The sequence below is a fragment of the Paenalcaligenes hermetiae genome, assembly GCF_039543645.1.
Taxonomy (GTDB): Bacteria; Pseudomonadota; Gammaproteobacteria; order Burkholderiales; family Burkholderiaceae_B; genus Paenalcaligenes; species Paenalcaligenes hermetiae.
Window position 1 is genome coordinate 460635 of sequence record NZ_BAABKD010000009.1, and the last position, 53472, is coordinate 514106.

General features: G+C 51.4%; 64 protein-coding genes and 4 pseudogenes (2 of these 68 running past the window's edge). 39 read left to right on the plus strand and 29 right to left on the minus strand.

From position 1 onward, the window contains the following. The 12 genes from ABD980_RS07915 to ABD980_RS07970 all read right to left on the minus strand — a co-directional run. Positions 1-96: the 5' end (the start) of a hypothetical protein gene (locus ABD980_RS07915; protein WP_345370826.1), read on the minus strand. Its footprint begins 477 nt before the window's first position; the window shows 96 of its 573 coding nt (coding positions 1-96); the start codon lies at positions 94-96; the stop codon falls past the left edge of the window. A gap of 231 nt (positions 97-327) precedes the next feature. Beyond that, positions 328-1641: a hypothetical protein gene (locus tag ABD980_RS07920; protein WP_345370828.1), complete on the minus strand. Its 1314-nt coding sequence runs from the start codon at positions 1639-1641 to the stop codon at positions 328-330. Positions 1642-2029: 388 nt separating this feature from the next. Continuing rightward, a complete protein-coding gene (locus ABD980_RS07925; protein ID WP_345370830.1) occupies positions 2030-2341 on the minus strand; it encodes an ArsR/SmtB family transcription factor in 312 nt (103 codons plus the stop codon). Between the two features lie 53 nt (positions 2342-2394). Then, positions 2395-3129 carry an arsenical resistance protein ArsH gene (gene arsH, locus ABD980_RS07930; protein WP_377536093.1) on the minus strand — a complete coding sequence of 245 codons (735 nt, stop codon included), beginning with the start codon at positions 3127-3129 and terminating at the stop codon, positions 2395-2397. A gap of 23 nt (positions 3130-3152) precedes the next feature. Then, positions 3153-4442: an arsenic transporter gene (locus tag ABD980_RS07935; protein ID WP_345370832.1), complete on the minus strand. Its 1290-nt coding sequence runs from the start codon at positions 4440-4442 to the stop codon at positions 3153-3155. A gap of 60 nt (positions 4443-4502) precedes the next feature. After that, positions 4503-5012: an arsenate reductase ArsC gene (locus ABD980_RS07940; protein ID WP_345370834.1), complete on the minus strand. Its 510-nt coding sequence runs from the start codon at positions 5010-5012 to the stop codon at positions 4503-4505. A gap of 126 nt (positions 5013-5138) precedes the next feature. Then, positions 5139-5384, minus strand: a complete 246-nt coding sequence (locus ABD980_RS07945; protein ID WP_425571456.1) for a transposase — start codon at positions 5382-5384, stop codon at positions 5139-5141. A gap of 118 nt (positions 5385-5502) precedes the next feature. Then, complete coding sequence (locus tag ABD980_RS07950) at positions 5503-7764, minus strand: heavy metal translocating P-type ATPase (RefSeq protein WP_377536091.1); 2262 nt, start codon at positions 7762-7764, stop codon at positions 5503-5505. A 179-nt stretch (positions 7765-7943) separates the two neighbouring features. Continuing rightward, positions 7944-8360: a DUF411 domain-containing protein gene (locus tag ABD980_RS07955; protein ID WP_345371150.1), complete on the minus strand. Its 417-nt coding sequence runs from the start codon at positions 8358-8360 to the stop codon at positions 7944-7946. A 59-nt stretch (positions 8361-8419) separates the two neighbouring features. Beyond that, positions 8420-8908 (minus strand): c-type cytochrome, encoded by a 489-nt coding sequence (locus ABD980_RS07960; protein WP_345370838.1) that lies wholly within the window; start codon positions 8906-8908, stop codon positions 8420-8422. A 79-nt stretch (positions 8909-8987) separates the two neighbouring features. Next, entirely contained in the window at positions 8988-9638 is a 651-nt protein-coding gene (locus ABD980_RS07965) for a peptidoglycan DD-metalloendopeptidase family protein (RefSeq protein WP_345370840.1), read from the minus strand. A 307-nt stretch (positions 9639-9945) separates the two neighbouring features. After that, positions 9946-10428, minus strand: coding sequence for a hypothetical protein (locus tag ABD980_RS07970; RefSeq protein ID WP_345370842.1), 483 nt, complete (start codon positions 10426-10428; stop codon positions 9946-9948). Between the two features lie 218 nt (positions 10429-10646). On the opposite strand from ABD980_RS07970, the gene mntP reads away from it, so the two are divergent. Then, the gene (gene mntP, locus ABD980_RS07975) at positions 10647-11210 is read left to right on the plus strand and encodes a manganese efflux pump MntP (RefSeq protein WP_345370844.1); all 564 of its coding nucleotides are present in this window, start codon (positions 10647-10649) and stop codon (positions 11208-11210) included. A gap of 24 nt (positions 11211-11234) precedes the next feature. On the opposite strand, the gene ABD980_RS07980 is transcribed toward mntP, so the two are convergent. Further along, a complete protein-coding gene (locus ABD980_RS07980; protein WP_345370846.1) occupies positions 11235-11513 on the minus strand; it encodes a DUF2933 domain-containing protein in 279 nt (92 codons plus the stop codon). Positions 11514-11713: 200 nt separating this feature from the next. On the opposite strand from ABD980_RS07980, the gene ABD980_RS07985 reads away from it, so the two are divergent. Continuing rightward, complete coding sequence (locus tag ABD980_RS07985; protein WP_018574355.1) at positions 11714-11914, plus strand: heavy-metal-associated domain-containing protein; 201 nt, start codon at positions 11714-11716, stop codon at positions 11912-11914. 91 nt (positions 11915-12005) lie between these two features. On the opposite strand, the gene ABD980_RS07990 is transcribed toward ABD980_RS07985, so the two are convergent. Beyond that, positions 12006-12341, minus strand: a complete 336-nt coding sequence (locus ABD980_RS07990) for a four-helix bundle copper-binding protein (protein ID WP_345370848.1) — start codon at positions 12339-12341, stop codon at positions 12006-12008. 342 nt (positions 12342-12683) lie between these two features. Between ABD980_RS07990 and ABD980_RS07995 the strand changes: the two genes are divergently transcribed. The 18 genes from ABD980_RS07995 to ABD980_RS08080 all read left to right on the plus strand — a co-directional run bounded on the left by ABD980_RS07995 (position 12684) and on the right by ABD980_RS08080 (position 27182). Then, positions 12684-13505 (plus strand): class I SAM-dependent methyltransferase, encoded by an 822-nt coding sequence (locus ABD980_RS07995; protein ID WP_345370850.1) that lies wholly within the window; start codon positions 12684-12686, stop codon positions 13503-13505. A 277-nt stretch (positions 13506-13782) separates the two neighbouring features. After that, positions 13783-14397: a cytochrome c biogenesis heme-transporting ATPase CcmA gene (gene ccmA / locus ABD980_RS08000; RefSeq protein ID WP_345370852.1), complete on the plus strand. Its 615-nt coding sequence runs from the start codon at positions 13783-13785 to the stop codon at positions 14395-14397. 23 nt (positions 14398-14420) lie between these two features. Further along, positions 14421-15077, plus strand: coding sequence for a heme exporter protein CcmB (ccmB, locus tag ABD980_RS08005; protein WP_345371156.1), 657 nt, complete (start codon positions 14421-14423; stop codon positions 15075-15077). Positions 15078-15091: 14 nt separating this feature from the next. Next, on the plus strand, positions 15092-15826 hold the full coding sequence (locus tag ABD980_RS08010; protein WP_345370854.1) for a heme ABC transporter permease: 735 nt from the start codon (positions 15092-15094) through the stop codon (positions 15824-15826). Further along, positions 15823-16005, plus strand: a complete 183-nt coding sequence (ccmD, locus tag ABD980_RS08015; protein ID WP_226070218.1) for a heme exporter protein CcmD — start codon at positions 15823-15825, stop codon at positions 16003-16005. The genes ABD980_RS08010 and ccmD overlap by 4 nt, the downstream gene beginning before the upstream one ends. Further along, positions 16002-16457: a cytochrome c maturation protein CcmE gene (ccmE, locus tag ABD980_RS08020; RefSeq protein ID WP_345370860.1), complete on the plus strand. Its 456-nt coding sequence runs from the start codon at positions 16002-16004 to the stop codon at positions 16455-16457. Before ccmD ends, ccmE begins: the two co-directional genes overlap by 4 nt. Then, entirely contained in the window at positions 16454-18415 is a 1962-nt protein-coding gene (locus ABD980_RS08025) for a heme lyase CcmF/NrfE family subunit (RefSeq protein WP_345370864.1), read from the plus strand. Before ccmE ends, ABD980_RS08025 begins: the two co-directional genes overlap by 4 nt. Continuing rightward, positions 18412-18936: a DsbE family thiol:disulfide interchange protein gene (locus ABD980_RS08030; RefSeq protein ID WP_345370866.1), complete on the plus strand. Its 525-nt coding sequence runs from the start codon at positions 18412-18414 to the stop codon at positions 18934-18936. The genes ABD980_RS08025 and ABD980_RS08030 overlap by 4 nt, the downstream gene beginning before the upstream one ends. Next, positions 18933-19388, plus strand: coding sequence for a cytochrome c-type biogenesis protein (locus tag ABD980_RS08035; protein WP_345370868.1), 456 nt, complete (start codon positions 18933-18935; stop codon positions 19386-19388). Before ABD980_RS08030 ends, ABD980_RS08035 begins: the two co-directional genes overlap by 4 nt. After that, complete coding sequence (gene ccmI / locus ABD980_RS08040; RefSeq protein ID WP_345370870.1) at positions 19385-20242, plus strand: c-type cytochrome biogenesis protein CcmI; 858 nt, start codon at positions 19385-19387, stop codon at positions 20240-20242. The genes ABD980_RS08035 and ccmI overlap by 4 nt, the downstream gene beginning before the upstream one ends. A gap of 13 nt (positions 20243-20255) precedes the next feature. Then, a complete protein-coding gene (locus tag ABD980_RS08045; RefSeq protein WP_345370872.1) occupies positions 20256-20885 on the plus strand; it encodes a TlpA family protein disulfide reductase in 630 nt (209 codons plus the stop codon). Positions 20886-20928: 43 nt separating this feature from the next. Next, the gene (locus ABD980_RS08050; RefSeq protein WP_345370874.1) at positions 20929-21675 is read left to right on the plus strand and encodes a cytochrome c biogenesis CcdA family protein; all 747 of its coding nucleotides are present in this window, start codon (positions 20929-20931) and stop codon (positions 21673-21675) included. A 74-nt stretch (positions 21676-21749) separates the two neighbouring features. Continuing rightward, the gene (locus ABD980_RS08055; RefSeq protein WP_018574799.1) at positions 21750-22436 is read left to right on the plus strand and encodes a heavy metal response regulator transcription factor; all 687 of its coding nucleotides are present in this window, start codon (positions 21750-21752) and stop codon (positions 22434-22436) included. Next, positions 22437-23897, plus strand: coding sequence for a Cu(+)/Ag(+) sensor histidine kinase (locus tag ABD980_RS08060; RefSeq protein ID WP_345370882.1), 1461 nt, complete (start codon positions 22437-22439; stop codon positions 23895-23897). Positions 23898-23999: 102 nt separating this feature from the next. After that, on the plus strand, positions 24000-25532 hold the full coding sequence (locus ABD980_RS08065; protein ID WP_377536145.1) for a multicopper oxidase family protein: 1533 nt from the start codon (positions 24000-24002) through the stop codon (positions 25530-25532). Between the two features lie 159 nt (positions 25533-25691). After that, complete coding sequence (locus tag ABD980_RS08070) at positions 25692-26504, plus strand: prolipoprotein diacylglyceryl transferase family protein (protein WP_345370886.1); 813 nt, start codon at positions 25692-25694, stop codon at positions 26502-26504. Positions 26505-26743: 239 nt separating this feature from the next. Beyond that, a complete protein-coding gene (locus tag ABD980_RS08075; protein WP_345370888.1) occupies positions 26744-26872 on the plus strand; it encodes a hypothetical protein in 129 nt (42 codons plus the stop codon). Further along, positions 26856-27182 carry a hypothetical protein gene (locus tag ABD980_RS08080; RefSeq protein WP_345370890.1) on the plus strand — a complete coding sequence of 109 codons (327 nt, stop codon included), beginning with the start codon at positions 26856-26858 and terminating at the stop codon, positions 27180-27182. The genes ABD980_RS08075 and ABD980_RS08080 overlap by 17 nt, the downstream gene beginning before the upstream one ends. 162 nt (positions 27183-27344) lie before the next feature. Here the strand turns inward: ABD980_RS08080 and cadR are convergent, their stop codons facing one another. Continuing rightward, complete coding sequence (gene cadR, locus ABD980_RS08085; protein ID WP_004364961.1) at positions 27345-27752, minus strand: Cd(II)/Pb(II)-responsive transcriptional regulator; 408 nt, start codon at positions 27750-27752, stop codon at positions 27345-27347. A gap of 95 nt (positions 27753-27847) precedes the next feature. Between cadR and ABD980_RS08090 the strand changes: the two genes are divergently transcribed. The 3 genes and pseudogenes from ABD980_RS08090 to ABD980_RS08100 all read left to right on the plus strand — a co-directional run. Beyond that, entirely contained in the window at positions 27848-28744 is an 897-nt protein-coding gene (locus ABD980_RS08090) for a cation efflux transmembrane domain-containing protein (RefSeq protein WP_004574643.1), read from the plus strand. A 3-nt stretch (positions 28745-28747) separates the two neighbouring features. Further along, entirely contained in the window at positions 28748-29260 is a 513-nt protein-coding gene (lspA, locus tag ABD980_RS08095; protein ID WP_004863699.1) for a signal peptidase II, read from the plus strand. Positions 29261-29281: 21 nt separating this feature from the next. Then, positions 29282-29794: pseudogene (locus ABD980_RS08100) on the plus strand (transposase family protein); the annotation flags it as partial. 33 nt (positions 29795-29827) lie between these two features. Here the strand turns inward: ABD980_RS08100 and ABD980_RS08105 are convergent. The 7 genes and pseudogenes from ABD980_RS08105 to ABD980_RS08135 form a co-directional block, all read right to left on the minus strand. After that, positions 29828-30100, minus strand: a pseudogene (locus ABD980_RS08105) (Tn3 family transposase); the annotation flags it as partial. 3 nt (positions 30101-30103) lie between these two features. After that, a pseudogene (locus tag ABD980_RS08110) lies at positions 30104-30724 on the minus strand (DUF3330 domain-containing protein); the annotation flags it as partial. Continuing rightward, positions 30654-30878, minus strand: coding sequence for a broad-spectrum mercury transporter MerE (gene merE / locus ABD980_RS08115; protein WP_425571457.1), 225 nt, complete (start codon positions 30876-30878; stop codon positions 30654-30656). The pseudogene ABD980_RS08110 and the gene merE, both read right to left, overlap by 71 nt. Next, positions 30875-31240, minus strand: a complete 366-nt coding sequence (gene merD, locus ABD980_RS08120) for a mercury resistance co-regulator MerD (protein ID WP_003090698.1) — start codon at positions 31238-31240, stop codon at positions 30875-30877. Before merD ends, merE begins: the two co-directional genes overlap by 4 nt. Before the next feature lie 17 nt (positions 31241-31257). Then, positions 31258-32943, minus strand: coding sequence for a mercury(II) reductase (merA, locus tag ABD980_RS08125; RefSeq protein ID WP_345370895.1), 1686 nt, complete (start codon positions 32941-32943; stop codon positions 31258-31260). A gap of 71 nt (positions 32944-33014) precedes the next feature. Continuing rightward, entirely contained in the window at positions 33015-33290 is a 276-nt protein-coding gene (merP, locus tag ABD980_RS08130; protein ID WP_000732290.1) for a mercury resistance system periplasmic binding protein MerP, read from the minus strand. Positions 33291-33305: 15 nt separating this feature from the next. Further along, positions 33306-33656, minus strand: a complete 351-nt coding sequence (locus ABD980_RS08135) for a mercuric transport protein MerT (RefSeq protein WP_001294666.1) — start codon at positions 33654-33656, stop codon at positions 33306-33308. Positions 33657-33727: 71 nt separating this feature from the next. Here ABD980_RS08135 and ABD980_RS08140 point away from each other — a divergent pair, with 71 nt between their 5' ends. Together ABD980_RS08140 and ABD980_RS08145 are read left to right on the plus strand one after the other, a co-directional pair. Next, positions 33728-34162 (plus strand): mercury resistance transcriptional regulator MerR, encoded by a 435-nt coding sequence (locus tag ABD980_RS08140; protein WP_000414383.1) that lies wholly within the window; start codon positions 33728-33730, stop codon positions 34160-34162. A 53-nt stretch (positions 34163-34215) separates the two neighbouring features. Then, positions 34216-34998: pseudogene (locus tag ABD980_RS08145) on the plus strand (ISL3-like element ISPst2 family transposase); the annotation flags it as partial. Here the strand turns inward: ABD980_RS08145 and ABD980_RS08150 are convergent. The 7 genes from ABD980_RS08150 to ABD980_RS08180 all read right to left on the minus strand — a co-directional run bounded on the left by ABD980_RS08150 (position 34967) and on the right by ABD980_RS08180 (position 43124). Further along, positions 34967-35494: a TnsA endonuclease N-terminal domain-containing protein gene (locus ABD980_RS08150; protein WP_425571458.1), complete on the minus strand. Its 528-nt coding sequence runs from the start codon at positions 35492-35494 to the stop codon at positions 34967-34969. The pseudogene ABD980_RS08145 and the gene ABD980_RS08150 overlap by 32 nt on opposite strands. A gap of 159 nt (positions 35495-35653) precedes the next feature. Then, the gene (gene glmS / locus ABD980_RS08155) at positions 35654-37474 is read right to left on the minus strand and encodes a glutamine--fructose-6-phosphate transaminase (isomerizing) (protein WP_345370899.1); all 1821 of its coding nucleotides are present in this window, start codon (positions 37472-37474) and stop codon (positions 35654-35656) included. An 89-nt stretch (positions 37475-37563) separates the two neighbouring features. After that, positions 37564-38733 (minus strand): glycosyltransferase family 4 protein, encoded by a 1170-nt coding sequence (locus ABD980_RS08160; protein ID WP_345370901.1) that lies wholly within the window; start codon positions 38731-38733, stop codon positions 37564-37566. A gap of 6 nt (positions 38734-38739) precedes the next feature. Beyond that, the gene (locus ABD980_RS08165) at positions 38740-40125 is read right to left on the minus strand and encodes an MFS transporter (RefSeq protein WP_345370903.1); all 1386 of its coding nucleotides are present in this window, start codon (positions 40123-40125) and stop codon (positions 38740-38742) included. A gap of 8 nt (positions 40126-40133) precedes the next feature. Further along, positions 40134-41504: a bifunctional UDP-N-acetylglucosamine diphosphorylase/glucosamine-1-phosphate N-acetyltransferase GlmU gene (gene glmU / locus ABD980_RS08170; protein WP_345370906.1), complete on the minus strand. Its 1371-nt coding sequence runs from the start codon at positions 41502-41504 to the stop codon at positions 40134-40136. Positions 41505-41519: 15 nt separating this feature from the next. Then, entirely contained in the window at positions 41520-42260 is a 741-nt protein-coding gene (locus ABD980_RS08175) for a PhaM family polyhydroxyalkanoate granule multifunctional regulatory protein (protein ID WP_345370908.1), read from the minus strand. A gap of 39 nt (positions 42261-42299) precedes the next feature. Next, positions 42300-43124 (minus strand): NUDIX hydrolase, encoded by an 825-nt coding sequence (locus ABD980_RS08180; RefSeq protein WP_300646793.1) that lies wholly within the window; start codon positions 43122-43124, stop codon positions 42300-42302. Between the two features lie 94 nt (positions 43125-43218). Between ABD980_RS08180 and ABD980_RS08185 the strand changes: the two genes are divergently transcribed. From ABD980_RS08185 to hisA, 14 genes are all read left to right on the plus strand, one after another. After that, entirely contained in the window at positions 43219-43848 is a 630-nt protein-coding gene (locus ABD980_RS08185; protein ID WP_300646792.1) for an SCO family protein, read from the plus strand. A 104-nt stretch (positions 43849-43952) separates the two neighbouring features. Further along, on the plus strand, positions 43953-44774 hold the full coding sequence (locus ABD980_RS08190) for an ABC transporter ATP-binding protein (RefSeq protein ID WP_345370911.1): 822 nt from the start codon (positions 43953-43955) through the stop codon (positions 44772-44774). Further along, entirely contained in the window at positions 44771-45559 is a 789-nt protein-coding gene (mlaE, locus tag ABD980_RS08195) for a lipid asymmetry maintenance ABC transporter permease subunit MlaE (RefSeq protein ID WP_345370913.1), read from the plus strand. Before ABD980_RS08190 ends, mlaE begins: the two co-directional genes overlap by 4 nt. Before the next feature lie 16 nt (positions 45560-45575). Beyond that, positions 45576-46031 carry an outer membrane lipid asymmetry maintenance protein MlaD gene (gene mlaD / locus ABD980_RS08200; protein ID WP_260650831.1) on the plus strand — a complete coding sequence of 152 codons (456 nt, stop codon included), beginning with the start codon at positions 45576-45578 and terminating at the stop codon, positions 46029-46031. A 41-nt stretch (positions 46032-46072) separates the two neighbouring features. After that, a complete protein-coding gene (locus ABD980_RS08205; protein WP_345370915.1) occupies positions 46073-46891 on the plus strand; it encodes an MlaA family lipoprotein in 819 nt (272 codons plus the stop codon). Positions 46892-46915: 24 nt separating this feature from the next. Then, positions 46916-47557, plus strand: coding sequence for an MlaC/ttg2D family ABC transporter substrate-binding protein (locus ABD980_RS08210; protein WP_345370917.1), 642 nt, complete (start codon positions 46916-46918; stop codon positions 47555-47557). An 88-nt stretch (positions 47558-47645) separates the two neighbouring features. After that, positions 47646-48407, plus strand: a complete 762-nt coding sequence (locus tag ABD980_RS08215) for an ABC transporter ATP-binding protein (RefSeq protein ID WP_300646789.1) — start codon at positions 47646-47648, stop codon at positions 48405-48407. 95 nt (positions 48408-48502) lie between these two features. Then, on the plus strand, positions 48503-49261 hold the full coding sequence (locus tag ABD980_RS08220) for an ABC transporter permease (protein ID WP_260650866.1): 759 nt from the start codon (positions 48503-48505) through the stop codon (positions 49259-49261). 3 nt (positions 49262-49264) lie between these two features. Then, positions 49265-49504, plus strand: a complete 240-nt coding sequence (locus tag ABD980_RS08225) for a BolA family protein (RefSeq protein ID WP_260650836.1) — start codon at positions 49265-49267, stop codon at positions 49502-49504. Next, the gene (murA, locus tag ABD980_RS08230) at positions 49504-50766 is read left to right on the plus strand and encodes a UDP-N-acetylglucosamine 1-carboxyvinyltransferase (protein ID WP_300646788.1); all 1263 of its coding nucleotides are present in this window, start codon (positions 49504-49506) and stop codon (positions 50764-50766) included. The genes ABD980_RS08225 and murA overlap by 1 nt, the downstream gene beginning before the upstream one ends. Continuing rightward, the gene (gene hisG, locus ABD980_RS08235) at positions 50763-51449 is read left to right on the plus strand and encodes an ATP phosphoribosyltransferase (protein ID WP_345370920.1); all 687 of its coding nucleotides are present in this window, start codon (positions 50763-50765) and stop codon (positions 51447-51449) included. The genes murA and hisG overlap by 4 nt, the downstream gene beginning before the upstream one ends. A 51-nt stretch (positions 51450-51500) precedes the next feature. Then, complete coding sequence (hisD, locus tag ABD980_RS08240; RefSeq protein WP_345370922.1) at positions 51501-52805, plus strand: histidinol dehydrogenase; 1305 nt, start codon at positions 51501-51503, stop codon at positions 52803-52805. 13 nt (positions 52806-52818) lie between these two features. Continuing rightward, positions 52819-53406: an imidazoleglycerol-phosphate dehydratase HisB gene (gene hisB / locus ABD980_RS08245; protein WP_260650840.1), complete on the plus strand. Its 588-nt coding sequence runs from the start codon at positions 52819-52821 to the stop codon at positions 53404-53406. 43 nt (positions 53407-53449) lie between these two features. Continuing rightward, positions 53450-53472: the start of a 1-(5-phosphoribosyl)-5-[(5-phosphoribosylamino)methylideneamino]imidazole-4-carboxamide isomerase gene (gene hisA, locus ABD980_RS08250; protein ID WP_260650841.1), read on the plus strand. 718 nt of this gene lie beyond the right edge of the window; 23 of the gene's 741 nt are visible here — the first part of the coding sequence; it begins with the start codon at positions 53450-53452; its stop codon lies beyond the right edge, outside the window.

Genomic DNA, 53472 nt, shown 5'->3' on the forward strand with positions numbered 1-53472 from the left:
ATCAAATTCTAATTTTTGCAGCTGCAATTGCGCCAGAGAAGTATTTATTCCTAAAGCCGCTATAAACAGAAGAGAAAACCAGCTCTTTTTTTTCATATTTACTGATCTTTGGTGGTAGCTCATAATCTATAAGAGCACTGTTTTTTAAATATTATTCAATATATAAATCAAATGCGTCATTGCTGATCAACCCTTAGTACAGCCAGCAAATGCTAGGGTTCGAAAACATCCTAACCACGGAACACGACATCGTACAAGCAAGAGTCACTCTAGCTGCTTAAAAATCAGCATAGCACAATTGGGGCTTCGGCTTATGCTTTTGCCTATCTAAGTAGCATCATCTAACTCAGGATAGCTTTCAACTAAACTTGCCAAAGCTTCCACTACGCTCTTCCCACTACGAATATGCTCAGCAAAATCAATCAAAAACCTTGCTCCGAGACCAAGGAATAAAGCTCGCTCCATAATGTGGCTAACACTCTCTTCAAACCACTCTGCCTCCTCCTCATTGGACTCTGAAAACATCTCCATGACTTCAAGTCCCAGTGTCTGTTCATCTATACCAAAATACTCATAAAAGATATCTCCTAAGGTACCTGCGGGTTGATGATTCGGGCGTTCCCAAGATTTTAAAGTTGTACCCTCTTTTACCTGTTGTTCTAAATATCGTTTAATCTTTCCAGGCAGTGTAGCTGCAGCCTTAGCTTTGCTGTAATAGACTCTAGTTGAAAGAGACGCTGCATCACGTACAACCTTCCAAATCACTGACCATAACTGAGCAATGCTCCATGTTTCTAATGCTGTGCGTAGGATGCTTTTTATTTTGAGATCATCCTCAGCATCTGTCTCAAGACCATGTAGAGAGCACTCTGAAAACAGATAGGCCATGCAGTCTGACACAGCATAATCTAACCATAACTGCAAAATTCGTGAGAGCTGCTTGTGCTCCCGCATTCGTAGCATCTCAAAAAGCGCCTCACCCCTTCCCAAGCTAACATCGGGAACAAGCATGAAAGCAACTCGACTTAAATAAAAGGAAATGCTTTCATCTTCTAATATATATGCACCCTCTAACGCATGGGGTGGATAGTGAGTTAAAACCCCACAGTCATATAATTTTTTTATAAAAAATAGCGTATCTGCTGGAGCTATCCCTGTACTATTACTTAATTTAAATGTACTAGAGGTAAGGCGTGGATTTATTGATTTACTCAACGCCAACAATAACAGGACCTCATCGTCTTTTAAATTTGTATAGTTCAATCTCAAACTACTATTTTTTTCAGTTATTTCATCTAATTTTTCATTTAACCTCTCTACCTCTTTTCTTCTTCTCTCTTCATTATCTTCTTTTTCTTTTTGAATACAGCTCCTACAAACTATTCCTTTTGATGATAAATAGTCTGACCTAGATCTTATAACTTGGTATTCCTCACACCTAGAGCATTGAAACCTCTCATCCCATGCTTTAGATATTTCATTTATGTAAGACACTAGCTGTGAAATATTTTTTATCCCTTCAAAAGGTAGTAATTCACTCACCTTCTCTACAAACTTACCCTCTTCATCTTGTGCCCAATAACGGCTCACTAAAGCTCTGTCAATTTCTTTATCTGAGTAAACTTCAAATCCAATAGTCATAATCCGAACCAGTCAACACTTTGGTAGAAAAAATTTTCACCCCATCCAATTGTGGGCGGCCAAAATAGTTGAAAACTAATGCTCCCTGCCGGTAACTCATCAACTTATGCACGCAAGTAAGCCTCTTACGGCCTATTACTAGACCCGGCAGTAGTGCACAATAAACATATTTCCCTGCACTAAAGTTTCCTGTAGACGGACAAAATAGTTGGGAACTGGGAAGGGTAGAAATGGAAGCTTTTGAGAGTTATTTGAAGGGAAATGACAAAATAGATGGAAACTGGGTGTGGTGTTGTAAGCTAGCGCGAAAATTAAAAATGACAAAATAGTTTGAAACTCTATTTTTTTCTATTATCGACTAGTTAATTAGCTAGTCTATTTCCAATAACTAACATAATTCGGTTTTTGGTTTAGTTTGCTTGTCGCAACACTTCTCCATTAAATATCCCACTAAGCTCATTAATGCCGAGGTATTAGCACGATAGCGCTGAAACCGCCCTTCTTGCTCTACATAGACAAGACCAGCGTGTGTCAGAGTCTTTAGGTGAAAAGATAGATTAGTTGGTGGAATAGCCAGCTGTAAGCTGATTTCTCCGGCCACTAAACCATCCTCACCAAACTGCACCAATAGCTTCACAATATCAAGCCTCAGCTCGGAAGCTAATGCATCAAATTTACTGACCGCCTCTTTTTTATTCATACCTACCTAATCCATTTAATTTCAGGAAAAAACGCTCTCGAAGAGAATAGAAGCTAAATACTACGCTGATTCACCCGCTTGGACAGCTCCTCGGCGCTTTCCTTTCTTTCACTATAGCGGTCGACTAAATAGTCAGCGCATTCACGGGTCAGTAACGTAAATTTCATAAGCTCTTCCATCACATCCACAATACGATCATAGTACGAGGAGGGTTTCATTCGTCCATCCTCTTCAAATTCCAGATACGCTTTAGCCACAGAGGACTGATTGGGAATGGTGATCATCCGCATCCAACGCCCTAAAACTCGCATTTGGTTGACGGCATTAAAGGACTGTGAGCCACCCGACACTTGCATCACCGCTAAAGTTTTACCTTGAGTAGGCCGCACAGCGCCCATTGACAAAGGAATCCAATCAATCTGTGCTTTTAAAATGCTCGTCATCGCCCCGTGGCGCTCTGGGGAAGTCCATACCATTCCCTCTGCCCAAAGCACCAAATCTCGTAACTCTTTAACCTTTGGATGATCCTCCTTCGCCCCATCAGGCTGCGGTAAACCCCGAGGATCAAAAATTCGAGTCTCGGCACCCAATTTATTTAATATCCTAGCTGCTTCTTCCGTTACAAAGCGGCTGTATGAGCGCTCTCGAACAGACCCATAGAGCAATACAATGCGAGGTGGATGTAATGTGATTTCTTTGGGAAATAGTCGATTTAAATCAAGGGACCCTAATAACGACTCATCAAGATTGGGTAAGTCTGAACGTAACACTTTCGTATCCTTTTCCATAAACGCCTGAGCGATTTTTTGCTTTAAGACAAAGCTCCTAAACGTATAGCCAATGCCACCAGAGTAATTAACAAGACCGGAGTGGTTAAAACCACCCCCACTCTAAAGTAATACCCCCAACTAATTGTGGTTCCTTTTTTCGCTAAAACATGCAACCATAACAAGGTAGCTAGACTACCAATAGGAGTAAATTTCGGCCCTAAATCACTACCTATCACGTTGGCATAAATCATGGCTTCTTTAATTACTCCACTGGCAGTAGAGGAATCAATAGAAAGCGCAGTCATTAATACGGTAGGCATATTATTCATAACGGAAGACAACAAAGCAGACAGCACACCTGTACCGATAGCGGCTCCCCATATACCGCCTTCTGCAAATGTATTTAATAACAACGCAATGTAATCCGTTAAGCCGGCATTGCGTAAGCCATACACAACCAAGTACATACCCAGTGAAAAAACAACAATGTGCCAGGGTGCGCCTCGCAAGACTTTATGTATGTTAATCACCTTTCCACGGGCAGCGACCGCCAGTAACAATGCCGCTGCCATCGCTGCCACGGCACTAACAGGTACACCTAAAGGCTCTAATCCAAAAAAACCGATAAGTAATAAAATCAAAACTACCCAACCCGCCTTAAACGTCACTGGATCTTTAATCGCTTTCAGCGGTTCTGATAAATGGGTCAAACTATACGCAGCAGGAATATCTCGCTTGAAAAACACAATCAGCACACACAGGCTTGCTAAGACAGACACCAAATTAACAGGCATCATAATCGCCGCATAATCCGTAAAGCCAATAGAAAAGTAATCCGCAGAGACAATATTGACCAAATTAGACACCACCAATGGCAAACTGGCGGTATCTGCAATAAAGCCTGCGGCCATGACAAAAGCCAATGTTGCTGCCGCTGAAAAACCCATTGCCATTAACATCGCCATCACAATAGGCGTCAAAATTAACGCGGCTCCATCATTAGCAAATAACGCAGCAACCGCAGCACCTAGCAAAATAATTAACGCAAACAACCTAATGCCACTACCCCCACCCCAGCGAGCGACATGAAGTGCTGCCCATTCAAAAAAACCGGCCTCATCCAAGAGCAAACTAATGATAATGACAGCGATAAACGTGGCGGTGGCGTTCCAAACAATTCCCCAAACCACGGGAATATCCGTCCACTGCACCACCCCAAAAGCAAGAGCCACCGCTGCCCCGATTAACGCGCTCCAGCCAATACCCAAACCACGGGGCTGCCAGATCACTAAGGTCAAGGTCAAAACAAAAATCAAAATAGCAACTAACACAACACATTCCTAGGGCATAGACTTTTAGGGGGAAAACACCATGGACAGAAAAAGAGCCAACTATAGCTCTGACAGGTCTCTTGCACTTTGCTGTAAATACGTATGCTCTAGCTTTTCCTTAGGAAGGCTGGTGAGCAGCTCTAACCGACGTCGGATCATCAGCATCGTTTGGTTAAACGCCGCTAATTTTTCCTCTTCTGAGTCACCGAGGTTAGAAGGATCGGAATAGCCCCAATGCGCTGTAGCTGGATGACCCGGCCAAATAGGGCACACCTCACCGGCTGCGTTATCGCACACGGTAATAATCAAATCCATTGTTGGCGCCCCTAGACCAGAGAATGCATCCCAACTTTTACTGTATAGCCCCTCGGTAGACACCCCAGCATGCTGCAATACACGTAACGCAAAGGGATTCGGTTGTTGATTTTCACTAGGATTACTGCCAGCCGAGTATGCTTTGAAGCGCCCACGTCCAATATCATTAAGCAAGGCTTCGGCCAAAATACTGCGGGCAGAATTGTGTGTGCATAAAAACAAAACAGTCAAAGGGAATACCTGGGGCTCATTCATAAGAACTCCGTTAGTCAGTGGTTAACGATACCAATTATTTTAATAGTACAAATATAGTTGAAATGATGTCAATGGGCACAAAAAAGCCTGATCTATAAAATCAGGCTCTTTCTTTAAATAAGTGAGTTAACTAGCTGCCGCCAATACTTTTTTAGGCTCGTCTAGACTGAGAAAAACAGCAAGTTCTAAATCAGAGAGCAAATGATGAACTCGTCCCGTTTTATAAGAATAAATACGGTGGGAACGACCTGATGAAGGGACTTCTTGTACTGTTAGCCATGGAATATAGTCCTTACCATGCCCTTGGCCACGCCCCTCTTTACTACGACGGGCAATTTGTACTTCTGAGAATGAAGAGTTTGCTTTAGCCATAACAAAAGTCCAGTATGCTTTTTCACAGCATAACTGGACCGATTTCAGTTTACAACTATTTTGTCTAGTTTAAGATTTTATTGTCATAGTTTAGATCTATTTTGTTCAGTTTAAGACTTTATTGTCTGCCCACAACCGAGTTGCGTAGGCGCAGCGCATTAAAGACGACGGAAGCGGAACTTAAGCTCATCGCCAGCGCAGCAAACATTGGCGAAAGCAAAAGACCGGTAAATGGATACAGCACACCGGCCGCCAGGGGCACGCCCAAGGCGTTGTAGATGAACGCGAAGCCCAGGTTTTGCTTCATATTCGCAACGGTTTTGTTGGATAGGTTCTGGGCTGTAGAAATGCCGCGCAAGTCGCCTTTCACCAGCGTAATCTGTGCGCTACTCATCGCGACATCAGTTCCGGTTCCCATGGCAATACCCACATCGGCTTTGGCCAAAGCAGGAGCATCGTTAATGCCGTCGCCAGCCATCGCAACAATTCGTCCCTCTGCTTGAAGCTTGCTGACCAGGTCAAGCTTATCAGCTGGTTTCACTTCACCATAAACCTCGTCAATACCCAGGCGCTTCGCGACCGCTTGCGCAGTCGTTACGCCATCGCCAGTGGCCATGATGACGCGTATTCCAGCATCCCTTAATGTTTGCATCGCTTCGGGCGTGCTTTGCTTGATGGGATCAGATACGGCCAGTAAGCCTGCCAACTGCCCCTCTACGGCCAGATACATGACGCTGGCGCCCTGAGCACGAAAGTTTTCCGCCGTATCGGTCAACGTTACGACATCCACGTTTTCATGCTCCATGAGCGCTGTGTTGCCCAGCACCAGAAACTTGCCATCGACCTGACCACGAACGCCAATGCCGCTGCCCGATTCAAAATCATCGACAGGACTTAGGCTCAAGCCTTGTTCGCGCGCGGCGCTAACGATCGCGTCGGCCAAGGGGTGTTCACTTCCCTGGTCCAGGCTCGCCGCAAGGCGCAGCACCTCACTGGCGTCTAGTGTTCCAGCCGATACGGCTTCCTCGAAGGCAGGCCGGCCCTCTGTCAAGGTACCCGTTTTATCCACGATGAGCGTGTCGACTTTGCGCAGATTTTCGATCGCCGCCGCATCGCGAAACAATACGCCCTGCGTGGCACCGCGGCCTGTTGCGACCATGACAGACATTGGTGTGGCCAACCCCAACGCACAAGGGCACGCAATGATGAGTACCGCGACGGCATTGATCAAGCCGTAGACCCAGCTTGGCTGCGGACCAAAGAAGCCCCAGACAAACACGGTGATGATCGCAATCACGACAACCGCCATCACGAAATAACCTGCCACTAAATCTGCCATGCGTTGCATGGGCGCACGTGAACGCTGTGCTTGCGCTACGAGCTGAACAATTTGCGACAGTACTGTTGCCGAGCCCACTTTTTCGGCACGTATCACCAGTGCGCCGGACGTATTCATTGTTGCACCGATCACTTTGTCGCCCGGTCCTTTACTGACGGGTACGGGCTCGCCGGTGAGCATGGACTCATCCAGGGAACTGGCGCCTTCTTCCACAACGCCATCAACCGGTACTTTTTCCCCAGGACGGACACGCAAACGGTCTCCTTCATGGACATGTGTTAGTGGGACGTCCTCTTCTGTTCCGTCAGCGTTGATACGACGCGCCGTTTTGGGTGCCAGACCGAGCAATGACCTGATCGCGGCAGAAGTTTCTGATCGAGCACGCAACTCAAGGACTTGACCGAGCAGTGTCAGGGAAATGATGACCACGGCCGCCTCGAAGTAAACATCCACGCGCCCCATAGACATAAACGTGTCGGGAAATATGCCCGGCGCCACAGTCGCGAGGGTGCTATAGATAAATGCCGCGCCAGTGCCAAGGCCAATGAGGGTCCACATATTGGGGCTGCGGTTGATGACAGATTGCCAGCCACGTACGAAGAAGGGCTGCCCTGCCCAGAGCACCACTGGAATCGACAATACGAGTTCGATCCATGTTTGCGTTCTGATGTCGAACCAGCCAAGCTGGGGGCCGAACATGGCAAGAACGGTCACCACGACGGTAAAAGGCAGGGTCCACCAAAACCGCCGCGAGAAATCTTTCAGTTCGGGATTGTCATCCTCCAGGGTTGGCATCAACGGTTCAAGCGCCATACCACATTTAGGACAGCTGCCCGGATGATCCTGACGAATCTCGGGATGCATCGGACAGGTGTAAATTGTTCCGGCAGCGGCTTCCTCGACGACGACACCGCCCGTTTCCTTTGCCGCGAGGAACTTCTCTGGATCATGTTTGAACGTTTCCAAGCACTTCGTGCTGCAGAAATAGAAGGCTTCTCCGTCACGTTCAAATTGATGTGCGGAGTCTTCCGTTACGTTCATGCCGCACACCGGATCAGTAAGTTGTGAACCAGAGTTCGACGGCTCTACGTGATGATGGTGGGCTTGTTCAAGCTTATTCTGTGTCATTATAAAAACCTTTCCAAGAGAGAACGACGAATGCCGACCTGTACGCGAATATGGGCGTTTTCACGCCTAGGGCGAATACAAAAATACAGCTATTAGTCGCGGGAAAAGGGCTTGCCATTAAAATCAACGGTGACTAAATTTCCGTCAAGGTCGCCCATCCCGGGCGCGTTCAGTGGCATCCCTGGTGCGGAAACACCTTTAACCGAAGCATCGGCAAGAAGTTTATGCACGACATTGGCGGGTACGTGTCCTTCAACAAGCTGTCCTGTGCTCGTCAGCACACCGGTATGGCATGAACTTAGCTCCATAGGCACACCCAGTTTTTTCTTGATTGACACGATATCGGTTGTTTTGATCGCTGTCACTTCAAAGCCGGCATCCTGCATATATTCCACCCACGCGCCACAGCATCCACAATTGGGATCCTGATAAACCGTCATGGCGTTGTCAGTGGCATGCGCCAAGGAAGATGCGGCCGTCATTGCGATTGCTGCTAGCCATAATTTCATGACATCAACTCCAAAAATAATATTTGAATTCTGGTTGAGAAAGCGTTCCACAGGTCCGCTTATCTTCGACTCTGATATTGCAAGGTGGTTTCCTTTTGCGCCTGCAATACCTTTGGTGGCCAACTGCTTTTAATATAGGCAATTACCGCCACAATTTCGTCATCGGTCAAGAGGTTGCCATAAGCGGGCATATCGCTCTCGTAACGCGGCGGAGCTGTTTTCCCCGGTACCAGTCCGTTTTTGACCATATCGAACAGCATGGCGTCAGGGTGATGCCAGGTGTGGCCGGTCTTGTCGTGGGGCGGTGCAGGCAGGCGTCCACTGGCCAGACGTATCCGCCATTCAGGTTGTCCTTGGAGTTCTGCGCCATGGCAAGAGGCACAGTTGTTGGTGTAAATTTCTTTGCCTTGGATCACAAGCGCTTGATCAGAGGGATCAATGAATGCTGGCCCTGAGTCCGTGAAGGATTTATACACGAACACGCCGACACCAAGCACTAGGACACCAATTAAGATAACCATTCCCGTTTTTTTTACGGCTATTACCATTGAACCTATCCCCACTCACGTTGTCGCACAATCAATATAATTATCAGGCTGTCGCTATTCGCGACAGCACAATGTAGCCTCATCGTTGAACGTAGGAGGCCAGCTGTCGTTTTTCTCTAATAGGATCCACCGGCTGATTATTGACGCGTAGCTCATAATGCAAATGAGGGCCACTAGATATTCCGGTTGAACCGACATAGCCAATGATCTGTCCTTTTTCAACGTTGATACCTTTTTTTAGGCCGCTCTTAAAGCGGCTTTGGTGCGCATAGACAGTGGAATAATCATTGTCGTGCTTTATAAAGATCACTTTGCCATATCCATTTTGGATGCCAATGAAAGAGATTTCGCCCTGAGCCGTTGCACGGATAGGTGTACCTCTTGGAGCAGGGTAATCAAGGCCTTGATGACCTACCAACTTGCCCGAAACAGGATGCAGCCGTTGGCCAAAGGTTGAGTTGATATGTGCGCGTTCACTGAGTGGCGTGTTAAGAAACATGTCATTAGAAATTTTGCCCGAATTCCCAATCGAAAATCGCACGGTATCTCCGGCTTGCATGCTGATTTCGCTCGATATAAGTTGCATGTTAGCGAGCATCGCGTGCTTAATCGTGCGAGAGGCTTCGATCGGACTTCCCAGCTGATCATCTGTTGACGGTGCGTTAGACATGGTGGCTAACGCGAAAGTGGGCAGCGCGCTTAAAGCTAAGGCTGAAAGAGTTTTCTTCATAAACAATATCTTCTGGTGTCTCTTTAAGTAAATGTCGGTTTCATACTGTCCGTAGGAAAAGGTATTGTCAAAAGCGAAAGCTCAAACCTGCGATGAGGCGAGTAGAAGAGCCCTGCGTTTACGGATAGAAAGTGGTTTAGCTATCGTGATTGTCGCGCGACTGCGGTTGGCAGTGGGGTTGGGGTCCCAGTTGGGTTACTGCAGGACTGCAGGCGGAGCCTGGCCAATGGCTTGTCGACGTACGATTTCTCGGTGGTCACGTCGATTTACCCATAGGTTGCCAGGTTATGATCCTTAAAATGGATAGTTATTGACTTGGACTATTCGGTGCAGGCATACGATCCATCATCATTTGCATCATTGACTGCATCATGTCCATACGCTTTAGCATCATCGTATGGTGTGCAGCCGATGGTGCATCCGATTGATCTTTAGTGGTTTGGGAATGCATATTGCCCATCATTCCCATACCCTGCATTCGCTCAGAAGCCATTCCCATCATTTTCATGCCTTCCTGCATTAACTCATGGTGCTCGGACATCAGCGCTTGCCGTTCTTCCGGACTGGCTTTCTGAAGCTTTTCGTGAAATGCGTGCATCGTCTGCATGTGTGCATCCATTTTCTTTTCTAACAAAGCAGGGTCCGCAGGTGTCTGCGCGAGCGCTGATGTTTCACCCGTCGCGTTCATATTAGGGTGGTGCGCGTTGTGCTCATCTGCGGTCTGTGCTACCGCTAGCACGCTAGCCGAACTTAAGATGATAGAGGAAACAACTAAACGGATATTATTCATGGCTATGGTTCCTACCTGTAATCAGTTGCGGATTTGATGACTGGATTCACTATACTGATGGCGGTCTTTCACGAAGATGTCGTCGTCATTACAAAGTTGTCATGGGGTGCCCCTTCTTTGCTTATTTATTATTTAATGTCAGGTGAACAGGTGCTTGCCCATGTGCTGCCGGGCCGTATGGGAAAGCCTAGAGGTCGTTCGGCAGGAATCGCTCTCGAATGAATTTCATCTCTACGATGGTCTTGGCGTTGGCCATGTCGACCGACGCATTTGCCGCTAGCGTCGGCAAGGGCGCTGCCCTTCAAAATCCCCGCATCTCAGAAGCACTTAGAACCGGTATTATTTTTGGTGTGATCGAAGCAATCACGCCCTTGATTGGATGGGGACTCGGGTCCATAGCCGCAGAGTTCGTCGCTGACTGGGATCATTGGATCGCTTTCGGTTTGCTTCTGGGTTTAGGGTCATTAATGATACGCAACGGGCTTCGAGCTGAAAAAGCCGAAGCCACTCCTGTGGTTCGTCACTCATTTTGGTTGCTTGCGGCCACGGGATTTGCTACCAGCATTGATGCGATGGCAGTGGGGGTCAGTCTTGCTTTTATCGACAACAACATCCTGATAACGTCAGCGGCCATCGGCCTAATGACGCTTTTAATGGTAACGCTGGGCGTCATGATTGGCCGCTTGGTTGGCAAAGCCGTAGGAAAACGAGCGGAAATCCTAGGGGGGTTGGCGCTAATGGGCGTCGGCGCCACAATTCTGTATGAACACCTCACTATGTAGGATGCCCCATGAGCCTCCCGAGTATCAAATTGCCTTTGAGTGATCCCTAGAGCGTGGACTTTCAGCGACTCTAACTGCTTCCGGGATTGGTATCGGCTCACTTTTATTTATCCCGTTATCCGTGTGGTGCGAGTGCATGCTTTTCATCATTAAAAACATCATCAGCGGACACAGTAAGAGAAACAGGAACGGACTTATTGCCAAAATCAGCTCACGGGCAGCAGGAAAGGTCGCATAGCCTACGATCGCCACTGCAGCCAGACCAAGTCCGGCTTTCAACATTGTTTTCATATCGCATTTCATTGTCGATTCTCCTTGCTGTTACGTTCGTAATGTTGAATCAAAAACTTAACCACGAATCTACTTTAGAGCTTCGCAGCTGTCAGGGAGATTGCATCGGTATTACATCTTTGTCATTTCTAACGCTAACTGCCGGGTGTTGACCTTGCCATGCTGGGAAGGTTTATACTGATGTCATGTTCAACGACAAACAAGGAACGACAATGCTTGAGTTTGAAGTAAGCGATATGACCTGCGGGCACTGTGTGAGTACGATTACGGCGGCTGCTCAAAACGTCGCACCCGAAGCTACTATAACGACCAACCTCTCTGGGCGCGTTGTACGTGTGGAAGGCAACTTCGACGCCGACGCGATCGAGCAAGCTATTCGCGAGGCAGGCTACAGCCCCACGCTGAAAGCATAGAAAGAAGGGCCAGTCGCAATCGGCGCACGGCTGGCCTTTTATTGACTCCGTTTATGTCACTTCGGGGTCAGCGTTTCTGCTGTCGCGCTATTCAAGCCATCTGTGCCATGCGTCTGCATTCCTCGGCACACCTGCGACACGCCTCGGCACAACGCTGGCAGTGATTCATTTGATGTTTGGCGCATTCTTCCGCGCAAGCTTGGCAAACCTCTGCACAAAGACGGCAAATAGCCTGAGCAAACTCACTGCCTCTAGCCATATAACTGGCCGCGACGCGGCAAATTTCAGCGCAATCCAAATCCAACTTTATGCATCGTGCCATGCTCCTGACGTCTTGCTCATCAAGGCAGGACACCGCACAATGATCACACGCAGCAGCACACGCATAACACGCGTCAATACAAGATTTAAATTTCTCATGAGGCATATTCATCTCCATAGAACTTGAAGGAAATTAGTCGTATGTAGCTCAGCAAAGTGCGCCACCTCCTCGAACCAGCAAGTCCAATGCCATCGCAAGGGTAGGCCAAAGCACTAGCTTCTCACTGGGAAGCACATCTCTAACGCATGACAAAAGAGTAATAACAGAGTCATCGTCCGGTCAGCGCGTAGTCAATATAGTTAGTTAGGCATCTTTACCTGAATGCAGTGTTCTTTGGTCATATTGGAAGGTTCACTACCGTCGGGCCCCACGTTTCTACTGCCTCATTGCATTTGCGCTTTCTCTTTCGTGGTCTTAACCTATTGAAAAACAACATATAAGATGATTATGAGCACTCAAGACATTCAACAAAATGACAATCCTGCAGAAGTGTACGAGCGCTACCTTAGTCGCCCCATTGCAGATCCCTGGACACGCGTACTAATTGATCTGGCAAACCCACAATCGGGTGAGCGCGTACTGGATCTTGCGTGTGGCACCGGCAGTGTTGCCAGGCAAGTGGCGCCCATGGTCGGTTCGTCCGGACAAATTCTTGCTGTGGACATAAACCCAGCAATGCTCCAAGTTGGCCGTGCACAACCCCAACCTGCAGGAGCAGTCATTACGTGGCAAGAAGGCGATGCGACCAAACTGAACCTTCCGGACAAGGATTTTGATCTTGTGTTGTGTCAGCAAGGATTCCAGTTTTTTCCGAATCGGCTCGCGTCGGCCAAGGAGGCTAGACGCGTACTCCGAGAAGAAGGAAGAGCCATTATTAGTGTGTGGCAGGCCCTGGAAAGGCACCCGCTTCACGAAGCCTTATTCACAGCGGTCGCACATCATCTTAATGTTTCGGTTACCGATGTTGACGTCGCTTTTTCATTATCAAATCCAGACGAGCTTTATGCATTGCTGCACAATGCCGGCTTTGATCGCGTCGAAACCACGACCCGATCATTGTCGATTCGGATGCCAGACCCTGAAAAGTTTGTTCATTATTCGATATTGGGTGCAGCGACGTCCGTGCCGGCGTTTGCGTCTATGTGCGCCCCGGAGCGCTTAGCTCTGGTGGAGAAAGTGGAAAAGGCAACGCGTCTTATTGTGGAACGCTTCACGTATGGGGATTCCGTCATCTTCCCGATGGAAGCGAACATTGCAATCGCAACGTAGCCCGAAGTCGACGCACTGAGAGTCGGCAGGGCAGTATTGACCTGGCTAACCGGCGTGAACGCCCACACATGAAACGATGCATATTGCAGCATGACAATTTTGTAATCGTGCAGTCATGGTCTCGTCAGTAGCGTAAGACTAAAGTCCCATAACCGATGTCGCAGCACCTCTTAGCGGACATTCTCAAGGCGTGGCTGTAACACACCACGTCTTCAGTGCTCTTTTATAAAAATGTCGAGCGCAACGATCACTAAAACATAGCAAGTAAGGAGAGGCAGTGCTTGAAGTGAGTAATCTGGACTGTGTTCGTGGTGAACGCCGCCTATTTCATGATGTGAGTTTCCTTCTAAGGTCTGGCGAGGGCCTCCTCATCACCGGCGAGAACGGAAGCGGCAAAACAAGCCTTTTACGCATGCTTGTCGGGCTGACACCGCCCTTTGCAGGAACGATCAACTGGAAGACCAGATTAATTAAACATTTAGGGGCCGAGTACCGCCGAGAGCTGCTTTATTGCGGCCATCCATTGGGACTGAAAGACAGCTTAAGTGCCACCGAGAACCTGCAGTCCATCGCTTCATTAGTAAACGAACCGGTTGAACTGTCGGTTGTGCAGGATGCTTTGGAACGCATAGGATTGCAAGGCTGTGCCCATATGCCGGTGCGAGCCTTATCCCAGGGTCAGAAACGACGTGTCAGCCTCGCGAGATTATTTCTCTCCAGGCGCACTCTGTGGGTCTTGGATGAGCCCTTGACGGCTTTGGACACCAAGGCAAGTCAGCATGTTGCACAAGCGGTCGATAGGCATCTTGATGATGGCGGTATTGCGGTAATTACCACCCATCAAGATATGGCCCTGGCCAGCCCGTTGCAAACAATGCGGATAGGGGCATGAAAGACGCCTTCGGTCTTTCTGCAATGTATTGGATAGTCCGTCGTGAACTTAAGCTGACCATGCGACGAAAATCAGATGCGATGACTCCGCTTCTTTTTTTTGTGATCGTGACGAGTCTTTTCCCGCTAAGCGTGGGTACTGATGTCGAGATGCTCAGGCGCATCGCGCCAGGCGTTCTATGGGTTACCGCATTGTTGGCAACGATGCTTTCGCTTCCGCGCCTGTTTGAGCAAGACTACGCCGATGGCACCTTAGAGCAACTGGCGCTTTCCCCGGCACCACTGAGTGCAATGGTCGTTGGAAAGGTAGTGGCGTATTGGCTGATGACCGGCTTGCCTCTGGCACTACTTGCTCCGTTGTTGGCACTTCAATTCTACTTGCCGACGACGTCCATACTGATATTAGCGACGACGCTGTTAATCGGTACGCCAGTGTTGGCATTGATTGGTTCGATTGGAGCCAGTTTGACGCTGGGGCTACGTGGCGGCGGCGTTCTTGTCGCGCTACTCGTACTTCCCCTTTATGTACCGGTGCTGATTTTTGGTACTGGGGCGGTTGACGCGGCGGCATCTGGATTAGGTGCCACAGCCAATATTTCGTTATTGACCGCCATGTTGCTGGTTGCCGGCTTTTTTTCTCCCCTGGCCACAACCGCGGCTTTACGGATTGCTTTGGAATAGTAAGTGACGACAAGATGAACTGGTTTAAATACTCATCCCCAAAAACGTTTTATCCGCTTGCCGGGAAGCTTATGCCATGGTTTGCTGCAGCGGCTGTCTGCCTGACCGTGGCGGGACTCTACGTGGGTTTTTTCATGGCCCCCACTGATGCTCAACAAGGCGAAGGGTATCGGATTATCTTCCTTCACGTCCCGGTCTCATGGATGTCGATGTTCATTTACGTCGTCATGGCATTTTGGGCCGCAGTAGGACTGATCTTCAACAGTCGACTATCGGCCATGATGGCGTCAGCCTTGGCGCCTACGGGTGCCATGTTTACGTTTCTTTCCCTGTGGACCGGAGCATTGTGGGGCAAACCGATGTGGGGGACATGGTGGGTGTGGGACGCACGGTTGACCTCTGAACTGATACTGCTTTTTCTATACATGGGCTTTATGGCACTTCAGTCCGCCATAGACGATCAACGCCGTGCAGACAAAGCCGGGGCAGTCCTCGCATTGGTGGGCGTGGTCAACATCCCGGTGATCTATTTTTCAGTGCAATGGTGGAACACCTTGCATCAAGGCGCATCAGTGTCACTGACGCAAGCGCCGTCAATGGCAACGATCATGTTGATCGGAATGCTGCTTATGGCTCTGGCTGCCTGGATGTACACAGTCGCGGTCGCTCTCATGCGTGTGCGCTGCATCATTCTCGAACGTGAGTACCGAGCTGCTTGGGTAAATGATTTGAAGGAGATCCGGCAATGAATTGGACAAATCCGAATGAATTTTTCGCGATGGGTGGCTATGCCACGTATGTTTGGGGGTCGGTCGGTGTGACCGTACTGGTTCTTTACGCTGAATGTCTCTTTCTTCTTAAACGTCGCAAGACGGCGCTGGCGCACGTTAAACGCGATGCGGCGTTGGGCGCGGAGGATTCAAAATGAAAACACGTCACAAACGTATTGCGCTCATTGCAGGTGGCTTAGCCGTATTGGGCGTTGCGACAGCATTAGTGCTGAGCGCTTTCCAAAGTAATTTGCTGTTTTTTTTCACCCCTACACAAGTCGCTGCGGGAGAAGCGCCGCAAGAGCGTGCCTTTCGCGTAGGCGGAATGGTGCAGACCGGTAGTGTGCGGCGCGAGGGTGACGGTCTGACAGTCAATTTCGTTGTCACGGACACCGCCAAAACAATACCCGTCAGTTATACGGGAATCCTGCCCGATTTGTTCAGTGAAGGCAAAGGCGTCGTCGCTCAAGGAAAACTCGATCCTGATGGTTTGTTCCGTGCGCAAGAGGTGCTGGCTAAACACGACGAGAACTACATGCCCCGCGAAGCACAGCATGCGCTGGATCAGGCAGGCAAGACTTCAGATGCAACAAGGTCACAATACCCATGATTCCTGAAATTGGTCACTTCGCTCTTATCCTGACGCTATTTGTCGCGCTTGCACAAGGCGGCATTACCTTAGCCGGTGCAGCACGCGGAAATGCTACATGGATTGGCTTTGCGCGGCCTGCAGCCCGTGCTCAGTTTTCTCTCGTCGCCATCAGTTTTGTGCTGTTGATGTGGTCGTTTATTGTCAAGGATTTTTCGGTCAGCTATGTCGCCGTTAATTCCAACTCGCAATTGCCTTGGTTCTACCGGATGGCGGCCGTCTGGGGCGGACATGAAGGATCTTTGCTGCTGTGGTTGCTAATGCAAACAGGATGGGCCTACGCGGTAAGTCTGTTTTCCAGGCAGCTCCCCGATGTCATGGTTGCACGCGTGTTGGGGGTGCTGGGTTTAGTCACAGCGGGCTTCTTGCTATTTGTACTGTTGACGTCAAACCCGTTCGAGCGCCTTGTTCCGGCACCCATGGAAGGAATGGATCTGAACCCGCTTTTGCAAGATGTGGGTCTGATATTTCATCCGCCCCTTCTGTATATGGGTTATGTGGGGTTCTCTGTCGTCTTTGCGTTTGCGATTGCGGCACTGCTTGCCGGGCAACTGGATTCGGCGTGGGCACGCTGGTCTCGCCCCTGGGCCACTGTGGCGTGGCTGTTTCTGACTTTAGGGATAGCTTTGGGCAGCTGGTGGGCCTATTACGAACTCGGTTGGGGTGGTTGGTGGTTTTGGGATCCCGTTGAAAACTCCTCATTCGTCCCTTGGCTGGTAGGTACAGCGCTCATTCATTCTTTAGCGGTGACCGAAAAACGAGCCAGTTTCAAAAACTGGACCGTTCTGCTTGCTATCAGCACCTTTGCACTTTCTTTGTTAGGCGCTTTTCTTGTGCGCTCCGGCGTGTTGACGTCTGTGCATGCTTTTGCAACCGACCCCCGCCGTGGTGTATTCCTGCTGATGCTTTTCGCAGTGGTGGTGGGTTCGTCCTTGCTCCTGTTTGCGATACGTGCACCGAAGGTCGGCTTAGGCGGGCGGTTTGAGCTGTTTTCGCGCGAGTCGCTTCTCTTAGTAAACAACGTCCTATTGGCCGTTGCAGCCGGGGCTGTTCTGCTGGGAACGCTATACCCACTTTTTATTGATGCACTCGGGATGGGCAAAATTTCTGTTGGTCCACCGTACTTCAATCTGGTGTTTGTACCTCTGATGGTGCCCGTGTTACTCCTTATTGCGGTTGGTCCAGTGGCAAACTGGAAGAGGGCAAAGCTCCGTGATGTATTAAAGCAGTTGAACCTTCCTCTTTTCGTCGCGGTGGTAGCGGGTGTGGGTGTGCCCTTTTTATATGGAAGATGGTCGGCGCTTGTTGCATTAGGGATAGCGCTGGCAGCATGGATCTCCTCTGCGGTTGTTATGGGGATCTTTAAACGGATGCGCGCAACGCGCAGTGGCTTGCTCGCGCAACCGCGTAGCTGGATGGGCATGCACATCGCCCACCTGGGTGTGGCTGTATTTTTAGTGGGCGTGACGTTGGTCATGGGTTATGAAACGGAACAGGATATTCGTATGGCTCCGGGACAAACAGTGACCGCCGCAGGCTATGAACTTACCTTCCGGGGCGTCAGGAGCGAGTTGGGGGCCAACTACGCGGCCCAGGTCGGTGACATTGTTCTGTCACGTGATGGCAGGCAGTTACGTTTAATGCATCCCGAAAAGCGCAATTATTTTTCCTCGGAAATGCCCATGACGGAGGTCGCTATTGATGCGAACGGATTACGTCATTTGTACGTCGCCTTAGGGGAACCCCTTGCCGACGGCGCATGGAGTGTGCGCGTTCACCACAAGCCCTTTATTGATTGGATCTGGATCGGCTGCATCTTGATGGCACTTGGCGGCTTGTTAGCGATTAGCGACCGTCGCTATCGACTTAAGCGTCGCGAAAAACGGACGGCCGTGATTGCACAAGGAGCCAAGGCATGAGTCGATTTCTGTTTCCGTTGATTGGCTTTGTTGTGTTGCTAGGTTTTCTGGGCTTCGGCTTGACGCTCAAACCCAGTGAAGTACCGTCACCGTTGATAGGCAAACCGGCACCGGCATTTACGTTGCCCCAGTTGGCCAACCCCGAGGACACATTCTCCCCTGATGCCATGAACGGCAAAGTCTGGCTGATGAATGTTTGGGCTTCGTGGTGTTTCGCCTGTCTTGAAGAACACCCGGTAATCAGAGAGCTGACTACAAAGCATGGGGTGACGGTAGTGGGTCTGAATTACAAGGACATACGCAATGAAGCGATCTCATGGTTAAACCGTCATGGCGATAGCTATTTAGTGTCTGTTTCCGATACGCAAGGGCGCGTGGGTATCGACTACGGCGTGTACGGTGTGCCCGAGACATTCCTTATCGATCAGACCGGCGTTATTCGGTATAAGCATATCGGTCCGGTGACCCACGACGCGGTGCGCGAGACGATTCTACCCATGATACGGGAGCTGGAGAAATGAATCGTTGGTGGTTAACGCTGATCAGCGTCCTTATCGCGCTACCTGCCTGGGCCAATAACGACCCGGCGGAAGTTCGCCTGCAGGGCATTGCCGCGGAGCTGCGCTGCCTGGTCTGCCAGAACGAATCCATTGCGGCTTCACGCGCCGACCTTGCTGTGGATCTGCGCCAGCAAATACGTGAACAGATTCAAGCGGGCAAAACGGATTCAGAGATCCGAACCTATATGGTGGATCGTTATGGTGATTTCGTGCTCTATCGTCCTCCGCTAAAAACCACCACGGTATTGCTATGGTTTGGGCCCTTGCTTTTGCTGGTTTTCGGACTATTCATCCTTGCGATAACGTTAAAGCGTCGAAGAAGTGCGCTCGCTGACAAGAGATTAAGTGCGGATGAACTTAGGCGGGCCCAAGCATTACTTGGACAAATCAAAGACCCTGGAAAACAGTCATGAATGCTCTATTTATTACTATCGCTGCCATACTGCTTGCGTGGATCACGCTATGGCTCGCACGCGTGCTTTGGCGTGGAGTCAGGCATGATTCGGAAATCGAGCATCACGCCGTCAATACCGCGGTGCTGCGCGACCAATTGCTAGAACTCGAACAAGATCATGCAAATGGCATATTGACGTCAGACGATCTGGCCGATGCACAGCAAGAGCTACAACAACGAGTACTTCATGAGTCGATCCCAGGGCAGACTGGGCGTCTGGGACGGGCGCCGGGCAAACGTTCAGCGATAGCTCTCAGCTTTACGTTGCCAGTGGCCGCGGTGTTCACGTACCTCGCAATAGGAAATCCTGCCGCGATGTCACCACCGCCCGTACAGAATGTCCCGATGTTGACGCAGGCCGATGTGCAAACAATGGTGGACTCACTTACAGCGCGATTAGCAAGTAATCCTGATGATCCTGCGGGATGGCTCATGTTGGCGCGATCGCATCGTTACTTTAATAACTATGATGACGCGGCCATGGCCTTTTCAAAAGCGGATGGCGTCATTGAAACGGATCCGCTCGCACTGGCAGAATATGCCGAGACACTCGCCAGACTTAAACCAGAAGGATTCAGGGGTGAACCCACACAGCTTTTAGAGCAGGCACTTTCGATTGATCCACAGGAGCCGTTTGCGCTCACGTTGGCTGGCGCTGCCGCACTTGAGCGGCAGGACCACCATGCCGCCATCAAGTACTGGCAACAGTTGCTGAGTATGCTCCCGCCGGATTCGGAGGCGGCCCAGATTGTTGGTAGCAGCATTGAGCGCGCGCTTCGAGAGCAGGCCGAAACAGCGATCTCTAAAAACTGATGGGTGCTGAACGATGAAGACCACTTCCAAGATAGTCGCTGGGGTAGCCGTGGCGCTGATTGGCGTAATCGTGATCGCGACAGCTTTATTTCTCTACCAGCGTAATAATGCCTCCGATGATCGTCCAGACGGAATGATTAACGTGGCGATGGACATTGCGGTGGACATAGGAGGTCAGCGCTTCACGCGCTGGCATACGCCACGGGAGCTGCCCACATTTGCCTTTAAAGACGCGACGGGCGAGACCTTGACCTTGGTCGATTTTCACGGCCGTGTTGTTCTGCTTAATATCTGGGCTACGTGGTGTCCACCGTGCCGAGAGGAGATGCCGTCGCTGGATCGGCTAAATGCCAAGTTAGGTGGGCCCGCATTTGAGGTGGTGGCATTATCAATTGACCGGGACCCCGCGCTGGTCAAGCCGTTCTATAACGAATTTGATGTGCAAACCTTGCATGGTTATTTCGATACGAGCGCAAAGGTCTCCAATGTTCTTCGTGCTCCTGGAATTCCGACAACCTTACTGATTGATCAAGAAGGCCGTGAAATAGGGCGCGCGTTTGGCCCAGCGGCTTGGGACAGCCCGCAAGTTGAAAACTTAATCGAAAGTGCACTATTAAGTGCCTCTGTTCAGGACTCAGAATGACTGATGAGAATATTCAATCCCATGTGCTTTTGAGGAGTATTTGATGCTTGAGTTAACCCTCATGGGCTTGTTCACCGCTTTTATTGCCGGTATTGCGTCCTTCTTATCGCCCTGTGTATTGCCGCTTGTGCCGGGCTACCTTTCGTATATTGCGGGTGGAACAGCGCAGCCAAGCACGTTGCAGAGTGGGGCTCGTGCTGCTCGTTGGCGAGCATTAGGGCTTAGTGCCTGTTTCGTTGTGGGATTTTCAATAGTTTTTCTGATTTTAGGAGCCAGCATCACCGCGATCGGGCGCCTATTTCTTTCGTATCGATATGAGCTAAATATCATCGCTGGAACCATCATCGTCGTTGCTGGTCTGATGATGATGGGATTAATTCGCATGCCCCTCACAATGCAGCGTTACTACCGGTTTGATCCAAAAAAAGCGGGGGGAAGTCCTTGGTCAGCGACAGTATTGGGCCTGGCCTTCGGATTCGGCTGGACACCGTGCATTGGTCCCGTACTGGGGGGGATCCTCGTACTTAGCGCAACATCAGACAGTATGCGTCAAGGTATTCTGCTACTAGCCGTGTACTCGCTCGGACTGGGTGTACCGTTTCTTCTTTCTGCATATTTCACAGCACCGTTTATGCGCAAACTGAGCTCCCTGCGCCAAGCTGGCCGTTATCTCCGAATTATTTCAGGTGCAATTTTGGTGCTTATGGGGCTTGCTGTGGCAACTGGACAGTTGGTTCGCTTTGCTATTTGGCTGCTTAGGACATTCCCGGCGCTGGGCGCGATTGGTTAATGATGTGGCGACGTTTACGCGAGTTGCTTGGGGCTCTTACCTATGACGCCATCAGTTTTTAGGAGTGTGTAGTAATGAGATTGCTTATCGTCGAAGACGAAGTGAAAACTGGGAACTACCTTCAACAAGGTCTAACAGAAGCGGGATTTATTGTGGACCTTGCGCGTACAGGACTGGATGGGCACCATCTGGCGTTAACCGGTTCGTACGACGTCATTATCCTTGACGTGATGCTGCCCGACGTTGATGGCTGGCGTATTATGCAAGCCCTTCGCGACGCCAAGTCAACCACGCCAGTACTGTTTTTAACTGCACGCGACAGTGTCGAAGATCGTGTGAAAGGCTTGGAGCTGGGTGCCGACGATTACTTGGTCAAGCCCTTCGCTTTTTCTGAGCTTCTTGCACGAGTCCGCACATTGCTGCGGCGCGGTTCAACCCCCGCTTATCAAACTGAAATGCAGGTGGCTGATCTGGTTCTCGATATTCCTCGGCGCAGGGCGGTGCGCCAGGATGTGCGTATTAATTTAACAAACAAAGAATTCGCATTGCTGGAGCTTTTGGTACGCAGGCAAGGGGAAGTTCTGCCTCGCTCATTAATAGCGTCTCTGGTCTGGGACATGAACTTCGATAGCGATACCAACGTGATCGATGTCGCGATAAGACGATTACGGGCGAAAATTGACGACGACTTTGAGCCAAAACTGATCCATACAGTGCGCGGCATGGGCTACATGCTTGATGTGACTCAGGCGGATGAATAAGTGAAACGACGTCCGACCTCGTTAGTAGTACGGCTCACCGTCTCGATAGGAATGGTTATAACGGTCGTGCTCCTTACCTTTGGCTGGATGATCGAGCGCTCCATCAACGATCATTTTATTCAGCAGGATGTTGACGAACTCAATGCCGTCGTTTATGCGTTGCAACACACCGTTGCCACCTTGCCTTCGGACGTCGAGCCGGAAGAACTGGAACGGCGGCTTACCGATGCAATTTCGGGTCACCATAATGCCTATTACTACATCTCCGATGATGCAGGCCGGCGAATTTACCAATCACCAGGCTCGGACCTGGAACGGTTTTCTCGAATCGCACTCCCTGTCGAGAAGGTTTCAGTCGATACGGTTGGCATGTGGAAAGATCGTGACGAAACACTGCGGGGCGTTGTCCTATGGCTCGACTCCGACGGCCTTGGCAGCTCCAAGTTCCTAAAACTTACTGTTGCAACCGGCATTGATTTTCACCTGCGTTACCTCAATAGCTTTCGCAATCACCTTCGAATCGTCACGGTGGCGGCATGCCTGATAGCAATTCTGGCGATATGGTTCGCGGTATACCAAGGTCATGCCCCAATCCGGCGCATCAGCCGCGAGATACGCCGCATCGGCTCAGATCAGCTACATACGCGCCTTGAGCCTGACGCCGTGCCGCGAGAACTTGCCGAACTTGCCGTTTCATTTAACGAAATGCTGGGCCGACTGGAAGATGCCTTTCAGCGGCTCTCAGCATTCTCGGGGGATATCGCACACGAACTTCGCACGCCAATCACCAACCTGAAAACTCAGACGGAAGTCGCGCTTTCGCATGCCCGCAGCGTAGAGCAGTACCAGGAGATTTTGTACTCCAACCTGGAAGAGTACGAGCGCATGGCGAAAATGATTGGTGACATGCTGTTTTTGGCCCAGGCAGATAACAAACTGCTTAAGCCCGAACTCGTCGAAATTGATCTTGAGGCCGAAATGCGCATTCTCTTCGATTACTTTAGCGCCTGGGCTGAAGAAAAAAACGTGCTCCTAGTACTCAAGGGTGAACAGGTCTGGATGGTGGGTGACAGGCTGATGATGCGTCGTGCGTTAAGCAACCTTGTGTCTAACGCCATCCGATACACACCTGCGGGAAGCAACGTATCAGCGACCCTCAGCGTCGATGGGGAGAGGGCCAAGATTTGTATTTGGAACGCTGGCGAACCCATACCATCCGAACATTTGGCTCATATTTTTGATCGGTTTTATAGGCCTGACGCCTCACGGCAACGTAGTAGTGAAGGCGCGGGTCTTGGGTTAGCTATCACCAAGTCAATTATTGAAGCGCATGGCGGGAAAATCAGCGTTCAGTCCAACGAAAAGGGAACGACGTTTAACGTTCTAGCCCCCGCAACCGGATGTTGTAGTCCAGATTCTGGACACTTCGAAACGAAATGGGATAACGGTGGCGCGTGTTAATCATGCGTCGATAGAGAATGAGGCTCCTTAGCCTTACCGGCTTCTATGCCGGGCAAGGATGGGTTGACTCATGGCAATGATATTTTTTATGAGGGTTTTATGATGAAACGCAGACAGATTTTGAAAGCTAGCGCAGCCGCCTTACTTATGGCGCCTCCCGTACTACGTGCCCAAACTCATGCTGGACATGGCACGCCTATGGCTGGTCATCATGAAATGATGGGGGACGCCCAGCACGGGGCGCACGCGGATATGGCAGAAGCTTTGTTGCCCTTAGATCGCATGCCGTCCCAACGTCCACTAGAGGCTTTACCGCGTTTGAAAAATGCAAGTAGTAAGGCGGGCCGGTTCAAAGCCACATTGACCGCTGCTCCGGCACAAAAAACGGTGGCTAATCGTGCGCCGACCGAGTTTTGGCTCTATAACGGCCTGTTGCCAGGGCCACAAATCGAGGTGTTTGAGGGAGACGAGGTCGAAATACTCTTCAAAAATCAATTGCCTGAGCCCACGACCGTGCACTGGCATGGTTTACCTGTGCCCTCAGACCAAGATGGCAACCCACAGGACAGCGTGCCTGCGGGCGGAGAACGTATTTATCGATTTACTCTGCCCAAAGGAAGTGCCGGCACATATTGGTATCACCCCCACCCGCATGGTTTAACGGCGATGCAAGTCGCGCGGGGGTTAGCGGGAACCTTTATCGTGCGCGCGAAAGACGATCCGCTGGCAGAGCTCCCAGAACAACACTGGATGATTTCCGACTTGCGGTTGGATACCCAGACGCATATTCCACCTAATACCATGATGGACTGGATGAATGGGCGTGAAGGTCAATTTGTATTGATCAATGGCCAGTTACAGCCACGCATAAAGCTGACTACGGGTACACGCGTACGGATTTGGAATAATTGCGCTGCGAGGTATTTACGTTTAGCAGTGCCGGGGTGTCAATGGATATTGCTAGGCACTGATGGTGGGCTATTGGAGCAAGCTCAAGCGCCAATGGACGAGGTGTTTTTAGCACCTGCAGAACGTGTTGAAGTCATGGTGCTCACCGAAGGAAATCTACAGGGAGAGCTGTTAAATCGATACTATGATCGCGCGAAGATGATGGTCCAGGAACCACACACCGACACGGTATTGGCTCACATGGCGGTAGAAGCAAAAGGTACACCATCGATGCCACCTACATTAAATACCTTGCCTGACTTGGGAGAGCCCGTGGCATTTAAAGCCATTGAGTTCAGCGAAATGGAGATGGATCACGGGAGCGATGAGCCCATGACGATGAGCATGCTGCAATCTATGTTTATGGTCAATGGCAAGGTGTTTGAAATGGATCGCATTGACTTGAGTAGTCGCGTGGGCGAGGTGGAAGAGTGGCGAGTTTTTAATAATTCGCACATGGATCATCCATTTCATCTTCACGGGACGCAGTTCCAGGTTGTACAACGTGAACAAGATGGCGTGGTGACTCCAGAGCCGTTCAAAGCGTGGCGGGATACCGTTAATTTACGCCCTTATGAAACCGTCGTTTTTCACGTTAAACAGCTAACGCCGGGCATTCGTATGTTCCATTGCCATATTTTAGAGCATGAAGATTTAGGCATGATGGGAAATCTTGAAGTGATCTAGCCATGCTAAATGCTTATCTTGGACAAGTTTCCAAGTTAAGCACTGTCATCTGGATGGCCGACCTCGTCGTCCATGAAGATGGTGCTGTTCAGGGCAGCGTACGGTAGGTGAAATTAACGCGCAGGAATTCATTGCGCATCTGGATACAGCAGGAGTGCCATGATTAGCGTAGGTCCTTTCTCGATTCGAGTTGTCATTATCGTGCTTGCAGCCATCGTGGCATGGATCGCTGCACGGCTCGTCGCTCGGCGTTTGATGGGGTCGGGGGCAAAGCACGCAAGCAGCTTGATTTTCGATGCGTTGATGGTCGGCCTGGTTACGGGGCGTCTCACCTTCGTTCTGATATGGTGGAGCGACTATATCGCTACACCCTGGTCCATTCTGGCGGTAGGTGACGGCGGTTTTTACCCCGTCGCCGGTGTCCCGGTAGCCGTTGCCTGGATTTGGTGGAGAACCCGGCATGAGCAGTCCCTGCGCAAACCAGTCTATGCGGGCGTTTTGGCAGGGTTAATAGCCTGGGGCGGGGCAGGCAGTTCGCTGGCCCTGCTGCATGAATCTGCTCCGTCGTTACCTGCGCTTGAATTGAGCACGATAGACTCCGAACCCGTAAGCCTTACAAGCTTTGCCGGGAAACCCGTTGTAGTGAACCTGTGGGCCACATGGTGTCCGCCCTGTCGACGCGAGATGCCCGTGTTCGTGCAGGCTCAAGCGGATTACCCCGACCTGGCTGTCGTCATGATAAATCAGGGGGAAAGTACTCAGGCTATTAACGCTTTCCTGAAGTCAGAAGGTTTGGAGCTGGAGCATGTGCTGCTCGACCCTTCGTCGGCCATGATGCGAGAGGTCGGCTCACGCGGATTGCCCACAACCTTGTTTTTTGACGCGGAAGGAAAAATGCTAGATGCTCACATGGGTGAAATCACCATGCCAAGCCTGAAAAACACCCTGAAAAACCGCTTTGGATTGCAGTGACAACCAACCATATTTCCTCAGAAAGAGTTCTAATGATGGGAGTCGGGTCCAAAAATACAGTGGCATGCTGCAACATGATGCTCAGTCCGAAGTATCGGGTCGCACAATGAAGTGCGACTTTGATGAGGCTATGTGGAACCCTCTCTTCATAGGTGGGGCGTGATGCTCGTTGGCACACTGCTGGGTCTACTGATTGGCGTAGCTCTAGGTTTAACCGGGGCTGGAGGGGGATTTTCGCCGTGCCAGCGTTGGTGTTTGGTCTTGGGATGGATATTCGTTCGGCTGCTCCCGTAGCGCTTTTTGCCGTTGGCTCGACGACAGGGCTGGGTGCAGTGCAAGGTCTGCGCCAAGGTGTCGTCCGCCTATAAGGGGGCCATCGCACTTGCCGCTGCCGGTGCCGTTACGGCCCCGCAGGGCGTCAGGCTGGCCCATTGGCTTCCGGCGCTTTGGTTGAACCTGACGTTTGTTGCCATCATGCTTGTGGCTGAGTACCGCATGTTTATGTCGTCACGTAGTGCCCAGACCGAGGATGAAGTGCCCCTATTGCGTACTAGCGTTTGTAAAGTCTCACGCGAAACTGGGCGTTTCGCCGGTGTGCTCAAGAACATTTTTGAGCGAGGCATTAGGAGTGAACATTGTGTGGGCGGACAAAATAGTTGGGAACTAGCGGCAGCGTAGTGTATTAGCGAAAACTTCAAAAATGACAAAATAGTTTGAAACTACAACCCTTGATCCTACTTAAATATAAAAAAAGGGTAAGCGGATTAAATGGTTGATCTTACCTTTGCATGAGAGTGAGACAGACCGGCATCTCATCGGATTATCTGGTTGATGCTTCACCTACTGCTGGTGCATGTTTCCTTCGCTAATTCCAGCAAGAACCCCACACGCCTCAACTTCCCGGTCATCGTTGCAACTCGCTCTCAGTGAAACGAGTTGTTTCTCAAGCGCTTGCAGAGCGGTTATCTGCGACCGCACATGAGAGATGTGATCATCGAGCAAGGCGTTGACGGCGGTACAAGGCTGATGAGGGTCGTCCTGATAGCTCTGTAGTTCGTGAATCTCAGCCAGTGACAGGCCCAGGATTCTGCAGCGACGGATGAAGGCCAGCCCCTCACCATGCTTCTCGGTATAGACACGGTAACCGTTGTCCTGCCGATCAGGCGGCGGCAACAAGCCCTGCTGTTCATAGAAGCGGATCGTCTGTGTTTCGACCCCTACCAACTGCGCCAACTGACCAATGCGCATCAGCCTCCTCCCCAACGGATTCTTTACTCTATTGACCTTATAGTAGCTTTATAGTTTTAAATGGTACCACAACATTGTTCAAGTGGAGTCGTATCATGAGCAAATCCTGTGGTGGCGCCTGTGGCGGTGATGCAACGTCCGCAGCGGATACCGATATACAGGCCTCCTCCGAGGCGCCAGGGAGATGGGTCAGTGTTTATGCCGTGCCGAAGATGGACTGTCCATCAGAAGAACGAATGATTCGCCTAGCCCTGAACGGCTTTGAGGAGATTCGGGCGCTGTCCTTCGACTTGTCGAACCGCCGGCTGAAGGTCGTGCATGACGGCGAGGTCGAGCCCGTCACCTCGAAACTGAAGACCTTGGGGCTAGGCGCCTCGCTTCAGGAAACCGTCGCTGCAAATCCGGAGACCATCAAGGCCGCCGAGTTTTCGGCAGCTTCTGCTAAGCAAGAATCCGGGACCCTGCGCTGGTTGCTCGGCATCAATGCACTTCTGTTCGTGGTGGAAATGACTGCCGGTCTGATCGCCCAGTCCACCGGCCTGATTGGAGAATCCCTGGACAATTTTGCCGATGCGGCGGTGTACGGGCTTGCCCTTTATGCGGTTGGACATAGCGTGAAAATGCAGGTACGTGCCGCGCATCTTGCTGGTGTACTGCAACTGATCTTGGCTGTGGGCGTGCTCGTAGAGGTGGTGAGACGCTTTGTATTCGGTAGTGAGCCTGAATCGCTGGTGATGATGGCTATCGCATTCGTCGCATTGATTGCCAATACCAGTTGTCTGCTGCTCATATCCAAACATCGGGAAGGCGGGGCGCACATGAAGGCAAGCTGGATATTCTCGGCCAACGACGTGGTGATCAACCTGGGGGTCATCACCGCCGGCGCCCTGGTCGCGTGGACCGGTTCCAATTATCCGGATCTGATTATCGGCACCATCGCGGGGGGCATTGTACTTAACGGTGCCAGACGCATTTTGGCGTTGAAGGGTTAAATAATGCTCATTATTGGCAAAAAGCTCTCGCCGTATGCCCTATTGTCCATATCGGGCCTGCTGGCAGCGTCTGATCAGGCTGTAAAGTGGCTGGTGCAGCAATCAATGGCCTATGGCGAGTATGTTTCGGTGACCCCGTTCTTTAACTGGGTGCACCTATGGAACACCGGTGCCGCATTCAGTCTTTTTGCGAATGGTGGAGGCTGGCAGCGCTACTTTTTTATCGGAATCGCGGTAGTGGTCTCGATTTTTCTGATCAAGCTGATCCTTGAAAATCGTCATAAAGGAGAAGCCATCGCTTACAGTCTTATCCTCGGTGGCGCCATGGGCAACCTGATTGACCGGGTCTTTCGCGGCTATGTTGTGGATTCCTTTGATTTCTATTGGCGAGACTGGCATTGGCCGGCCTTCAACCTGGCTGATATTGCAATTGTCCTCGGTGCCTTACTTTTCGTTTCCAGCAGCTTGTTGGGTAAAAAAGCAAACACCAATGCCGAGCCGGATGGATCTGACTGACACCTACGCCTATACAACACCATGACCGAACTTCCCGACAACATCCTTCACCTGCCGCAATACCAAGTACTGGGCTGCAAATCAACCGACGACGAAATGCACTTCCAGGTGGACGTGCCCGATCCCATCGCCTGCGAGGAATGCGGCGTGCAGGGTGAGTTCGTACGGTTCGGCAAGCGTGACGTTCCCTATCGTGATCTGCCCATCCACGGCAAGCGGGTCACTCTCTGGGTGGTCCGCCGCCGATACACCTGCCGGGCCTGCAAGACAACATTCAGGCCCCAGCTACCGGAGATGGTGGACGGATTCCGTATGACACTGCGGCTGCATGAGTACGTGGAGAAGGAATCCTTCAACCACCCCTACACCTTTGTGGCGGCACAGACCGGCCTGGACGAGAAGACGGTGCGCGACATCTTCAACGCCCGCGCCGAGTTCCTGGGGCGCTGGCACCGCTTCGAGACGCCCCGCATCCTGGGCATTGACGAGCTATACCTGAACAAGCGCTACCGCTGCATTCTGACCAACATTGAGGGGGTCGCCTCAGAAAACGGAAAATAAAGCACGCTAAGCCGGTTGCAACGGTCGTAGCGGCCTGAACTTGCCCGCGCCGATCTTGGCGCTGCTGCGCCAGAGGTAATCGCCGGTCAGGTTGATGTGTTCCCAGCCGAGCGGCGACAGGTATTGCAATAGCGCGTCATCGACAGCATGCCCGTTGCCACGCAACGCATGTGCTGCGCGCTCCAGATAGACCGTGTTCCACAACACGACGGCCGCCGTCACCAGGTTGAGGCCGCTGGCCCGGTAGCGCTGCTGCTCGAAGCTGCGGTCGCGGGTTTCGCTCCCGGTCTTGGCGCGCGCCTGGAAGCGCTGATAGCACTCCAGCCCGCAGAAGTGCTCGACGTATTCCGCGCCTTCCGGGGTGAAGGCGGCATCGAGCGGGATTTCCTTGCAGCACACGCAGCAACTGGTGGCAGTCGGATCATTTGCATTCATGGTGGCACCCCTCCATTGACTGACGAAGACGGCGAATGCCGCCGCCGGCATCGGCTTGGCGAACAGGAAGCCTTGTCCTGTGTCGCAGTCCGCTTGTCGCAACAAATCAAGACTCGCCGATGTTTCCACGCCTTCGGCCACTACTTCCATGCCAAGCCCATGCGCAAGCTGAATCACGGTGCGCACGATGGTCTGGTCGCGGTGGTCGTTGGCGAGTCCGGCGACAAACGATTGGTCGATCTTGAGCGTGCTGATGGGGCAGCATTTCAGGTGTTGCAGGCAGGAATAGCCGGTGCCGAAGTCGTCGGCGGCGAAGCGCACACCGATCTGTCGCAAAGCTTCCAGGGCGGGGAAGATCGCCGGATCACCGAACGCAACCGATTCGGTCAGCTCAATTTCAAGATACGCGGCGGGCAACCCGGCATCGGCCAGCACGCCCTTTACCCACTTGTCGAAATCTGGCCCCACTTGGCTCGCCGATGAACGCGCCGGCCGTCGTGCCGGCCAGCACAATGGCGAGAATCGGCAAATGACAGGGACAGGTGAGCACCGCCAGCGCACCCCACAGGTAGCCGGTGAACGGCTTGTGTGTCTCGGTCGGCAAGCGCTCGGGGCTGTTCATGGCAGACTCTCCGCTTGCTGGGCCGGCGCGGTCGGCATCGCGGCCAACTGCACCTCCAGATCGGCCAACGCTTCGCGTCGGCGTTCGACGAACTGACTCAGCACGGCAAGCTGTGCGGCTGTTTCATCGCAGTCCGCCGCATCCAGCGCCCGGCACAACCGCGCCAATGCGTCCAGGCCGATGCCCGCCTCAAAAGCGGCCCGCACAAAGCACAGCCGCTGCAAGGCGGCGTCATCGAACAAGCCGTAGCCGCCCGTGGTGCAGGCGACTGGCCGCAGCAATCCGCGCAGCAGGTAGTCGCGCACGATATGCACGCTCACCCCGGCCTCAAGGGCCAGTCGGGACACTGTGTAGGCGTTCATCGAACACCTCCTTTTCCTTATCCGGCGCAGCAGGACAGTTGCTTCACGTCCTTGCTGAAGGTCTGCGCCGCGAGCTTCAAGCCCTCGACCATCGTTAGGTAGGGGAACAACTGGTCGGCTAGTTCCTGCACCGTCATGCGGTTGCGAATGGCGAGAACAGCCGTCTGGATCAGTTCGCCCGCTCCCGGGGCCACCACCTGTACGCCAATCAGCCGTCCGCTGCCTTCCTCGATGACCAGCTTGATGAAGCCGCGGGTATCGAAGTTGGCGAGCGCACGCGGCACGTTGTCGAGCGTCAGCGTGCGGCTGTCGGTTTCGATGCCATCGTGGTGCGCTTCCGCCTCGCTGTAGCCCACGGTCGCCACTTGCGGGTCGGTGAACACCACGGCCGGCATCGCGGTCAGATTGATGGCGGCGTCGCCGCCGGTCATGTTAATGGCCGCACGAGTGCCGGCCGCTGCCGCCACATAGACGAACTGCGGCTGGTCGGTGCAGTCGCCGGCCGCGTAGATGTTCGGGCTACTGGTGCGCATGCCCTTGTCGATGACGATGGCCCCCTGCGCATTGACGGCTACCCCCGCCGCTTCCAATGCCAGGCTGCGCGTGTTCGGTGTCCGGCCGGTGGCGACCAGCAGCTTGTCGGCGCGCACTTCGTCCTGTCCAGTGGTCAGCACGAATTCGCCGTCCACATGGGCGACTTGGCTGGCTTGCGTATGTTCCAGTACCTTGATTCCTTCGGCACGGAAGGCGGCTGTGACGGCCTCGCCGATGGCAGGGTCTTCGCGGAAGAACAGCGTGCTGCGCGCAAGGATCGTGACCTGGCTACCCAACCGGGCGAAGGCTTGCGCCAGTTCCAGCGCCACCACCGACGAGCCGATGACGGCCAGGCGTTCGGGAATGGTGTCGCTGACCAAGGCCTCGGTCGAAGTCCAGTAGGGTGACTCTTTCAGGCCCGGAATCGGCGGCATGGCCGGACTGGCACCCGTGGCGACCAGGCAGCGGTCGAACATCACGACGCGCTCACCACCCTCGTTCAAACTAACGATAAGGCTCTGGTCGTCCTTGAAACGCGCTTCACCGTGCAGAACGGTGATGGCTGAATTGCCGTCCAGGATGCCTTCGTACTTGGCATGACGGAGTTCTTCGACACGGGCCTGCTGCTGGGCCAGCAGCCGCTCGCGCAAGATCGTCGGCGGTGTGGGTGGCATGCCGCCGTCGAATGGGCTTTCCCGGCGCAGATGGGCGATGTGGGCGGCGCGGATCATGATCTTGGACGGCACACAACCGACGTTGACGCAGGTGCCGCCGATGGTGCCGCGCTCAATCAGCGTGACCTGCGCGCCTTGCTCGACGGCCTTCAGTGCTGCCGCCATCGCGGCTCCACCGCTGCCGATCACGGCGACTTGCAACGGGCGCTCGCCGCCGCTGCCCTTGTCGGCGGCACCCATCCAGCCGCGCACCTTGTCGAACAGCCCAGTGCGGTTGTCGGTCGGCGGGGCATCGGCGAGCATCGCTTTGTAGCCCAGGCCAGCCACGGCGGCGGTCAGTGCGTCCGGCGCTGTGCCTGGATCAAGGGCGAGCTGGGCCGCGCCCTTGGCATAGGACACTATGGCAGATTGGACGCCGGGTACTTTTTCCAGCGCTTCCTTGACGTGCGCCGCGCACGAGTCGCAGGTCATGCCGGTGATTTTTAGATGGGTCATGCGACAGATCCTTTTTCGTTTGTGGTAGCAGACAAGGGCGTCAGATGTGCTGCGCTGCCGTTTTCAGTGCCTCACTTCTTGACGCTGGACGGATAGCCTGCGTCTTCGGTGGCCTTGGTCAGCTTCTGCACGCTGGTCTTGGCATCATCGAAGGTGACAACCGCTTCGCGTGTCTCGAAGGTCACGTTAACTTTGCTGACGCCTTCGACCTTGGAAATCGCCTTCTTGACGGTGATCGGACAAGCGGAGCAGGTCATGCCCGGTACGGACAGCGTGACGGTCTGGGTGGCGGCCCACACGGGGGCAACAACGGCAGCGATGGCGAGAGAGGCAAACAGTTTTTTCATGATGAACTCCTGTGATTAATAGAAAAATGGCATGACGTAGGGAAATCCGAGCGCGACCAGAACCAGCGCGGCCACGACCCAGAAAATGAGCTTGTAAGTAGCGCGCACTTGGGGAATCGCACACACATCCCCTGGTTTGCAGGCTTGCGCCGGTCGGTAGATGCGCCGCCAGGCGAAAAACAGCGCCACCAACGCCGCGCCGATGAAGATCGGGCGATAAGGTTCCAACACCGTCAAGTTGCCGATCCAAGCGCCGCTGAACCCCAGGGCGATCAGAACCAGCGGCCCCAGGCAGCAAGCCGAGGCGAGGATGGCGGCTAGCCCGCCAGTGAAGAGCGCCCCGCGCCCGTTTTGAGGTTCAGACATACGCTTGTCCTTTCAAATCTGGATTGGATAGCTTAAGCTTACTTCCGTACCAATGTACGGAGTCAAGCGATATGGAAAAAAATTTGGAGAATCTGACTATTGGCGTTTTCGCCAAGGCGGCCGGGGTCAACGTGGAAACAATCCGGTTCTATCAGCGCAAGGGCTTGTTGCCGGAGCCGGACAAGCCCTATGGCAGCATCCGCCGCTATGGCGAGGCGGATGTGACGCGGGTGCGCTTCGTGAAATCAGCCCAGCGGCTCGGATTCAGCCTCGACGAGATCGCAGAGCTGCTGAGGCTGGATGACGGCACCCACTGCGAGGAAGCCAGCAGCCTGGCCGAGCACAAGCTTCAGGACGTGCGCGAAAAAATGACCGACCTGGCGCGCATGGAAACCGTGCTATCCGAACTTGTGTTCGCCTGCCATGCGCGGCAAGGGAACGTTTCTTGCCCGCTGATTGCTTCGCTGCAAGGGGAGAAAGAGCCGCGTGGTGCCGACGCGGTGTAGCCGAGGGTAGTTACGCCTTAGCGTGCTTTATTTTCCGTTTTCTGAGACGACCCCTTGAGGAGCGAACCCTGCTCGACCTGCTGGCCACCCGCCGCCAGGACGTGGTGACCAACTACCTGATGAAGCTGAAAGACCGGCAGAAGGTCGAGATCGTCAGCATGGACATGTGGAACCCCTACCGGGCAGCGGTCAAGGCTGTGCTGCCCCAGGCCCGTATCGTGGTCGATAAGTTCCATGTGGTGCGCATGGCCAACGATGCCCTAGAGAGAGTGCGCAAGGGCCTCAGAAAGGAGCTGAAACCGTCCCAGAGCCGGACTCTCAAGGGAGACCGGAAAATCCTGCTGAAACGCGCTCACGAAGTCTCAGACCGGGAGCGCCTCATCATGGAGACCTGGACAGGCGCGTTCCCGCAACTGCTGGCCGCCTACGAGCACAAGGAGCGCTTCTACGGCATCTGGGACGCCACCACACGGCTCCAGGCAGAAGCCGCCCTGGACGAGTGGATAGCCACCATCCCGAAGGGCCAAAAGGAAGTCTGGAGCGATCTGGTCAGGGCAGTGGGAAACTGGCGCGAAGAGACCATGACCTACTTCGAGACGGACATGCCCGTCACCAACGCTTACACGGAGTCCATCAACCGACTGGCCAAGGACAAGAACCGTGAAGGGCGCGGTTACTCCTTCGAGGTGATGCGGGCACGAATGCTCTACACCACGAAGCACAAGAAGAAGGCACCGACTGCGAAGGTCTCTCCTTTCTACAAGAAAACCATCGGTTACGGACTGCCGGACTTCGCAGAGGAACTCAACTACGGAGTCGATCTATCAACCATCTGAGGGTGGTATCAGATTGATGGGGTGAAGGTGCCCCATCAACCATTAAATCCGTATACCCTAATTTTTCTAGGGTGCGCTCGTCTTGTAAGGCTGCTGCAGGTTTGACTTGAATAGCAAACTGCTCAAAAGGACCATCTTTGCAGTCCACTAAAAAATCAGTAGACATAACCTGATCTGCACCACGAATAGCAGGATGCTTAATGCCACTATCTATTACAATCTGCTTGGTGTCACTAGGTAATAGGGGGAACTGCTCGCGTATATCTAGCACGCTGCTCTCCCATTCAAGACTGAGAAAAACAGCAAGCTCTAAATCAGAGAGTAAATGATGAACTCGTCCCGTTTTATGAGAATAAATACGGTGGGAACGACCTGAGGAAGGGACTTCTTGGACTGTTAGCCATGGAGTATAGTCCTTACCATGCCCTTGGCCACGCCCCTCTTTAATACGACGGGCAATTTGTACTTCTGAGAATGAAGATTTTGCTTTAGCCATAATAAAAGTCCAGTATGCTTTTTCACAGCATAACTGGACCAATTTCAGTTTACAACTATTTTGTCTAGGTGCAATCTATATTGTCACAGACGCAAACTATTTTGTTTAGATGCAATCTATTTTGTCACTCTACATTTCCGCCCAACCTTTACCTTACCCCTACTCCACCGTCACACTCTTTGCCAGATTACGCGGTTTATCCACATCGGTGCCTCTGGCAACGGCCGTGTGGTAGGCCAATAGTTGTAGTGTGATGGTATGCAAAATAGGAGAGAGCATGCCGTAGTGTTCGGGCATACGAATCACATGGATATTGTCCTCAGCGTGGATCTGCGTGTTGGCGTCAGCAAATACATATAGCTCGCCACCACGGGCGTGTACTTCTTGGATATTGGATTTGAGTTTTTCTAATAATTCATCTTTAGGTGCAATCGTGACCACTGGCATGGCTTCTGTGACCAAGGCCAGCGGTCCGTGTTTTAGCTCTCCGGCCGGATAGCCTTCGGCATGGATATAGCTAATTTCTTTTAGTTTTAAAGCCCCCTCTAAGGCGATGGGATAATGCATGCCGCGGCCTAAAAACAAGGCATTTTCTTTACGAGCAAATTTATCCGCCCAGTCCATCACTTGTGGCTCTAGCGCTAATACTGTCGCAATGGCTTTGGGTAAGCGGCGTAGCTTGCGTAACAATTGGTGTTCTTGTTCCTGATCAAGACGGGCTTTGCTTTTAGCCAAAACCATTGCCAATAAAAACAACGCCGCTAGTTGGGTCGTAAACCCTTTAGTCGATGCCACACCAATCTCTACGCCTGCACGGGTGATAAAAGCCAGCTCGCATTCACGTACCATGGCACTGGTTGCCACATTACATACGGTTAGCGTGTGTTCCATACCCAACGATTTGGCATGCTTTAACGCTGCCAACGTATCGGCCGTCTCTCCCGACTGCGAGATCGTCACCACCAAAGTACGTGGGTTAGGCACGCTTTCTCTGTAGCGGTATTCGCTAGCGATCTCTACCGCAACAGGCATTTTAGCAAGCGCCTCAATCCAATATTTAGCCGTTAAGCCTGCATAAAAGCTGGTACCACATGCCAAAATCAGCACCTGATCTACCTCATTCAAATGCTGTGCCGCCGCCCCAAACAACTCGGGCACAACAGCGGTAATACCCTGCAGCGTATCCCCTACCGCACGCGGCTGCTCAAAAATCTCTTTTTGCATGTAATGGCGATATGGACCCAAATCGGCAGCCGCAGCATGCGCTTGTACCGTATGCACAGCGCGATCAATATCCTGCCCAGCCTTATCGACGATCAGCACGGTATCGGTACTTAAATCGACCAAATCCCCGTCTTCTAAATAAATAATCTGATCTGTAGTCCCTGCGATCGCCAAAGCGTCAGAGGCTAAAAAATTCTCATTATCACCGACCCCAATCACCAAGGGCGATCCATTGCGTGCACCCACTAACCGGTCTGGCTCCTCGCTACACATTACCGCTAACGCATAGGCTCCCACCAAACGCTGACAGGCTTGTTGAAGCGCCTCAAACAAATCCCCTTGGTACAAATGGTCGATAAGGTGAGCGACTGCTTCGGTATCGGTTTGGCTCTCGAACTCATAGCCCTCGGCCATCAGCTCAGTACGTAGTATTTCGTAATTTTCTATGATGCCATTATGTACCACCGCAATACGCGGGGGCTGACCCGAAAAATGGGGGTGGGCATTACGTGTGGCTGGCACACCATGCGTGGCCCAACGTGTATGTGAGATCCCTAACGTTCCTGCCAAATGATCCCGTTCCACCTGTGCCGCTAGCTCCGCGACGCGCTGCGTACTGCGCGCACGCACCAAGTCGCCTCCGCTACCAATAGCTAAGCCACAAGAGTCATAGCCACGGTACTCCAAACGCTGTAATCCCGCCAGCAATACAGGGACAATATTACGCTGTGATACGGCACCCACAATCCCACACATAAGGCTTCCCTTTTCAAAAGCAAATAACGTCTATTTTTAAGCGAAGCAACCAAAAAGAAAAGGGGCTGTAGCCCCTTTATTCGTAACAATTACTTGGTTTGTGGTCGATTGTCCTCACTCGGATCCAATAAGGATTCTTGCTCAGGCACTGTTACAAGTTCGGTTTTATCTGGTTTAGGCAGTGTTCCTAAATATAATTGCATATAGGCCTCTACCATTTGCTCTACACTATGATGCTGTTGCACCCACTTTAAAGCGGTTAACACCATTTCTCGTCGCAAAGGCTCATCTTCTAAAATTCGATCACACGCCTCGGCAATCGCTTGCGCATCACCCACCTCACACGCCAGCCCGCGCCCCTCGGTCACAAGCTCCGCTAACCCCCCCGTTCGGGTCGCCACCACCGGTGCGGCGTACAAAAATGCATCCAACACACTACTGCCCAAAGCCTCATAGCGTGATGTCAAAACAAACACGTGAAATAGCCGATATATATCTGTAATACGCGCCTCAAAGCCCATAAACAAATACACATCCTCTAGGCCCAGCTCTTTTACCAAAGCTTTGGCTTCGACACTGGCATCCCCATCCGCCCCGAAATGCAAAAACACAAAATCACGCCGTTTTTGCCATAAAAGATGTATAGCTCGTATGGTCGTACACGGATCCTTTTCATGGCTCAAAGCGGCCACTGTTCCTAATACATAGCGCCCCCCAAGGTTATGCTTATCTGTGACCGCAATAATATGATCCGTATCCGCAGGCACATATTCGATAGCACTAGGGATCCGATAGGGTTCTACGCCTAAGGCGATCGGGTCTGCCGCCGCCGCTTGGCTAATTGCCACAAACGCATCCGGCTGGTGCCATTTCCAACGCAGGCGCTGCAACCGCTTAACATTACAAGTAGTTACGGATTGATTTTCGTTCACAATCGGAAATGCGGTGCGACGGGTAAAAACGATCTTGCCTTTAATAAAACGCCTTAAGCTGGCCAACCAGGTTAACCCGGCAGAGGTCTGCGCATGATAGACATCAAACTGTCGACAATGAAATAGCAAATAAAGAAAAGCCCCAAAAGAGGAACGGCGTTCCACCACCGGAGTCCCTGCTTGCTTTAGGCGTCGAGCCAGCTCTGCATCTTTACGCACCAATACGGTAGGCGACCAGCCTTTTTCTTTCAGCCCTACAGCAGTCAATAAGGTTTGGCGCTCACCACCGCGCCAACCCCGTTCTAAATTGATAAATAAAATATGCATAATGTATTACAACTGAGGATCGGAGGCAGGGTTGCGATGACGTGCAATATTAATCACTAACGAGCCTATGGCGCAAAGCGTTGCAACCAGTACGCCCAACGCTGGGCCATGTTCTTGCCCAAACGCAAACGCCAAAGCCACAAGCGCGGTACCAAAGCTCTGCCCATAAACACGAGTCGTCGCCTGCATGCCCCCGGCTGCCGCGCTGCGTTGTCTGGGTACTCCAGCTAACAAGGCACGATTATTCGGGGTTTGAAATAAGCCAAAACCAAAACCGCCTAGCCCCATAGATAGCATCACCCAACCTAATGCCGTATGTGCATCATAAAGCAGTAAAGATCCTGTCCCTAGCGCCATACACGCAGCGCCTAGTGCACACATGACCGCAATAGAGTACCGCCCGGAAAGCCAAGCCGATATCGGTGCCATAACCCCTACACCCAACGACCAAATACCAAGCATGACACCAATTTGGGTATACGTAAAATCCATCACGCGTTGAAAAAAGAAAGGAAGCGCCACCACGGTCGCCATTTGTGCAGCAAATGAAAACGCCGACGCCCCTACCGCATAGGCCACGGGTGTAATACGTAGTAAATCCACCGGCACAATCGGCGCTACTTGCTGCAAAGAGCGCTTAATCAACACATAACCACAGAGTGCTGCCACACTTAAACACAATACCCCCCACAACGGTTGCCCGGCTAATAAATCCAAGCCTAAGATCGACAAACCAAACACCGGCAAGCTTAAAAAACAAGCAAACCAGTCAAACGGGCGAGAATTACGCGGTACAGCAGGTAAATAACGGATGCCAAACCAGGTCAAAAAACATATCGGCACATTAATAAAAAACATCCAACGCCACGAGGCCAAATCCAAAATAAATGCACCTAGCGACGGACCTAATACTGCCGTCAACGAGACCGTCATCGCGTTCAGACTTAGGCCCATAGCTAAACGCCGCAACGGATAAATATTACGTACCAAACCGCCAAATAAGCACATAAGCATGGAAGAGCCCAGCCCTTGTGCAATCCGCGCCAAAATTAACGTAGTAAAATCTTGTGAAAATGCTGCACCTAATGATGCCAATAAAAATACGGTAGTGCCGGCCGCAAACATGCGCCCCAGGCCGATGCGCTCGGCTATTGCCGACAACGGCAGCAAGGTCATCACAATAGTCAGGCTATAAGCAATGGCAACCCATACCACCGCCGCAGCCGGAATCGCCATTTCCGCGGCAATCGTCGGCAAAGCCACATTGGACATACTTGCGTCCAATACGGTAATCGCAATCGCAGCCAATAGCGTCGCCGCCGCATAATAGCGGCGGGGCTTAGGCAAACCATCCGGTAGATCTGCTATAGAAGAAGTGGAAGAACGAGTCACTCAGAAACTTAATTTTTTTGTGGACGTTGCCAAGTGGTTTTTTGCACTTGTTGTTTAGGTGATAAGACCAAACCATTTTCTGCCGTATCTCGCACCACGGTAGTGCCAGCTGCAACAGTGGTGTTTTTACCGATCGTCACCGGTGCGACCAACTGAGAATCCGAGCCAATAAAAGCGTCATCACCAATGACTGTGCGAAATTTATTAGCGCCGTCATAGTTACAGGTAATCACCCCAGCGCCGATATTCACCCGCTGCCCCACTGTAGCATCGCCAATATAGCTCAAATGGCTGGCCTTAGCGTTTTGGGCAAACTGACTGTTTTTGATTTCCACAAAGTTACCCACATGCGCTTGATCTCCCAATTGAGTTCCGGGGCGCAAGCGCGCAAAAGGACCTATAGAAACCCGCTCTGCGGCTTGGCTTTGATCAATATGACTGAATGCATGCACCACCGTGCCGGCTCCCAGCTGCGCCTCTTTAATCACGCTGTGCGGCCCAATGTGAACCCCATCACCCAAGACGACCTGCCCTTCAAAAACACAGCCGACATCAATAAATACATCACGCCCACATTGTAACTGTCCACGAATATCGATTCGCGCAGGATCAGCCAGCGTTACCCCTGACTCCATCAGCCGACGCGCTAATTCACCTTGCCAAGCACGCTCTAATTGTGCTTGCTGTAAACGACTATTAACCCCTAGCGTTTCCCACGCATGTGTAGGGTGCGCCGCATGAACAGCCACACCATCTGCTACCGAGAACCCAATAATATCCGTAAGATAATACTCTTGCTGTGCATTATTATTGTCTAAGCGAGCCAACCAATTTTTTAGTTGGGCCGTGGGTGCAGCGATAATCCCGGTGTTCACTTCGTTAATTAAATGCTCTTGAGCCGTGGCGTCTTTATGCTCTACGATGCGCACAATATGGTTAGCCTCATTACGCACAATGCGCCCGTACCCCGTAGGGTCAGTCAGAAACTCGGTTAGTACGGCCATCCCATCTTGGCGGGCTTCGATCAGTGCCTGCATGGTTGCGGTCTGCACTAAAGGCACATCCCCATATAAAATTAATGTTGTATCTGCCGCTTGCTCCCCCCCTACTAACTTAGAGACTGCCTGTTGCACGGCATGCCCCGTTCCTAGCTGTGGCTTCTGTAACACAAACTGCAAATCCGTCGCCTCGGCAAACTGCGCTTGTACCTGCTCTGCGCCATGACCCGTCACCACAATGATGGCGTCAGGCTTTAAGGCGCGGGCACTATCAACTACATGGGCGAGCATGCTTTTACCCGCAATTTGGTGCAAAACCTTAGGTAAATCAGACTGCATTCGCGTCCCTTTACCCGCCGCTAAAATTACAACATTTAACATAATAATCCTATTGTTTTATTCCTTAGGGGTGCTGGTTTTTTTTGCTGCTTTTTTGGCTACCGCTTTTTTCACTGCGGCCTTAGTCGCTTTTTTCGCAGTACTGGTGGTTTTAGTAGAACGTTTTACCGCCTTTTTTGCAGCGGTGGTTTTTTTGCCTAATGTCGTATCTGCCGAAGGGGTAGGCATCGTCGCAGATAAATTCTCTGCGACATTCTGTGCTTGCTGCATTGATTGTGCTGTTGCTTGCGTTAGGGTTTCGAACTGCTGCTGCATCATATCCCACCACGCTTGTCCTGCTTTAACTAATATATCGTTAGATGGATCAGCCGCCTCTGGGGTATCGGTTGATGCCGGCGCCGCTTTAGCCGAGGCAGAAGCCGTATCTGCTGCTGAGGACGACTGTCCAAACGAAGACATAGTCGCTTGCGTCATGGCCTCAGCAAGCCCAGGCATCGCCGCTAACCCCCCTTCGGCAAAGGACTTTAGCGTTGCTAGGGTGCTACGCTGAATTTCTAGGCCTTGGATCGTACTCGACAGCATGGATAAATTTAGCTGTAACCAGTTTTCAACCGCACGTAATTCTTTGATGCGCTTATCCAGATCCTCCGCAGAAGGGATCGCCGCACTCGGGTTAGATAACCCCAATGGGTTTGCTGCCATCCTCTCCCACATTTGATGCATCATATTCATGCTAGTAAACAAGGGGTTGTCCTGCCCAAGCCCCATACCTGGAATATCAAAGGGATTTTTCTGCATAGGATCCACCTCCTAAAAATAATCAGGGATATGCTCGTATTATGCCTGCATTAACCGTAAGCGCACACTATCGATTAACACCATTTCCGCCTCTATAGTAAAAAGCCCCGCCTGTGCCATATCCCACCACTCGGCAATGGTTAACAAGCGAATCTCACTGACCTCACCATCTTGGTTTTTGGGAATGACGCCATCGGGCAATACACAATCATTTACTAAGACATTTTCGACTTGGTAGCCTTCAGGCAGACGCCGATACATACGTAATAACATACGCATAGGTTCTCGAGCCTTCAAATGCTCTGGCAATAAGCCGGCCTCCTCCTCGCTTTCACGCAGCAACGACGTATCCAAGTCCTCGTGTGCGGTCGCCAACCCCCCAACCAAGGTATCCCACATGTTCGGGTCAGTAGGCTTATTCGCTGCACGCTTCGCTACCCATAAACGCCCATCCTGACTCCAAGCATTTAAATGCACCGCCTGGGTTAACAAACCGAGCGGTCGCATAGCGCCCCGTTCTATTGCAGCGAGCTTTTCGCCTTCAGCGATCACATCCAAGCGCTCATCACGCCATGCTTTAACCAGCCCCGCCTCATGAAGACGCTGTGCAATATGTGCTAAAAAATCATCCAACTGTGGGCTAGGCTGATCACACCAGGCTATATGAATGGCTTCGTCTGTTACTTGCACCCCCGCTATCTCTTGCAAGCAATCTTTCGCCGCGGCTGTTGCCCACCCTGCCACCCGCCCACAAACAGTAATAGGCAAGCTACCATCAGGCGGTAAATCCTGTGCTAGGGAAACTAAGTGCTGATAACGTTGATCTAATTCAGCTAAAGATGGCAATAAAAGTGTATTTGTCATTATGATGAATCTATATTAGTGGGAGCTCTCATCGCCCATGGCGATATTGTATCGTGCACCGCTTTTTATGATTAGAACAAGTTAATGGACTACCATGGTGAGTGTATCTAAAACCCCTTCTCTGTTTTTACGCTGGCTTGCATTGTTTTTCTTGCTTAGCAGCATTTGGCTACTAGCCAGTTGCGATGCCAACTCCAAGAAATCGACATTTATTGGCCATGATATCAGTGGAACTGGCTTAGGAAAGCATCTAGCCATGCAAGATAGTAACGGACAGTTACGCACGCTGGCAGACTTTGAGGGCAAAATTGTTATCGTGTTCTTTGGTTTTACCCAATGTCCAGACGTATGCCCAACCGCCTTAAGCCAGCTAGCGCAAGCCGTCAACCAACTTGGGGAGCAAGCGGATCAGGTTCAGGTCATCATGATCACAGTCGACCCTGAGCGCGATACCGGAGCTGTTTTGCAAGACTACGTGCAACTGTTTCATCCCGATTTTATTGGTTTAACTGGTACAGCGGAACAGCTCCATAAAACCGCCCAGTCTTTTAAAGCCTTTTACGTCAAAGTCCCAAGCCTGGACCCCAACCAATACAATATGGATCACTCAGCGGCTTTTTACCTAATTGACAGGCACGGCCAAGCTCGCAGCCTACTCAATGGCGATGCCAGCCCTGATGATCTTGCTCATGATATTCAGCTGCTTTTAGACGAAAAGCACTAAGACATGGATGATGCAGCGGTTTTGCTCAGACGTGACTGCTAACGTCAGGACTTACTAAAAAACGCGTAAACGCTACAATAGCTTTTTACTTAATCATTGTTTTTATGACCTCTACCGTATCGACCTCTACCGTTTTGGATTTTACCGACGTCGCCTTAGGCTACGGGGATTTCACTGTACTACAGCACATCAATCTTCAGGTCGCTCCTGGGCAAGTTGTAGCGCTGATGGGTGGCTCCGGTTCAGGTAAAACAACGCTTTTGCGTGCAGCAACTGGACAGATTGTGGCCCAAGCCGGCACAATCACAGCTTTTGGGCAGGATCTTGCTGCACTCAATGCCGAGCAGCTCCAACACATGCGTAAACGTATGGGCGTGCTTTTCCAGCATGGTGCGCTGTTTACTGACCTGAACGTCTTTGAAAATGTCGCTTTTCCGCTACGGGAACACACTAAAAAGTCAGAAATTGAAATTTCTCGCTTAGTTCTTGAAAAGCTGGATGCCGTTGGTCTGCGGGCCGCTGCACATTTATCTATTTCTGAAATTTCAGGCGGTATGGCACGGCGTGTGGCTTTAGCACGCGCTATCGTACTGGAACCCGAGCTTATCTTATATGATGAGCCATTTGCTGGGTTGGACCCTATTTCCCTAGGAATTACCGCTCAATTGATCCGTGATTTAGCAGATCAGTTAAACTGTGCTTCGATTATTATTACTCATGACGTACCCGAGTCTTTTAAAATCGCTGATCATGTTTATATTGTCGGCCAAGGCAAACTCATCACGCACGGCACACCAGAGCAGCTGTCTGCATCTACCGATGCATATGTACAACAGTTTTTGCATGGTAAACCGGACGGTCCTATTGCATTTAACTACCCCGTCACGCCGGCTTTTGAGCGCTGGTTAGCCCAAAAAAAACTATGAACTTTATTACCACGCCCATTTCCGCTCTAGGTAAACATCTACGCCAAAGCCTGTATGCTTTAGGCGCGTTTACTCGTTTGTTTTTTGCCCTGCTTGCGCGTACGGGTGTGATCTTTAGCCGCCCACGGCTAGTCAGTCAACAAATCCACTTTATTGGTAATTACTCCCTACTAATTATCAGTATCTCAGGCTTGTTTGTGGGCTTTGTTTTAGGTCTACAAGGCTATTACACCTTAAATCGATATGGCTCTGAAGAAGCGCTGGGGCTACTTGTTGCGCTCTCTTTAACCCGCGAGCTCGGCCCTGTGGTCACCGCACTATTGTTTGCTGGGCGCGCTGGTACCTCGCTTACAGCCGAAATTGGTCTCATGAAAGCCGGGGAACAAATTGCCGCCATGGAGGTCATGGCCGTTGATCCCATGCGTCGTATTCTTGTGCCTCGCTTATGGGGGGGCATGATTGCCATGCCCATTTTGGCGGCGATTTTTTCCATGGTCGGCATTATTGGTGGTTGGGTCGTAGGCGTGCTAATGATTGGCATTGACCCCGGGGCATTTTGGTCACAAATGCAAGATGGGGTGGATATTTTTAATGATGTGCTCAATGGTGTCATCAAGAGCGTGGTCTTTGGTTTAGTCGTCACCCTAATTGCGTTATATATGGGCTGGACCGCTAAAGCCACGCCCGAAGGCGTTTCCCGTGCGACCACCCGCACCGTTATTAGCGGCTCACTCGCCGTACTGGGGCTGGACTTCTTGCTCACTGCCCTGATGTTCAGCAATTAATTTTGGAATAGTTATTATGTCAAATAACAAAAGCGATTTTTGGGTCGGCCTATTTGTGTTACTAGGCATCATCGCCTTGGTGTTTTTGGCCTTGCGCGCCGGTAACCTGAGCACTTTTTCTTTTGCTCCCACCTATCGGGTACACGCCTCTTTTGATAACCTAGGTGGCTTAAAAGTCCGCGCGCCTATCAAAAGCAGTGGTGTGGTTGTTGGTCGAGTGGTCGAGATTGGCTTTGATAACCAAGAGTTCCGCGCGACAGCCGTCTTTGAAATTGATCAAAAATATCAGTTCCCCGAAGACACTTCTGCATCCATTTTGACTTCTGGGCTCTTAGGCGAGCAATACATCGGTCTGACTCCCGGGGGCAGTGACACTGACCTTAAAGATAACGACACGATTTTATACACTCAAAGCGCTGTGGTGCTCGAAGAGCTAATCAGCAAGTTCCTCTATAGCAAAGCCAGTGATTAACAGCTGTGCTTTTCGTGCCACCTTTTCACTTTAAGCCCATTATGTCTATATTGCGATCGACTCTACCCTCTACGACGTCTCGCTTAGGTCGCGTAGGCGCTATCAGCGCAACGCTTGCGTTTGTTACCGGTTGCGCTACCGTACAAACTCCAAACCCCAACGATCCATGGGAAAGCTATAACCGCACCATGGATAAAATTAACTACAACGTAGACCAAGCACTTATCCGTCCTATTGCTAACACTTACAAAACGCTCACGCCTCGGCCTGCGCGAACCTGTATTAGCAACATGTTTAATAACCTCGGAGACGTCTGGTCAGCGGCAAATAGCTTTCTACAAGGTCGCCCCCACGATTTCTTTAACAGCCTGGGCCGGGTGTTATTTAACAGCACCATGGGTATTGGGGGCTGCTTTGATGTTGCAACTAAAAACGGTTCGAAACGTATTCCTAACGATTTTGGGACTACGCTAGGCGTATGGGGTATCGGCTCTGGTCCGTATGTGGTCTTGCCCATTATTGGGCCAAGCACTGTACGTGATACCACTGCTCTCGCGGGTGGCGCTGCAGTAGGCTTTAGCCAAAGCTCTCCCATCACCTCCATTAAAAACGTACCAGTACGCAACTCTATTATGGGCTTGTACTTTGTAGATTTACGTACTGGCCTCTTAGATGCTGAAGAGCTGGTCAACGATATTGCTATTGATCGCTACAGCTTTATTCGCGATGCTTACCTACAGCGCCGCCAGTCTCTCATCAATAGCAAGTTACGTGACCCATTTGACGATAGTTATGGTGATGATCTGCCTGACTACGAGGACTACGATGACTTCGACGACGAAGCCCCCGTTAACCCATAAAATCTATCGCCTCAAGGATGACTTATGCTGTTTGTAAAACGTTTATTTTCTACTTTTATTCTGACCTTACCCTTTTTGCTAGGCAGCCTCACCGCTCATGCAAAAATGGTCGATGCTAAACTACCTCCTGCCGAGTTTATCCAAGCTGTTGCTGATCAAACGCTAGAGGTAGTCAAACAAGACAAGGCTGCTCAAGCCGGCGATCGTCAAGCCATTAACCGCTTAGTCGATCAATATGTGTTGCCTTATGTAAATTTTGAAAAAACCACACGGCTAGCTGCCGGTCGCCACTGGCGTCAAGCAAGCCCAGAGCAGCGCCAACAGCTGGTGGACGCATTTAAAAACACTTTGATCCGTACCTATAGTGGTGCCTTAGCTAACGTAGATCAGCTTTCAGCCATTAAAGTCGGTCCTTTCCGCGGCGACCCAAACGCCGCTGATGTCGTAGTACGCTCAACCATTAGCCAAAGCAATGGTCCAGATGTCGGTGTGGACTACCGTATGGAAAACACACCAGAGGGCTGGAGAATTTACGATTTGAACGTAGAGGGCATTTGGCTTATTCAAAATTACCGTAATCAGTTTTCCCAAGTGGTTACAGAAAAAGGGGTAGACGGATTGATTCAAACCCTCAATACTCAGTCCATGCCCGCACAAAACCCTTAAAACCCATAGCCTTACCTTTAGGCTTTAGCCTACTCTCATCTATAATAGAAGTCTGGCTCATGGTGAGCCAGATTTTTATTGTGTAATCATGTCTGCCATTCAACTCGAAAACGTTTCTAAAATTTTTCCCCCTGCTAAAAAAGGGCTGTTTGGGCAAGCTTCAGGCCCTGGATTCCAGGCGCTTAAAGACATTAACCTAACGGTTGAACATGGGGAGTTTTTTGGTCTGCTCGGCCCAAACGGCGCTGGAAAAACCACCATGATCTCTATCTTGGCGGGTTTAACGCAAGCCACTACCGGTCGCGCGACTATTTGTGGCTATGATGTTATTGCCGATTACAAGAACTCCCGTCGTGCTTTAGGTGTAGTCCCCCAAGAAATTGTGTACGACCCCTTTTTTACGGTACGCGAAACCTTACGTTTGCAATCCGGCTATTTCGGGCTACGCAATAATGATGATTGGATTGATGAAATCCTGCATAACCTAGGGCTTTCTGATAAAAATGACACCAACATGCGTGCGCTCTCAGGCGGTATGAAGCGTCGTGTTCTTGTAGCGCAAGCTTTGGTGCATCGCCCTCCGGTCATTATTCTGGATGAGCCCACCGCCGGCGTCGACGTGGATTTACGTCGTGGCCTCTGGGAGTTCATCACCCGCCTAAATCGCGAGGGTCATACCATTTTACTGACCACTCACTACCTCGAAGAAGCCGAAGCCCTTTGTGGTCGTATCGCCATGCTTAAAGCGGGCGAAATCGTTGCATTAGACACCACGGCGGCCTTGCTTGAGCGTGTCGGTGGCGATGACCTAGAAGAAGCTTTTGTTCGTATTATGCACGCGGAAAAATAACCATGACTCAACCAACTCCTGTTAAACACTGGGGGGTGCCTGAGCCTGCGGCACCATCCTCTACACAGGCGCCTAAACTAAAGCCTCAACCCGATATGGGCTCAGGCTTTCCGGCGCTCTTTCGCAAAGAGCTCATGCGCTTTTCTAAAGTGGCATTTCAGACGGTGGCTGCCCCCGTACTGACCGCTTTACTTTATTTGCTGATCTTTGCCCATGTACTCGAAGACCGCGTCCGTGTTTTTGAAACGGTACCTTATACTCAGTTTCTGATCCCCGGTCTCATGATGATGAGTATGTTGCAAAACTCCTTTGCGAACCCCTCCTCGTCGCTCATACAAAGCCGCATCACTGGGAACTTGGTTTTTATTTTGCTACCACCCATATCCCATCGCGAAATCTATTTCGCTTATGTGGGGGCTGCCATTATCCGTGGTTTAACGGTCGGCATTTGCGTCTGGTTGGTCTCCCTCTTTTTTGTGCGTTTGCCCGTTGCACATCCGCTCTGGGTGATTAGCTTTGCCGTCCTATCTTGCGGTATTATGGGCTCTCTTGGGGTCATTGCAGGTTTATGGTCTGAAAAATTCGACCAGCTCGCTGCATTCCAAAACTTTTTAATCATGCCAGCCACCTTTTTATCTGGTGTGTTTTATTCTATTCATAGCCTGCCACCTTTTTGGCAAGCCGTATCGCACTGGAACCCCATTTTCTATACCATTGACGGTTTTAGATATGGGTTTTTCGCCGCCTCAGACGTGTCACCATGGCATAGCTTAGCCGTGGTTGGTTCTGTGTTTGTGGTGCTTTGTTTACTCTCGCTACGCCTGCTTGCTTCAGGTTATAAACTACGGAATTAAAATATGTTGCCGACACCCGAACTCGTACAAAAGTACATTGCCGACAACTTGAACTGTGAACACATCGAAGTCCAAGGGGATGGCTCTCACTTTGAGGCCATCATTGTTAGCCCTGCCTTTGAAGGCAAAAATCGTATCCAACGTCACCAAGTTGTATATGCCGCACTGGGTGACCGCATGAAAAGCGAAATCCATGCGCTATCCATGCGTACTTATACTCCCGAAGAATACAAGGCTCTATAATGGATAAACTACGCATCACCGGTGGCCAGAAACTCCACGGGGACATTACTATTTCTGGCGCCAAGAATGCGGCGTTACCGATACTTTGTGCCAGTCTACTCACCGCCGACGACATACAACTGCACAATGTCCCACGGTTACGCGATATTGATACGGCATGCCAACTGCTCGCGCAGCTTGGCGTGCGCGCTCATACCGAAGGCGAGTCCATTACGCTCAATGCCTCTGCCATCACTAGCCTAGAAGCCCCTTACGAGCTCGTCAAAACCATGCGGGCTTCTATTTTGGTGCTTGGTCCACTGCTAGCGCGCTTTGGTAAAGCCCGCGTCAGTCTACCCGGCGGCTGCGCTATCGGGCAACGACCCGTTGACCAACATATCAAAGGCTTACGCGCCATGGGCGCCGACATCGAACTAGAGCACGGCTTTGTGGTCGCTACCGCCTCACGCCTAAAAGGCGCCACAATTCGTACCGATATGGTCACTGTGACCGGAACAGAAAACCTGCTGATGGCGGCCGTACTCGCCGAAGGCGAAACCATTCTTGAAAATGCGGCCCAAGAGCCCGAAATCGTGGATCTGGCCGAACTCCTTATTAAAATGGGCGCCAAAATTTCTGGCCATGGCACAGAGCGTATTGTGATCCAAGGGGTGGATAAACTCCATGGCGCCACCCACGCCATCATGCCCGACCGCATCGAAACGGGTACGTTTTTATGCGCTGTGGGTGCAACGGGTGGGGATATTTTACTGCGCAATACTGCAGCCAGCACATTACAGTCCACTTTGGATAAACTCACCAAAGCAGGCGTCAACATTGAATGCGGCCCAGACTGGATTCGTGGTCGTATGGACCAACGTCCTCAGTCCGTCAGCTTTAGCACCGCCGAGCACCCGGGTTTTCCTACGGACATGCAAGCGCAGCTTATGGCACTCAATGCCCTAGCCAATGGCACAGCGATTATTGTTGAAAATATTTTCGAAAACCGCTTCATGCATGTCCAAGAGCTTATCCGCCTAGGTGCCAAAATTGAAACCGATGGCCACACCGCTCGCGTCAAAGGCGTAGAAAAACTGCTCGGTGCGCGCGTAATGGCAACCGATTTACGTGCATCTGCTAGTCTCGTTATTGCCGGCTTAGCCGCCCAAGGCGATACCATTATTGATCGTATTTATCATTTAGATCGCGGTTATGACCGCATGGAAAACAAACTCGCAGCCGTAGGCGCTCAAATCGAACGCCTGCATCAGGAATCCCTATGAGTCCAGCCAACCCAAACCGTCCCTTGACCTTAGCCCTTTCCAAAGGTCGAATTTTTGATGAAACCATGCCCTTGTTGAATCAAGCTGGCATCGACGTTTTAGAAAACCCAGAAAGCTCACGCAAACTCATCTTGCCAACCAACTCGCCGGATGTACAAATCATCATTGTGCGGGCAACCGATGTGCCTACCTATGTGCAATATGGTGCCGCACATATTGGTATTGCGGGTAAAGACGTTCTCTACGAGCATATGGAGCGTCACCCAGGCGGTTTGTATCAACCTGTGGACTTAAACATTGCGCGCTGCCGTATGTCTGTGGCGGTCCCCGAAGGCTTTGATTATCACAATGCTGTCAAACAGGGATCACGCTTGCGAGTTGCAACCAAATACACGCGTGCAGCCCGCGAACACTTTGCCAGCAAAGGGGTCTACATAGACCTTATTAAGCTCTATGGCTCCATGGAGCTAGCACCACTGGTTGGTTTAGCGGATGCTATTGTAGACCTAGTCTCTACAGGTGGCACATTGCGTGCTAACCGGTTGGTAGAGGTCGAGGAAATCTCCCAAATCTCCTCTCGGCTCATCATAAACCAAGCCGCCATGAAAACCCGCCAAACTCAACTTCAGCCTCTAATTGATGCTTTAATGCACGCTGCTGTTGAGCCAAAGCCCAAAAACTAGGCGAACCGATATACACTATTTACATGTATTCGCTTTGGAAACTTTGTTGTTATGACCGTTATTCGTCGTTTGCAGTCTGACTCTGCCCTATTTCAAGCTGAACTCACACAGCTACTCGCCTTCGAGGCATCCCAAGACGCCTCTATTGAAAACGCCTGTAGAGAGATTTTGCAGCAGATCCGCCAGCGCGGAGATGCCGCCCTAATCGAATACACCCATCGTTTTGATGGTGTACAAGTACAGCATGCGCATGAGCTCGAGATCTCACACGACGAATTACAACAAGCGCTAGCAGGCTTACCCGCTGACCAACGCGACGCTCTAGAGACCGCCGCGCAACGGATTCGGCAATACCATGAGCATCAACGGGGCCAAAGCTGGACCTACACCGAAGACGATGGCACCACCTTAGGCCAAAAAGTTACCCCTCTGGATCGAGTCGGGCTTTACGTTCCCGGTGGCAAAGCCGCCTACCCCTCCTCGGTATTAATGAATGCGCTTCCCGCCAAAGTAGCGGGGGTGCAAGAACTGATCATGGTCACCCCCACCCCCCATGGTGAGCGCAATCCATTGGTTTTAGCTGCAGCTGCACTAAGCGGAGTAGATAAAGTCTACGCCATTGGCGGAGCCCAAGCTGTTGGGGCGCTGGCCTACGGCACAGAAACCATCGCTGCCGTCGATAAAATCGTTGGCCCTGGCAACGCCTATGTGGCCGAAGCCAAACGCCGCGTTTTTGGTACAGTAGGGATCGATATGATCGCTGGCCCTAGCGAAATCCTCATCATTGCGGATGGCAGCGCTCCGGCAGAATGGGTCGCCATGGATTTATTCTCTCAAGCAGAACATGACGAGCTGGCCCAATCCATCTTACTTTGCCCCAGCGCCGATTACCTAGATGCCGTAGAGCAAGCCATTCAAGACCTATTACCCACGATGCCTCGTGCCGAGATCATCAAAAAAAGCTTAGCCGATCGTGGTGCCCTGATTAAGGTCAGAAATCTACAAGAAGCCTGTGATATTGCTAACTTTATCGCACCAGAGCACTTAGAAATCTCTACCGTTAATCCCGAAAACTGGCTAGAGCATATCCGTCATGCTGGGGCGATTTTCCTTGGGCACTATAGCTCAGAATCACTCGGTGATTATTGCGCCGGCCCAAACCATGTCTTACCCACTTCTCGCACTGCGCGTTTTTCCTCGCCCCTAGGGGTCTATGATTTTCAAAAACGTAGCAGTATTATTCAAGTATCCCAATCTGGGGCACAAAGCTTAGGTCCAATTGCTGCAACCCTTGCTAAAGGCGAAGGTCTATTCGCACACGCAGCAAGTGCCGAGCTTCGTCTCCAAGATTCTTAATTTATTACTTACTATGCGTACTGCCGAAGTTACTCGTAATACCAGCGAAACCCGTATTCGCGTGTCGATCAATTTAGACGGTACCGGTCGTCAAAACCTAAATAGTGGCGTGCCCTTTTTGGATCATATGCTCGACCAAATCGCACGCCATGGCATGATTGATCTGGATATTCATTGCGATGGGGACACTCATATCGACGACCACCACACGGTGGAAGACATTGGTATTACTCTAGGTCAGGCGGTGGCAAAAGCCATCGGGGACAAAGCGGGTATTCGTCGTTATGGACATGCTTATGTGCCCATGGACGAAGCCTTATCCCGTGTTGCCATCGACTTCTCCGGCCGTCCAGGTCTGTTTTATTTTGTTGACTTTACCCGCGCTCGCATCGGTAATTTTGACGTAGACTTGGCTCGTGAGTTTTTCCAAGGCTTTGTTAACCACGCCCAAGCCACGGTACACATTGATAACCTGCGCGGTGAGAATGCTCACCACCAATGCGAAACCATTTTTAAAGCCTTTGGTCGCGCCGTTCGTATGGCACTGGAAATGGACCCACGTAATGAAAACGTGATCCCCTCCACCAAGGGTGTACTCTAACCTTTAGCTTGTTCACTTTTACGCATTTATTGGCTATAACATCATGCTACTCATTCCTGCCATCGA

What these genes read in the sequence shown, in the direction of transcription:
- ABD980_RS07920 (WP_345370828.1), bottom strand. Translation starts at nt 1,641, where the DNA reads ATGACTATTGGATTTGAAGTTTACTCAGATAAAGAAATTGACAGAGCT.
- ABD980_RS07925 (WP_345370830.1), bottom strand. Translation starts at nt 2,341, where the DNA reads ATGAATAAAAAAGAGGCGGTCAGTAAATTTGATGCATTAGCTTCCGAG.
- arsH (WP_377536093.1), bottom strand. Translation starts at nt 3,129, where the DNA reads ATGGAAAAGGATACGAAAGTGTTACGTTCAGACTTACCCAATCTTGAT.
- ABD980_RS07940 (WP_345370834.1), bottom strand. Translation starts at nt 5,012, where the DNA reads ATGAATGAGCCCCAGGTATTCCCTTTGACTGTTTTGTTTTTATGCACA.
- ABD980_RS07945 (WP_425571456.1), bottom strand. Translation starts at nt 5,384, where the DNA reads ATGGCTAAAGCAAACTCTTCATTCTCAGAAGTACAAATTGCCCGTCGT.
- ABD980_RS07950 (WP_377536091.1), bottom strand. Translation starts at nt 7,764, where the DNA reads ATGAACGTAACGGAAGACTCCGCACATCAATTTGAACGTGACGGAGAA.
- ABD980_RS07955 (WP_345371150.1), bottom strand. Translation starts at nt 8,360, where the DNA reads ATGAAATTATGGCTAGCAGCAATCGCAATGACGGCCGCATCTTCCTTG.
- ABD980_RS07960 (WP_345370838.1), bottom strand. Translation starts at nt 8,908, where the DNA reads ATGGTAATAGCCGTAAAAAAAACGGGAATGGTTATCTTAATTGGTGTC.
- ABD980_RS07965 (WP_345370840.1), bottom strand. Translation starts at nt 9,638, where the DNA reads ATGAAGAAAACTCTTTCAGCCTTAGCTTTAAGCGCGCTGCCCACTTTC.
- ABD980_RS07970 (WP_345370842.1), bottom strand. Translation starts at nt 10,428, where the DNA reads ATGAATAATATCCGTTTAGTTGTTTCCTCTATCATCTTAAGTTCGGCT.
- mntP (WP_345370844.1), top strand. Translation starts at nt 10,647, where the DNA reads ATGAATTTCATCTCTACGATGGTCTTGGCGTTGGCCATGTCGACCGAC.
- ABD980_RS07980 (WP_345370846.1), bottom strand. Translation starts at nt 11,513, where the DNA reads ATGAAATGCGATATGAAAACAATGTTGAAAGCCGGACTTGGTCTGGCT.
- ABD980_RS07985 (WP_018574355.1), top strand. Translation starts at nt 11,714, where the DNA reads ATGCTTGAGTTTGAAGTAAGCGATATGACCTGCGGGCACTGTGTGAGT.
- ABD980_RS07990 (WP_345370848.1), bottom strand. Translation starts at nt 12,341, where the DNA reads ATGCCTCATGAGAAATTTAAATCTTGTATTGACGCGTGTTATGCGTGT.
- ABD980_RS07995 (WP_345370850.1), top strand. Translation starts at nt 12,684, where the DNA reads ATGAGCACTCAAGACATTCAACAAAATGACAATCCTGCAGAAGTGTAC.
- ccmB (WP_345371156.1), top strand. Translation starts at nt 14,421, where the DNA reads ATGTATTGGATAGTCCGTCGTGAACTTAAGCTGACCATGCGACGAAAA.
- ABD980_RS08010 (WP_345370854.1), top strand. Translation starts at nt 15,092, where the DNA reads ATGAACTGGTTTAAATACTCATCCCCAAAAACGTTTTATCCGCTTGCC.
- ccmD (WP_226070218.1), top strand. Translation starts at nt 15,823, where the DNA reads ATGAATTGGACAAATCCGAATGAATTTTTCGCGATGGGTGGCTATGCC.
- ccmE (WP_345370860.1), top strand. Translation starts at nt 16,002, where the DNA reads ATGAAAACACGTCACAAACGTATTGCGCTCATTGCAGGTGGCTTAGCC.
- ABD980_RS08025 (WP_345370864.1), top strand. Translation starts at nt 16,454, where the DNA reads ATGATTCCTGAAATTGGTCACTTCGCTCTTATCCTGACGCTATTTGTC.
- ABD980_RS08030 (WP_345370866.1), top strand. Translation starts at nt 18,412, where the DNA reads ATGAGTCGATTTCTGTTTCCGTTGATTGGCTTTGTTGTGTTGCTAGGT.
- ABD980_RS08035 (WP_345370868.1), top strand. Translation starts at nt 18,933, where the DNA reads ATGAATCGTTGGTGGTTAACGCTGATCAGCGTCCTTATCGCGCTACCT.
- ccmI (WP_345370870.1), top strand. Translation starts at nt 19,385, where the DNA reads ATGAATGCTCTATTTATTACTATCGCTGCCATACTGCTTGCGTGGATC.
- ABD980_RS08045 (WP_345370872.1), top strand. Translation starts at nt 20,256, where the DNA reads ATGAAGACCACTTCCAAGATAGTCGCTGGGGTAGCCGTGGCGCTGATT.
- ABD980_RS08050 (WP_345370874.1), top strand. Translation starts at nt 20,929, where the DNA reads ATGCTTGAGTTAACCCTCATGGGCTTGTTCACCGCTTTTATTGCCGGT.
- ABD980_RS08055 (WP_018574799.1), top strand. Translation starts at nt 21,750, where the DNA reads ATGAGATTGCTTATCGTCGAAGACGAAGTGAAAACTGGGAACTACCTT.
- ABD980_RS08065 (WP_377536145.1), top strand. Translation starts at nt 24,000, where the DNA reads ATGAAACGCAGACAGATTTTGAAAGCTAGCGCAGCCGCCTTACTTATG.
- ABD980_RS08070 (WP_345370886.1), top strand. Translation starts at nt 25,692, where the DNA reads ATGATTAGCGTAGGTCCTTTCTCGATTCGAGTTGTCATTATCGTGCTT.
- cadR (WP_004364961.1), bottom strand. Translation starts at nt 27,752, where the DNA reads ATGCGCATTGGTCAGTTGGCGCAGTTGGTAGGGGTCGAAACACAGACG.
- ABD980_RS08090 (WP_004574643.1), top strand. Translation starts at nt 27,848, where the DNA reads ATGAGCAAATCCTGTGGTGGCGCCTGTGGCGGTGATGCAACGTCCGCA.
- lspA (WP_004863699.1), top strand. Translation starts at nt 28,748, where the DNA reads ATGCTCATTATTGGCAAAAAGCTCTCGCCGTATGCCCTATTGTCCATA.
- merE (WP_425571457.1), bottom strand. Translation starts at nt 30,878, where the DNA reads ATGAACAGCCCCGAGCGCTTGCCGACCGAGACACACAAGCCGTTCACC.
- merD (WP_003090698.1), bottom strand. Translation starts at nt 31,240, where the DNA reads ATGAACGCCTACACAGTGTCCCGACTGGCCCTTGAGGCCGGGGTGAGC.
- merA (WP_345370895.1), bottom strand. Translation starts at nt 32,943, where the DNA reads ATGACCCATCTAAAAATCACCGGCATGACCTGCGACTCGTGCGCGGCG.
- merP (WP_000732290.1), bottom strand. Translation starts at nt 33,290, where the DNA reads ATGAAAAAACTGTTTGCCTCTCTCGCCATCGCTGCCGTTGTTGCCCCC.
- ABD980_RS08135 (WP_001294666.1), bottom strand. Translation starts at nt 33,656, where the DNA reads ATGTCTGAACCTCAAAACGGGCGCGGGGCGCTCTTCACTGGCGGGCTA.
- ABD980_RS08140 (WP_000414383.1), top strand. Translation starts at nt 33,728, where the DNA reads ATGGAAAAAAATTTGGAGAATCTGACTATTGGCGTTTTCGCCAAGGCG.
- ABD980_RS08150 (WP_425571458.1), bottom strand. Translation starts at nt 35,494, where the DNA reads ATGGCTAAAGCAAAATCTTCATTCTCAGAAGTACAAATTGCCCGTCGT.
- glmS (WP_345370899.1), bottom strand. Translation starts at nt 37,474, where the DNA reads ATGTGTGGGATTGTGGGTGCCGTATCACAGCGTAATATTGTCCCTGTA.
- ABD980_RS08160 (WP_345370901.1), bottom strand. Translation starts at nt 38,733, where the DNA reads ATGCATATTTTATTTATCAATTTAGAACGGGGTTGGCGCGGTGGTGAG.
- glmU (WP_345370906.1), bottom strand. Translation starts at nt 41,504, where the DNA reads ATGTTAAATGTTGTAATTTTAGCGGCGGGTAAAGGGACGCGAATGCAG.
- ABD980_RS08175 (WP_345370908.1), bottom strand. Translation starts at nt 42,260, where the DNA reads ATGCAGAAAAATCCCTTTGATATTCCAGGTATGGGGCTTGGGCAGGAC.
- ABD980_RS08180 (WP_300646793.1), bottom strand. Translation starts at nt 43,124, where the DNA reads ATGACAAATACACTTTTATTGCCATCTTTAGCTGAATTAGATCAACGT.
- ABD980_RS08185 (WP_300646792.1), top strand. Translation starts at nt 43,219, where the DNA reads ATGGTGAGTGTATCTAAAACCCCTTCTCTGTTTTTACGCTGGCTTGCA.
- ABD980_RS08190 (WP_345370911.1), top strand. Translation starts at nt 43,953, where the DNA reads ATGACCTCTACCGTATCGACCTCTACCGTTTTGGATTTTACCGACGTC.
- mlaE (WP_345370913.1), top strand. Translation starts at nt 44,771, where the DNA reads ATGAACTTTATTACCACGCCCATTTCCGCTCTAGGTAAACATCTACGC.
- mlaD (WP_260650831.1), top strand. Translation starts at nt 45,576, where the DNA reads ATGTCAAATAACAAAAGCGATTTTTGGGTCGGCCTATTTGTGTTACTA.
- ABD980_RS08205 (WP_345370915.1), top strand. Translation starts at nt 46,073, where the DNA reads ATGTCTATATTGCGATCGACTCTACCCTCTACGACGTCTCGCTTAGGT.
- ABD980_RS08210 (WP_345370917.1), top strand. Translation starts at nt 46,916, where the DNA reads ATGCTGTTTGTAAAACGTTTATTTTCTACTTTTATTCTGACCTTACCC.
- ABD980_RS08215 (WP_300646789.1), top strand. Translation starts at nt 47,646, where the DNA reads ATGTCTGCCATTCAACTCGAAAACGTTTCTAAAATTTTTCCCCCTGCT.
- ABD980_RS08220 (WP_260650866.1), top strand. Translation starts at nt 48,503, where the DNA reads ATGGGCTCAGGCTTTCCGGCGCTCTTTCGCAAAGAGCTCATGCGCTTT.
- ABD980_RS08225 (WP_260650836.1), top strand. Translation starts at nt 49,265, where the DNA reads ATGTTGCCGACACCCGAACTCGTACAAAAGTACATTGCCGACAACTTG.
- murA (WP_300646788.1), top strand. Translation starts at nt 49,504, where the DNA reads ATGGATAAACTACGCATCACCGGTGGCCAGAAACTCCACGGGGACATT.
- hisG (WP_345370920.1), top strand. Translation starts at nt 50,763, where the DNA reads ATGAGTCCAGCCAACCCAAACCGTCCCTTGACCTTAGCCCTTTCCAAA.
- hisD (WP_345370922.1), top strand. Translation starts at nt 51,501, where the DNA reads ATGACCGTTATTCGTCGTTTGCAGTCTGACTCTGCCCTATTTCAAGCT.
- hisB (WP_260650840.1), top strand. Translation starts at nt 52,819, where the DNA reads ATGCGTACTGCCGAAGTTACTCGTAATACCAGCGAAACCCGTATTCGC.